This is a genomic window from Kineosporia babensis, assembly GCF_021129305.1.
Lineage (GTDB): Bacteria > Actinomycetota > Actinomycetes > Actinomycetales > Kineosporiaceae > Kineosporia > Kineosporia babensis.
In genome coordinates this window covers 1-57,671 of record NZ_JAJOMB010000018.1, presented here as the reverse complement: position 1 = coordinate 57,671, position 57,671 = coordinate 1, and the positions used below count along the sequence as shown (strand labels likewise).

The 57,671-nt window shown below is 70.0% G+C and carries 44 protein-coding genes and 2 pseudogenes (1 of these 46 running past the window's edge); 17 read left to right on the top strand and 29 right to left on the bottom strand.

Annotation, left to right across the window (positions count from 1 at the left end):
- A protein-coding gene (locus LR394_RS27985; protein ID WP_231447552.1) for an SDR family NAD(P)-dependent oxidoreductase crosses the window boundary here: on the top strand, positions 1–685 show its 3' portion. The gene continues 797 nt to the left of window position 1, outside the view; the window shows 685 of its 1,482 coding nt (coding positions 798–1,482); its start codon lies off the left edge, out of view; its stop codon occupies positions 683–685.
- Here LR394_RS27985 and LR394_RS42130 read toward each other — a convergent pair.
- Positions 672–5,984 (bottom strand): diguanylate cyclase, encoded by a 5,313-nt coding sequence (locus LR394_RS42130; RefSeq protein WP_269329913.1) that lies wholly within the window; start codon positions 5,982–5,984, stop codon positions 672–674. The two genes, LR394_RS27985 and LR394_RS42130, sit on opposite strands and share 14 nt — an antisense overlap.
- Positions 5,985–6,197: 213 nt before the next feature.
- On the opposite strand from LR394_RS42130, the gene mgrA reads away from it, so the two are divergent.
- A complete protein-coding gene (gene mgrA / locus LR394_RS27970) occupies positions 6,198–7,238 on the top strand; it encodes an L-glyceraldehyde 3-phosphate reductase (protein ID WP_231447551.1) in 1,041 nt (346 codons plus the stop codon).
- Between the two features lie 94 nt (positions 7,239–7,332).
- On the opposite strand, the gene LR394_RS27965 is transcribed toward mgrA, so the two are convergent.
- Entirely contained in the window at positions 7,333–8,022 is a 690-nt protein-coding gene (locus tag LR394_RS27965) for a hypothetical protein (protein ID WP_231447550.1), read from the bottom strand.
- A 418-nt stretch (positions 8,023–8,440) separates the two neighbouring features.
- Between LR394_RS27965 and LR394_RS27960 the strand changes: the two genes are divergently transcribed.
- On the top strand, positions 8,441–10,024 hold the full coding sequence (locus LR394_RS27960; RefSeq protein ID WP_231447549.1) for a serine/threonine-protein kinase: 1,584 nt from the start codon (positions 8,441–8,443) through the stop codon (positions 10,022–10,024).
- Between the two features lie 186 nt (positions 10,025–10,210).
- On the opposite strand, the gene trmB is transcribed toward LR394_RS27960, so the two are convergent.
- Together trmB and LR394_RS27950 are read right to left on the bottom strand one after the other, a co-directional pair.
- Positions 10,211–10,888, bottom strand: coding sequence for a tRNA (guanosine(46)-N7)-methyltransferase TrmB (gene trmB / locus LR394_RS27955; RefSeq protein ID WP_231447548.1), 678 nt, complete (start codon positions 10,886–10,888; stop codon positions 10,211–10,213).
- Positions 10,889–10,895: 7 nt separating this feature from the next.
- Positions 10,896–11,396 carry a MerR family transcriptional regulator gene (locus LR394_RS27950; protein ID WP_231447547.1) on the bottom strand — a complete coding sequence of 167 codons (501 nt, stop codon included), beginning with the start codon at positions 11,394–11,396 and terminating at the stop codon, positions 10,896–10,898.
- An 83-nt stretch (positions 11,397–11,479) separates the two neighbouring features.
- Between LR394_RS27950 and LR394_RS27945 the strand changes: the two genes are divergently transcribed.
- Entirely contained in the window at positions 11,480–12,304 is an 825-nt protein-coding gene (locus tag LR394_RS27945) for an SDR family oxidoreductase (RefSeq protein ID WP_407937145.1), read from the top strand.
- 163 nt (positions 12,305–12,467) lie between these two features.
- Here LR394_RS27945 and LR394_RS27940 read toward each other — a convergent pair whose 3' ends face one another.
- Positions 12,468–12,878, bottom strand: coding sequence for a VOC family protein (locus LR394_RS27940; protein ID WP_231447545.1), 411 nt, complete (start codon positions 12,876–12,878; stop codon positions 12,468–12,470).
- 78 nt (positions 12,879–12,956) lie between these two features.
- Here LR394_RS27940 and LR394_RS27935 point away from each other — a divergent pair, with 78 nt between their 5' ends.
- A complete protein-coding gene (locus LR394_RS27935; protein ID WP_407937140.1) occupies positions 12,957–13,373 on the top strand; it encodes a helix-turn-helix transcriptional regulator in 417 nt (138 codons plus the stop codon).
- Between the two features lie 9 nt (positions 13,374–13,382).
- Positions 13,383–13,784 (top strand): MmcQ/YjbR family DNA-binding protein, encoded by a 402-nt coding sequence (locus LR394_RS27930; RefSeq protein ID WP_231447543.1) that lies wholly within the window; start codon positions 13,383–13,385, stop codon positions 13,782–13,784.
- 1 nt (position 13,785) lies between these two features.
- Here the strand turns inward: LR394_RS27930 and LR394_RS27925 are convergent, their stop codons facing one another.
- Positions 13,786–14,172, bottom strand: a complete 387-nt coding sequence (locus tag LR394_RS27925) for a hypothetical protein (RefSeq protein WP_231447542.1) — start codon at positions 14,170–14,172, stop codon at positions 13,786–13,788.
- Between the two features lie 185 nt (positions 14,173–14,357).
- On the bottom strand, positions 14,358–14,948 hold the full coding sequence (locus tag LR394_RS27920) for a COG4315 family predicted lipoprotein (RefSeq protein ID WP_231447541.1): 591 nt from the start codon (positions 14,946–14,948) through the stop codon (positions 14,358–14,360).
- A 100-nt stretch (positions 14,949–15,048) separates the two neighbouring features.
- Between LR394_RS27920 and LR394_RS27915 the strand changes: the two genes are divergently transcribed.
- Positions 15,049–15,339 (top strand): hypothetical protein, encoded by a 291-nt coding sequence (locus LR394_RS27915; RefSeq protein WP_231447539.1) that lies wholly within the window; start codon positions 15,049–15,051, stop codon positions 15,337–15,339.
- Positions 15,340–15,342: 3 nt separating this feature from the next.
- A complete protein-coding gene (locus LR394_RS27910) occupies positions 15,343–15,966 on the top strand; it encodes a hypothetical protein (protein ID WP_231447537.1) in 624 nt (207 codons plus the stop codon).
- Positions 15,967–16,025: 59 nt separating this feature from the next.
- On the opposite strand, the gene LR394_RS27905 is transcribed toward LR394_RS27910, so the two are convergent.
- The 3 genes from LR394_RS27905 to LR394_RS27895 form a co-directional block, all read right to left on the bottom strand.
- Positions 16,026–20,339 (bottom strand): FtsK/SpoIIIE domain-containing protein, encoded by a 4,314-nt coding sequence (locus tag LR394_RS27905; RefSeq protein ID WP_231447535.1) that lies wholly within the window; start codon positions 20,337–20,339, stop codon positions 16,026–16,028.
- 111 nt (positions 20,340–20,450) lie between these two features.
- Positions 20,451–20,744: a WXG100 family type VII secretion target gene (locus LR394_RS27900; RefSeq protein WP_231447533.1), complete on the bottom strand. Its 294-nt coding sequence runs from the start codon at positions 20,742–20,744 to the stop codon at positions 20,451–20,453.
- A 68-nt stretch (positions 20,745–20,812) separates the two neighbouring features.
- Positions 20,813–23,581, bottom strand: coding sequence for a putative T7SS-secreted protein (locus tag LR394_RS27895; RefSeq protein WP_231447531.1), 2,769 nt, complete (start codon positions 23,579–23,581; stop codon positions 20,813–20,815).
- Between the two features lie 111 nt (positions 23,582–23,692).
- Here LR394_RS27895 and LR394_RS27890 point away from each other — a divergent pair, with 111 nt between their 5' ends.
- On the top strand, positions 23,693–24,991 hold the full coding sequence (locus LR394_RS27890; RefSeq protein WP_231447529.1) for a pepsin/retropepsin-like aspartic protease family protein: 1,299 nt from the start codon (positions 23,693–23,695) through the stop codon (positions 24,989–24,991).
- Here the strand turns inward: LR394_RS27890 and LR394_RS27885 are convergent.
- Together LR394_RS27885 and LR394_RS27880 are read right to left on the bottom strand one after the other, a co-directional pair.
- Positions 24,948–25,520, bottom strand: a complete 573-nt coding sequence (locus LR394_RS27885) for a sigma-70 family RNA polymerase sigma factor (protein WP_231447527.1) — start codon at positions 25,518–25,520, stop codon at positions 24,948–24,950. The genes LR394_RS27890 and LR394_RS27885 overlap by 44 nt on opposite strands.
- A gap of 69 nt (positions 25,521–25,589) precedes the next feature.
- Entirely contained in the window at positions 25,590–28,529 is a 2,940-nt protein-coding gene (locus LR394_RS27880; protein WP_231447525.1) for an AfsR/SARP family transcriptional regulator, read from the bottom strand.
- Positions 28,530–28,622: 93 nt separating this feature from the next.
- On the opposite strand from LR394_RS27880, the gene LR394_RS43255 reads away from it, so the two are divergent.
- The gene (locus LR394_RS43255; RefSeq protein ID WP_231447523.1) at positions 28,623–30,896 is read left to right on the top strand and encodes a putative bifunctional diguanylate cyclase/phosphodiesterase; all 2,274 of its coding nucleotides are present in this window, start codon (positions 28,623–28,625) and stop codon (positions 30,894–30,896) included.
- Between the two features lie 138 nt (positions 30,897–31,034).
- The gene (locus tag LR394_RS27870) at positions 31,035–31,880 is read left to right on the top strand and encodes a patatin-like phospholipase family protein (protein WP_269329912.1); all 846 of its coding nucleotides are present in this window, start codon (positions 31,035–31,037) and stop codon (positions 31,878–31,880) included.
- A 16-nt stretch (positions 31,881–31,896) separates the two neighbouring features.
- Here the strand turns inward: LR394_RS27870 and LR394_RS27865 are convergent, their stop codons facing one another.
- Positions 31,897–32,799: an alpha/beta hydrolase gene (locus LR394_RS27865; RefSeq protein WP_231447521.1), complete on the bottom strand. Its 903-nt coding sequence runs from the start codon at positions 32,797–32,799 to the stop codon at positions 31,897–31,899.
- A 46-nt stretch (positions 32,800–32,845) separates the two neighbouring features.
- Here LR394_RS27865 and LR394_RS27860 point away from each other — a divergent pair, with 46 nt between their 5' ends.
- Positions 32,846–33,673 carry a helix-turn-helix domain-containing protein gene (locus LR394_RS27860; protein WP_407937144.1) on the top strand — a complete coding sequence of 276 codons (828 nt, stop codon included), beginning with the start codon at positions 32,846–32,848 and terminating at the stop codon, positions 33,671–33,673.
- Between the two features lie 6 nt (positions 33,674–33,679).
- Here LR394_RS27860 and LR394_RS27855 read toward each other — a convergent pair whose 3' ends face one another.
- The 3 genes from LR394_RS27855 to LR394_RS27845 are packed head-to-tail and all read right to left on the bottom strand — an operon-like array spanning position 33,680 to position 37,490.
- The gene (locus LR394_RS27855) at positions 33,680–34,831 is read right to left on the bottom strand and encodes a M20 metallopeptidase family protein (RefSeq protein ID WP_231447517.1); all 1,152 of its coding nucleotides are present in this window, start codon (positions 34,829–34,831) and stop codon (positions 33,680–33,682) included.
- Positions 34,828–36,396 carry a hydantoinase/oxoprolinase family protein gene (locus LR394_RS27850; protein WP_231447515.1) on the bottom strand — a complete coding sequence of 523 codons (1,569 nt, stop codon included), beginning with the start codon at positions 36,394–36,396 and terminating at the stop codon, positions 34,828–34,830. Before LR394_RS27850 ends, LR394_RS27855 begins: the two co-directional genes overlap by 4 nt.
- Complete coding sequence (locus tag LR394_RS27845; protein WP_231447513.1) at positions 36,393–37,490, bottom strand: DUF917 domain-containing protein; 1,098 nt, start codon at positions 37,488–37,490, stop codon at positions 36,393–36,395. Before LR394_RS27845 ends, LR394_RS27850 begins: the two co-directional genes overlap by 4 nt.
- A 74-nt stretch (positions 37,491–37,564) precedes the next feature.
- Here LR394_RS27845 and LR394_RS27840 point away from each other — a divergent pair, with 74 nt between their 5' ends.
- Positions 37,565–39,043: a PucR family transcriptional regulator gene (locus tag LR394_RS27840; protein ID WP_231447511.1), complete on the top strand. Its 1,479-nt coding sequence runs from the start codon at positions 37,565–37,567 to the stop codon at positions 39,041–39,043.
- Here LR394_RS27840 and LR394_RS27835 read toward each other — a convergent pair.
- The 6 genes from LR394_RS27835 to LR394_RS27810 form a co-directional block, all read right to left on the bottom strand.
- Positions 39,020–39,889, bottom strand: coding sequence for an alpha/beta fold hydrolase (locus LR394_RS27835; protein ID WP_231447509.1), 870 nt, complete (start codon positions 39,887–39,889; stop codon positions 39,020–39,022). The two genes, LR394_RS27840 and LR394_RS27835, sit on opposite strands and share 24 nt — an antisense overlap.
- Positions 39,889–40,647: an ABC transporter ATP-binding protein gene (locus tag LR394_RS27830; protein WP_231447507.1), complete on the bottom strand. Its 759-nt coding sequence runs from the start codon at positions 40,645–40,647 to the stop codon at positions 39,889–39,891. The genes LR394_RS27835 and LR394_RS27830 overlap by 1 nt, the downstream gene beginning before the upstream one ends.
- Entirely contained in the window at positions 40,644–42,338 is a 1,695-nt protein-coding gene (locus tag LR394_RS27825) for a dipeptide/oligopeptide/nickel ABC transporter permease/ATP-binding protein (protein WP_231447504.1), read from the bottom strand. The genes LR394_RS27830 and LR394_RS27825 overlap by 4 nt, the downstream gene beginning before the upstream one ends.
- Before the next feature lies 1 nt (position 42,339).
- Positions 42,340–43,320, bottom strand: coding sequence for an ABC transporter permease (locus LR394_RS27820; protein WP_231447502.1), 981 nt, complete (start codon positions 43,318–43,320; stop codon positions 42,340–42,342).
- A gap of 5 nt (positions 43,321–43,325) precedes the next feature.
- Positions 43,326–44,921 (bottom strand): ABC transporter substrate-binding protein, encoded by a 1,596-nt coding sequence (locus LR394_RS27815; RefSeq protein WP_231447500.1) that lies wholly within the window; start codon positions 44,919–44,921, stop codon positions 43,326–43,328.
- A gap of 160 nt (positions 44,922–45,081) precedes the next feature.
- On the bottom strand, positions 45,082–45,501 hold the full coding sequence (locus LR394_RS27810) for an Lrp/AsnC family transcriptional regulator (RefSeq protein ID WP_231447498.1): 420 nt from the start codon (positions 45,499–45,501) through the stop codon (positions 45,082–45,084).
- Positions 45,502–45,629: 128 nt separating this feature from the next.
- Here LR394_RS27810 and LR394_RS27805 point away from each other — a divergent pair, with 128 nt between their 5' ends.
- Entirely contained in the window at positions 45,630–46,652 is a 1,023-nt protein-coding gene (locus tag LR394_RS27805; RefSeq protein WP_231447496.1) for an ornithine cyclodeaminase, read from the top strand.
- A 3-nt stretch (positions 46,653–46,655) separates the two neighbouring features.
- On the opposite strand, the gene LR394_RS27800 is transcribed toward LR394_RS27805, so the two are convergent.
- From LR394_RS27800 to LR394_RS27775, 6 genes are read right to left on the bottom strand one after another with little or no spacing between them, the layout of a single operon-like run.
- Entirely contained in the window at positions 46,656–47,336 is a 681-nt protein-coding gene (locus LR394_RS27800; protein ID WP_231447494.1) for an FMN-binding negative transcriptional regulator, read from the bottom strand.
- A complete protein-coding gene (locus LR394_RS27795; protein WP_231447493.1) occupies positions 47,305–48,789 on the bottom strand; it encodes an amidohydrolase in 1,485 nt (494 codons plus the stop codon). Before LR394_RS27795 ends, LR394_RS27800 begins: the two co-directional genes overlap by 32 nt.
- The gene (gene solA, locus LR394_RS27790; RefSeq protein WP_231447490.1) at positions 48,786–49,904 is read right to left on the bottom strand and encodes an N-methyl-L-tryptophan oxidase; all 1,119 of its coding nucleotides are present in this window, start codon (positions 49,902–49,904) and stop codon (positions 48,786–48,788) included. The genes LR394_RS27795 and solA overlap by 4 nt, the downstream gene beginning before the upstream one ends.
- Before the next feature lie 14 nt (positions 49,905–49,918).
- A complete protein-coding gene (locus LR394_RS27785; RefSeq protein WP_231447681.1) occupies positions 49,919–50,671 on the bottom strand; it encodes an amino acid ABC transporter ATP-binding protein in 753 nt (250 codons plus the stop codon).
- Positions 50,672–50,673: 2 nt separating this feature from the next.
- The gene (locus tag LR394_RS27780) at positions 50,674–51,585 is read right to left on the bottom strand and encodes an amino acid ABC transporter permease (protein ID WP_231447488.1); all 912 of its coding nucleotides are present in this window, start codon (positions 51,583–51,585) and stop codon (positions 50,674–50,676) included.
- On the bottom strand, positions 51,572–52,477 hold the full coding sequence (locus LR394_RS27775) for an ABC transporter substrate-binding protein (RefSeq protein WP_231447486.1): 906 nt from the start codon (positions 52,475–52,477) through the stop codon (positions 51,572–51,574). Before LR394_RS27775 ends, LR394_RS27780 begins: the two co-directional genes overlap by 14 nt.
- 250 nt (positions 52,478–52,727) lie before the next feature.
- On the opposite strand from LR394_RS27775, the gene LR394_RS27770 reads away from it, so the two are divergent.
- The 3 genes and pseudogenes from LR394_RS27770 to LR394_RS43980 form a co-directional block, all read left to right on the top strand.
- Positions 52,728–54,047, top strand: a complete 1,320-nt coding sequence (locus LR394_RS27770; RefSeq protein WP_231447484.1) for an IclR family transcriptional regulator domain-containing protein — start codon at positions 52,728–52,730, stop codon at positions 54,045–54,047.
- A gap of 1,190 nt (positions 54,048–55,237) precedes the next feature.
- The gene (locus LR394_RS27765; protein ID WP_231447482.1) at positions 55,238–55,666 is read left to right on the top strand and encodes a transposase; all 429 of its coding nucleotides are present in this window, start codon (positions 55,238–55,240) and stop codon (positions 55,664–55,666) included.
- 344 nt (positions 55,667–56,010) lie between these two features.
- Positions 56,011–56,136 (top strand): annotated as a pseudogene (locus LR394_RS43980) (IS3-like element IS1141 family transposase); the annotation flags it as partial.
- Between the two features lie 255 nt (positions 56,137–56,391).
- On the opposite strand, the pseudogene LR394_RS43975 reads toward LR394_RS43980, so the two are convergent.
- A pseudogene (locus tag LR394_RS43975) lies at positions 56,392–57,671 on the bottom strand (reverse transcriptase domain-containing protein); the annotation flags it as partial.

The following is a 57,671-nucleotide window of genomic DNA, read 5'->3' as shown; positions in this document are numbered from 1 at the left end:
GGAGATGCTCACCATCGGGCGCACCCTGGACACCCACCCCGAGGGCGTGGAGGCGCTCACCGCTGCCGGCGGCGAGGGGCACTGGGCGCCGTCCCCGCACGCGCTGACCGCGCTGGCCCTGACCGCCGGTTCCGCCTCCCCGGCCCGGATCGCCGCCAACACCGCGATCGATGCCGGTGGCCTGGTGCCCGACCTGCACCACACCAACAGCTGGGTGCAGCCGGTCCAGGAGGTCGACCCGGTGGAGCTGCTGGAGGTGCAGCTGGCCAACAGCGTGGCGCCGTTCATCCTGATCAGCCGGCTGCGCGCCTCGATGGCGGCGGCCCCGGCCCGGCGCACGTACGTGGTCAACGTCTCGGCCATGGAGGGCAAGTTCAGCCGGGGCTACAAGGGCGCCGGGCACCCGCACACCAACATGGCCAAGGCCGCGCTGAACATGCTGACCCGCACCAGCGCCCGGGAGATGTGGGAGACCGACGGCATCCTGATGACCGCGGTGGACACCGGCTGGATCACCGACGAGCGCCCGCACCCGACCAAGATCCGGCTGGCCGACGAGGGCTTCCACGCCCCGCTGGACCTGGTCGACGGCGCCGCCCGGGTGTACGACCCGGTGGTGCGCGGTGAGGCCGGCGAGGACCTGTTCGGGGTGTTCCTGAAGGACTACGAGCCTACGGACTGGTGAAACCCACCCGGTTTCGACCGTCCTGCTTGGCCTTGTAGAGGCCCTGGTCGGCGCGGGCCAGCAGGGCGGCCACGTCCGCGTCGGCCGGGCCCAGGTGGGCCACGCCGACGCTGATCGTGATCTCCAGCGGGCCGGTCCGGGTCGGGATCGGGCTCTCGGCGACGCAGGCCCGCAACCGCTCGGCCAGCTCCAGCTCCGGGTCGTCGCCCTGCTGCAGCACGGCGAACTCCTCCCCGCCGTAGCGGCCGATCACGTCGGTGGTGCGCACCTGGGCGGCCAGCCGCCGCGCCACCTCGCGGATCACGTCGTCACCGGTGGGATGACCGTAGGTGTCGTTGACCCGCTTGAAGTGGTCGATGTCCATCATCATGCCGATCAGCGGGCGGCCCTGACGCTGGGCCGCCTCCAGGTCGCGGGTGGCGATCTCGAAGAACCGGCGCCGGTTGTTCAGCTGGGTCAGCTCGTCCACCACGGCCAGGGCCCGGATCTGCTCGAACGCCGAGGCCCGGTCGTAGGCGGTCATCCCCTGCACCACCAGCGTGGAACCGACCGCCAGGGAGTCGGCCAGCGAGATCTGCGGATCGGCCGAGGCCAGCACCAGCAACCCCAGGTCGCCGTCGGTGGCCCGCAACGGGAAAGCAGCCCATGAGCTGACGTCGGTGAGCTGCTCGCGCACCTCGGCCGGGGCGTCGCCGGCCACGCCCGCGAACGGGCTCTCCGGATCCAGAACCGGCACACTCGCGTTCGGCAGCAGCAGGGCCAGGTCGGCCGGCAGCACCCCGCCGTCCCGGCCCGCCGAGAGCACCAGCTGCTCCAGCACCGCGGCCTTCTCCACTGGCGCGGCGATCCGCTCACCCGCCCGCTGCAGCGAGTTGGCCAGCTCGGCCGAGGCCTGGGCAGCCTGTTCGGCGGCCTGCGCCTTGATCGCCCGCTCGGCCGCCCGCGCGGTCTCCAGCGCCGATCCGACCACCCCGGTGAGAGCGCGGAGGATGTCCAGGTCGGTGTCCGAGAAGATGCCCTTGGCCACCCGGCTGTCCAGGTAGATCACCCCAAGCATCTTCTCCTTGAGCTTCAGCGGAGCGATCAGGATCGAGCGCAGACCGTGCAGCACAACGCTCTCGGCCCCCAGCGCAGCGCCCTCCTCGGTACCGGTGACCACCTGCGCCTTCCCGGTCCGGGCCACCATGTCGACCAGGCTGGTGGTGTACCCGGTCAGCTCGCTCAGGTCGTTACCGTTCGCGTCCCGGCCCAGCTCCGGGGTCAGCGCCCCGGTCTCCTCGTCGATCAGGAACAGGAAGGCCCGTTCCGCGGCCAGGATCCGGATCACCTCCTCCAGCGCCTTGCGGCCGAGCAGACGCGGATCGAGCACCCGTGACGCCGCCGCGCTGACCTCCTGCAGGGCGGCCAGGCGCTCGCGGTCGAAACCGCCGGTGTACGTAGTGCGCCCGCTGCCTCCGGTGGTGGAACTCGGGTGCTCCTCGCGCGGCAGGGAAAACTCGGCCCGCACCGCCTCGGCCCGGCCTGACCAGCGCTCGCCCGTCGCGATCGCGTAGGCGGTCCGGGCCCGGCGCTCCGCCTCGGAGCGGTTCAGCGACGTCAGCGCCCGCGCCGCCACCCGGGCGGACTCGAACGCCACCGTGGGCATGTCGTCCTCCCCGGCCACGTCCAGATCGTTCAACGTGTCCAGGGCCTTGCGGCTCTGCCCCTGCAGCACCCACAGGTCGGCCTTGACGATCGTGTAGAACGCCTTCAGCTCGTCGGTGTTGGCGGCCTTGCCGAGCATCTCGACCGCCTTGGTGGCCTGGCCGGTGCGCCGGGCCTGCTCCCGCAGGCCCTCCGGCGAGCCCGGGCAGGCCCGGGCCTGAGCCAGCCGGGCCGCCGCGACCAGGTAGAACATCGGCCGGTGAGCGCGCCAGATCAGGCTCGGCGGCAGGCGCATCTCCTCGAAGGTCTCGATCGCCCGGTCCACCGGCTCCCCGGTCTCACCGTCCTCGAGCAGGACGAACAGCCCGGCCATGGCGCTGATGAACCGCAACTGCCGGGCGTCGATGTCCTCGGCCCACTCCTGCAGCCGGCGCATCTCCCGCTCGGCCTCCGTGCTCCGCCCCTGCAGCGCCGCGGTCATCGGGGCCGCGGTGACGAAGGTGGTGATCTCCTCGGCCCGCTCGGCCAGCTTGACCCGGCCCTCGGCCAGCCAGCGCTCGGCCTCCGTGGTCCGCCCGGCGAAGCAGGCACTCAGGTTGAACGTGCTGATCGAGTCGATCAGCGGGGCGAAGTCCAGGTGCGGGCTGAAGTCGTCGAACTGCCCTCGCCACTGCCCGCCCTCGGGCCGGTTCCCGGCCCAGGCCCCACCCAGCCGGAACGAGCGGATCATCGCCCGGGTCTGCGGGTTCAGCGCCGAGACATCACCGTCGCACCGGCGGAAACAGCGCTCGGCAGCCCGGTTCAGACTCAGCGCCGCGAACAGCACCCCCACGTTGAGCTGGGCCGCCACGAACCGGCGGCCGTGCCCGAGCTTCGCCGCCCAGTACAGCGAGCGCAGGTTGTGGGCCAGGAAGTCGGACACCCGCATGCCCAGGGTCGCCCCGAACAACGCCGCTTCGTGCAGGCCGGCCATGGTCTGGGCCCGGCGCCGGGCCTCACCGGTGACATCGCCCAGCAGACGCCGGCGCGGGATCGAGACCAAGGCCATCAGCGCCGAACTCAACAGGAACCAGAAAGTATTGCGGGGCAAGGGTTTACCGGTGGCGGCGAACCCCTTCTGGATCGCGTCCTCCAGTTCCTCGCTGCGATAGCTGGAGCGATGCACCTCGGCCAGCTGCGTGTAGATCGCCCCCTGGTTCAGCGGGTCCTCCTCCACCGCCAGGGCCTGCTCCAGACGCTGCCGCGCGGCGGCGAACTGACCGCCCTGCTTCAGCGCCTGCCCCAGCAGCACCAGCAGGGTGCTCCTGGCCGGCGAGCGGCGCGGCGCGAGATGGACGGCGTACTCCAGGTACGTGATCGCTTCCCCGGCGGACGACTCCTCCAGAGCCAGCCGCCCGGCCTCGGCGCAGGCGGCCAGCGCCTTGTCGGCGGGGGCGGCGGTCGCGGCCTGGATGTAGTGCCGGGCCACCGCGAAGGTCCGGGCGAGCGCCATCTCCTGGGAGGCGGCGGGCCGGGCGGCGAGCACTCCGGCGATCTTGTAGTGCAGGGCCTGCAGTTCGCTCTCGCCGAGCCCGGTGAGCAGGGCCTCGGCGATCCGGCCGTGCAGGAACCGGAACGTGCCGTCCTCACCGGCCTCGACCAGACGCTGCCGGGCGGCCTCGGCGAACACCCCGTGCACGCTGGCGGTACTGCGCTGCTGCACGGCCGCGACCACGTCGACCCGCACCTCGGCACCCATCGCGGCCCCGGTGACCAGCAGCTCCAGGGCGTGCGGGGCCAGGCTCTGGACCCGGTTCAGGACCAGGCCCATCGCGTCCTGGGGCAGATCCAGGGCGTCGAGGTGGTCCAGGTCGATCTGCCAGGTGCCCCAGGCCGGCCACAGCAGGCCGGCGTCCAGCACCGCCCACAGGTACTCCTCGGCGACGAACGGGTTGCCGTTGCTGCGGGTGACCAGGGCGGCCAGAGCATCCTCGGGCAGGTGCTGGCCGGGCAGCAGCGAACGGATCTGGGCCCCGATCGCGCTCTCGTCCAGCGGGCCCATCCGCAGATCCACGTCCAGCACCCGGGCCGCCGAGGCGATGTAGGCGGTCAGCTCGGTGTCGCTGAGCACCTGCTCCAGCTCGCCGTCGCGGCCGGTGGCCAGGTAGAGCATCGGCACATTGCGGATCTGCTGGGACAGGTGACCGACCACGTGCCGCACCGAGGCGTCGGCGGCCGTGACGTCGTCCAGAATCAGCAGCAGCCCGCCGGAGGTGCGGGCCAGTTCCAGCAGGGCATCGGCGATGGCGGTGCCGAACTGGTCGTCCCCACGCTGCTCGGCGATCTCGGTGACCGACATCGCCACCGCGCCGGTGGGCAGGGCCACCGGGTTCGGCTCGACCGCCGGATCCGGGCGGCCGGGCTCGTCCCGGTCCTGCCGCAGCACCACGTCCAGGCCGGGGGCGATGCGGTTGATCTGCCCCGGCGACCAGCCGTCGAACACCGCGCGCAGCCGGGAGGCACGCTCCCAGCGCTCGGTGGCCGGCATCCGGGCCAGCTGGCGCAGGTGCGAGACGAAGGCGTCCCGGAACGGCGCGTAGGGCATGGTGTCACCCGGCAGGACCCGGGCCCGCAGAACGGTTCCGCCGGTCTCCTCGACCAGGTCCCCGAACTCCTCCACCAGCCGGGACTTGCCCAGCCCGTGCTCCGAGCGCACGAAGGCGAACCCACCCACCCCGGTGCGCGCCCGCGTCCATCGGTGGCGCAGTTCGTCCAGCTCGGCCTGGCGCCCGAACATCGGCGGCGCCTCCTGGCGCTGCGCCGGGCGCTGCTTGCCGATGAAGTCGCGCAGGTCGGCGGCCAGCGCCTGACCGTCCTGGTAGCGGTCGTCCGGATCCTTGGCCAGCAGGGTGTGGACGATCTGGACGAGCTCGGGCGGGGTCTCAGGGACCAGGATGGACAGGTCCGGCGGTGGCTGGGAGGCGTGCGCGCGCAGCAGCTCGCCCACGTCCAGCATGGAGAACGGCAGACTGCCGGACAACGCCTCGAACATGATCACGCCGAGGGAGTACAGGTCGGAGCGGTTGTCGACCGGACGCTTGAGCATGCCCGACTGCTCGGGGGCGGAGTAGGCCAGGGTGCCGACGGCCAGCGGCGTCTCCTCCTGGCCCTCGTCCTCCCCGCCCCGAACGGTCAGGCCGAAGTCGATCAGCCGGGCCTGGCCGTCGGCCAGCACCATCACGTTCTGCGGCTTGAGGTCGCGGTGCACCAGGCCCCGGGCGTGCACCGCGGCCAGCGGCTCGATCAGGTCCAGGGTCAGCTCGGCCACCTGCTCGGCCGGCATCGGGCCCTGGGCCTGGTCGAGGCGGTCGGACAGCGAGGTCCCCCGCATCAGCTCCATCACCAGGTAGGGCCGCCGCTGAGCCTGCCCCACGTCGTACACCCGGGGTAGGCCGGGGTGATCGACCGCGGTGAGCATGGCCGCCTCCCGGCGCAGTTCCACCATGCTCGGCGGGATCTCGTGCTCCCCGGTGGTGGCCTCGAACGGCTTGTCCAGCCACTTCAGCGCGTACTCGTGACCATCCTCCACCCCGGCGCGCCGCACCCGGAACACCGTGCTGCCCGCACCGCTGCCCAGCTCCCCCAGGTTGACGAACCCCGGGACGTCGAAGGGCATGCCGACGGCGGCCGTGCCCTGCCCGACGCCCGTGGCGGTCCCCGGGGTCCCCCTCCGCTCCGGTCTCACACCATTTCGGTCGGCGGGCGAGGCAGACGACTTGATCCGATGTAGCCCGCCCGGGTGAGGGGGTGCCGTGCATCGGATTTGCGCCCGTGGTCACAATGGCTGCGGCCTTCGTTAGGCCACGGAAACGATCGATGGAGCGCCCTGATGACGTATCGCCCCGACCCCACCCGCTACGACGGCAGCATGCGCTACCGCCGTTCGGGTCGCTCCGGGCTCGACCTGCCCCTGCTCTCGCTGGGGTTCTGGCACAACTTCGGCGACGACAAGCCGTGGAGCGTGCAGCGGGACATCGCGCTGCGGGCGTTCGACCTCGGTATCACCCACTTCGACCTGGCGAACAACTACGGCCCGCCCTACGGCTCGGCCGAGATCAACGCCGGGCGGCTGTTCGCCAGTGACCTCAAGCCCTACCGCGACGAGCTGATCATCTCGTCCAAGGCCGGGTACGACATGTGGCCCGGCCCGTACGGCCAGGGCGGTGGCGGGCGCAAGTACATGCTGTCCTCGCTGGACCAGTCGCTGAGCCGGCTGGGCCTGGAGTACGTGGACATCTTCTACTCCCACCGCTTCGACCCGACCACGCCGCTGGAGGAGACCGCCTCGGCGCTGGACGCGGCCGTGCGCTCGGGCAAGGCGCTGTACGTCGGGATCTCCAGCTACACCGCCGAGGAGTCCCGCAAGATGGCCGGGCTGCTGCGTGAGCTGGGCACCCCGCTGCTGATCCACCAGCCCTCGTACTCGATGCTGAACCGCTGGATCGAGGACGACGGCCTGCTCGAGGCGGCCGAGGACGAGGGCTTCGGCCTGATCGGCTTCAGCACCCTGCAGCAGGGCCTGCTGACCAACCGCTACCTCAACGGCATCCCCGAGGGCTCACGGGCCACCCAGGGCAAGTCGCTGGACGCCGGGCAGATCACCGACGAGCTGATCGGCCGGCTGCGCGAACTGGCCGAGCTGGCCGAGGGCCGCGAGCAGACCCTGGCCCAGCTGGCCCTGGCCTGGGCGCTGCGCGATGCCCGGGTCACCTCGCTGATCATCGGCGCCTCGTCGGTGCAGCAGCTGGAGCAGAACGTGGCCGCGCTGAACAACCTCGAACTCGCGGCCGACGAACTGGCCAAGATCGACGAGGTCCTGGCAGGCGCGGTCAAGACGATTCGGCCGTGGACCGGGGCCGAGCGCTCCTAGGTCGCAATGCCGGTTACCCGGCGGGTGAGCTGTTGCTGCCCGCCGGGTTTTCGTTGTCCCGGCTTACACGTCGAACTCGGCGGGCGCTGCGTGCTTACGGCTGGCTGGCGGGCTGGGCCGGGATCAGCTCGAGATGCTCGCCCGGGCCGGCCGCCGACTCCCGCAGGTCCACGGTGAGCTCGTTCAGGGCCGGCCCCTGCAGGTCGGCGCCGGTCAGCAGCAGGGTGGCCTGCTCGCTGCAGCGCAGCACCTCGGCGTACTCCTTCTCGATGCCCAGACCGAAGCGGGCGGCGGCGATCTCGGCCAGGTGCCGGCGGCCGATCACTCCGATGAGCCACACCACCACCCCGAGCGCCACCAGCAGAACTGGGGTGAGCAGGTCGCCGTCGTCCAGGGTGAGCGCCGCACCGGCCACCAGACCCGCCCCGACGATGCCGGACAGGACCGTGGAGGACTGCACCAGCGAGGTGCGCACCCGCTCGCGGGCAGCGATCACGGCCAGGGCGCGGTCGCTGTCGCGCTGCAGGCCGGCCACCAGCTCGCGGCCGGGCAGCGCGAGGTCCCGGCGGAAGCGCAGGGTGACCAGGGCCGGGTTGCGGCAGCCCTCCGGGTCGAAGGCGTCCAGCACCCAGCCCAGGTGGCGGTAGGCGTCGCGGTAGACCCACTCCAGCCGGCGCGGGGCCTGCACGGTGGCGTACTCGTACTCGGTCGCGCTCTGGTCGGCCTGGCCCGCCTGGTCGTGACCGGCGTGGCCGACGGCGACGTCGACAGTGGTCTCGGACATCAGGAAGTTTCCCCCAAGGTCGGGCCCCGGCCGGTCTCGTGCCGTCCGTCGGCCTTACTAAGCCTGCTCTCTGCACCTTCGCAGCACATCCGCCTGGAGGAGCATTCCCGGGTACGACGTGAGGTGTATCTACGCCGCCTCGGGGCCCACCAGAGGATGACCCCCTAATCCGACACCGGACGGCCACTCAGTGATACTCGGGACAACCCGGACGCGCACCCTGATTTCCACCCGTCCTACCCCGGAACGGGCCGCCGGTACCCGGCGTGGGATGATCGCGACTCTCAGGCCAGTGATAACTCAACGTCAGGCTTGTGTCCCGAAGGCTGAATTTGCCTGCGGTCAGTCACACCTGCCCGATAGTCTGCACCTGTCACCATAGGCACGGCATCAGCCGAACTCAGGAGAATGACTCGACGTGTACGACCTCCGGCCCGGGGATCCGGAGCAGATCGGCGAATTCCGGGTGGTCGGCCGCCTCGGCGGCGGCGGCATGGGCACCGTTTTCCTGGGTGAGTCCCCTGAGGGCGAGATGGTGGCGATCAAGGTCGTCCACGAGTATCTCGCCACCGACCCCGAGTTCCGGCGCCGGTTCGGGCACGAGGTCGAGGCGGCCAGCAAGATCTCCGGCACGTACACCGCCGAGGTGATCACCGCCGACCCGGACGCCCGGCTGCCCTGGATGGCCACCGAGTACGTCGAGGGCCGCAACCTGCTGCAGACCGTCGAGGCGGACGGCCCGCTGCCTCCGGAGCACGTGCTCGACCTGGCCGCGGGCGTGGCCGACGCGCTGACCGAGATCCACCGCGCGGGTGTGATCCACCGCGACCTGAAGCCCTCCAACATCCTGCTCTCGCCGCAGGGCCCCCGGGTGATCGACTTCGGTATCGCCCGGGCCGCCGAGGCCAGCACGGTCACCAGCACCGGCAAGATCACCGGCTCGGCCGCCTACATGTCGCCGGAGCAGGCGGTGGGCAAGCGGGTCGGCCCGGCCACCGACATCTTCTCGCTGGGCGCGCTGCTGTACTACGCGGCCACCGGTGAGCCCGCCTTCGGCACCGGCCCGGCCACCGCCATGCTCTACCGCACGGTGCACGCCGAGGTGGACATGACGCCGATCGCCTCGGACGAGCTGCGCGGCCTGATCGACGCGCTGCTGGAGAAGGACCCGCAGGACCGGCCCAACGCCAAGCACGTGGCCATCGCCGCGCGCACCGGCCAGCCGGTCACCCGCCTGCCCCGCAGCACCCCGCCCACCGGCGTGCAGCAGACCCAGGCGATGGGCGCGACCACGCAGATGGGCGCCGCCAGCGCCTACGACGCCCTGATGGACCAGGTGGCCTCGGCCACCGCCGGCCAGGGCAACCCGGTGCTGGGCGGCTACAACCAGCAGGGCTACCCGAACCAGCAGGGCTACCAGACCGGCCCGGTACCCCAGCCCCGGAAGGCGCAGCAGCCCTGGTGGCGGGCCCCGTCGGTGGCGCAGGCCGCGGGCGGTGCGGCGCTGCTGGTGGTGCTGATCATCGGCAGCGTGGTCGTCTTCATGCAGCCCGACAAGCCCGACAAGGACACCTCGGCCAACACCTCCGGCTCGCAGGACCCCACGCCCACCGCCACCTCGTCCGGTGACGACGACAGCGAGGACGTGATCCCGAAGGACGACGAGACGCCCACCAACCTGCCCACCGGCGGCACGGTGATCACCAACCGGGACGGCACGGTGGTGCGGCCGGACCCCACCGCCACCAAGTCGGCGGAGGAGTCCGAGACCTCGGTGCCGAAGCCGACCAAGGACAAGCCGACCGAGGACGACGAGCCCACCGAGGACCCGACCAGCGAGCCCCCCGTGGAGTCGAGCAGCCAGGCGCCGACTTCGACACCGCCCACCGCTCCGAGCGATAGCCCGGACACCGAGGACCCGGGTGACGGCGGCGGTGGTGGCGATGACGGCGGCGGTGGCGATGACGGCGGCGGCGAAGGCGGCGTCCTGGTCAACCCGTAGGACCTAGGGCCTGTCCTGTGGATCAGGGCCGTAGCGAGGAGGTGCCCGGGGCGCTGGCTGGGCGTGGCCGGTGGGGCCCCTCGCAATGGTTTTGCGTGGGGCCACGCCGGACGCGGTCAGACGGCGTCCCGGGTGCCCCGCAGTAGGCACAGATCCACAGGACAGGCCCCAGGCCACCGGTACATCTCACCCCAGGCGGCGGGCCAGGAAGTCCGCCACCCGATGCCCACGGTTCAGTCCGCGCGCCTCGTACTTGGTCACCGGACGCCAGGTCGGACGTTCCACCGCTCCCCCGCCCTCCAGCACCAGACCGGGCTCGGCCAGCAGCACCTCGGCCATCTGCTCGGCGTAGGGCTCCCAGTCGGTGGCGCAGTGCAGCAGCCCGCCCGGCTCCAGCCGGTCAGCCACCAGAGCAGCGAAGCGCGGCGTGACCAGGCGGCGCTTGTGATGGCGGGCCTTCGGCCAGGGGTCGGGAAAGAACACCCGTACCCCGGCCAGGCTCCCCGAGGGAACGCGGTCACGCAGCAGTTCCTCGCCGTCCCCGTTCAGCACCCGCACGTTCTCCAGGCCGTTCTCGGCCAGTTGGTGCACCAGATTGCCTACCCCGGGCGTGTGCACGTCCGCCGCCAGCACACCGGTCTCCGGATCGGCGGCGGCCATGCTCAAAGTGCTGCTGCCCGAGCCGAACCCGATCTCCAGGACCACCGGAACACCCGCGCCGAACAGCGTCTGCAGTTCGAGTGGCCCCTCCGGCACCTCGAACCGGGACGCGTGCGTCTCCAGCGCGTCCCGCCGGATCGATCCCATCCGCCCCCGTCGAAGCTTGTACGAGGGAACGGCCGGAGGTGCGAAGGTGTCGGTCACCCCGCCATTATCCGTGCTGCTGACGCGCCCCCGTGTACCGCGGCGGCTGCTGCCGGCCGGAGCGCTCGGGCGGGGGTACGACCATGCAGTCGCCCTGATCGTCCTGCCAGGGCTGCTCGGGTTTTCCCTCCGCCAGGGCGCTCTCGTACAGCGTGATCTTCTGCGCCACCGCCTCCATGCTGGCGGTCAACCGGGCCATCTCGGCCTGCATCTTCTCCCGGTGCTCGCGCAGCAGGTCCAGCCGCTGCCGCTCGTTGCCCGCCCCGGCGCGCACCAGATCGGCGTACCGCGCGATGTCGGCAAGCGGCATCCCGGAGTCCCGCAGGCGGGTGAGCAAGTGCAACCAGAGGACGTCGGCGCGGCGGTAGACGCGTCGGCCGACGGAGTCGCGGGAGACCTCGTTCAGGAACAGGTTCTCCTGCTCGTAGAACCGCAGCGTGTGCGCGCTCAGGCCGGTCTCGGCGCTCAGCTCGCCGATGCTCAGCAGATCGTCCGTGGTGGTGGTCACCGGGCCAGGGTAAGCAGGCTTGCCTTCGAGTCCACTCGAGCTCCTAGCGTCGTCGACGTCTTGCCACGAGAGGACTGATGAAGATGAACACCCGCACCTGGATGATCACCGGCGCCTCCGGTGGTTTCGGCCGGCTGATGAGCGAGCGGCTGCTGCAGCGGGGCGACACCGTGATCGGCGCGGTCCGCCGGCCGCAGGCGCTGGACGACCTGCGCGAGAAGTACCCGAACACCCTGATCACCGTGCAGCTCGACCTCACCGACGCCGATTCCGTGCGGACCGCCACCGACCAGGCCTTCGCCGCCGTGGAGCGGATCGACGTCCTGGTCAGCAACGCCGGCCACGGAACGTTCGGCGCGGCCGAGGAGCTCACCGACGCCCAGATCCGCCGGGTGATCGACGTGAACCTGCTCGGCTCGATCACCCTGATCCAGGCCGCACTGCCGCACCTACGGGCGCAAGGCGGTGGACGCGTCCTGCAGGTCACCTCCGAGGGTGGGCAGATCGCCTACCCCAACTTCAGCGCCTACCACGCCAGCAAATGGGGCACAGAGGGCTTTATCGAGTCCGTCGCGCAGGAGGTCGCCCCCTTCGGCATCGAGTTCACCCTCCTGGAGCCCGGCCCCTCCCAGACCGGCTTCGGTGCGGCCCTGGACTTCGCACCAGCCCTTCCGGTCTACGACCAGACCCCCTCCGGCGCTACCCGCCGGATGCTGGAAGACGGCGCGTTCGCTTGGGTGGACCCCGGGAAGGTCGCCGATGCCTTCATTGCCGTCGCGGATGTCTCCCCTGCGCCGAAACGACTGGCCTTGGGCAGCGGGCCCTACCACCAGATCAAGGACGCCCTGGAGTCCCGTCTCGCGGAACTGCAGGCACAGCACGATATCTCAACAGCAGTGGACGCCTGACGCAGGTGGGCCTCCCTGCTAACGGGAGGCCCACGGAGGTTCGGTGAAAGACCCGCCAGCCGAACCCGTCCGGTGCTCTTAAAACCTCCCCCGGCACCGTCCTGTGCGTTCTGCGCCGCCGGTGAGCCCTCCGTCCCCCATTTGCAGTTGTTTTGCCGTGGGATCAGCCAGCCTGCTGGAGCCGGATCAGGTTGCCGGCCGGGTCGCGCAGTGCGGCATCACGTACGCCGTACGGCTGGTCGGTGGGCTCCTGGACAACGTCCACGTCGCCGGCCTGGAGCTTTTCGAACGTGCCGTCCAGGTCCTTGGTGGCCAAGTTGATGCTGGCGAACGTGCCCTTGGCCATCATCTCGGCGATGACCCGCTTCTCCTCGTCGGTGATGTTCGGGGTGGCGGTCGGCGGGTAGAGGACCACCGCGGTGTCCGGCTGCCCGACCGGGCCGACCGTGAGCCAGCGCATGCCCTCGTAGCCGACGTCCAGACGGACCTCGAAACCGAGCAGGTCTCGGTAGAAGGCCAGCGAGGCCTCGGGGTCGGTGTGCGGCAGGAAGGTCTGGTGAATGGTGATGTCCATGCACGGAACGCTATCCGGGCGGTTGCGTACCGGGCTTCTCGATTCCTGATCCGCACCGCGCTTTCAGCCGATCGTGCGATGCTGAATCGCGTGACATCGCTGGAGGACCTGGTGCGGCTGCGTAAGGCCCGCGACATGATCGACCGGGAGTACGCCAAACCGCTCGACGTGCCGGTCCTGGCCCGCCATGCGCTGATGTCACCCGGGCACTTCTCCCGTAGCTTCAAGGCCGCGTTCGGGGAATCGCCGTACAGCTACCTGATGACCCGGCGGATCGAGCGGGCCAAGGCGCTGCTGCGGATCGGCGAGCTGAGCGTGACCGAGGTCTGCTTCGCGGTGGGCTGCTCGTCGCTGGGCACGTTCAGCACGCGCTTCACCGAGCTGGTGGGTGAGAGCCCGAGCAGCTACCGGGCCCGCACCGAGCACGTGGACGGTGCCGGGATGGCGCCGTGTGTGGCCAAGATCTACACCCGTCCGGTCCGGCAGCGTTCGTAGGCTGGGGGCATGGACGGAACTGCGTTGCGAGCCCTGGCCGTGAAGATCGCTGGGAGCCTGCCTTCGGCTGAACTGTGCTTCCCGTTCGGGCCCGAGACCGAGGTGGCCAAGGTCGCCGGCAAGGTGTTCTTCCTGACCGCCGAGTTGCGGGGCGAGCAGCTGGTGACGGTGAAATGCGAGCCGGAGGACGGCCTGGCGCTGCAGGAACAGTTCCGGGACACGGTGATTCCCGGTTATCACATGAACAAGAAGCACTGGATCTCGGTGCGTGGTGGCGACGAGGTGGACCGGGCGCTGGTGGACGAGCTGGTCCGCACTTCCTACACGCTGGTGGTGGACACGCTGCCGCGGGCCAAACGGCCCGGCCTGTCGGCCACGGCGATGAAAGGGATTCTGACTGAGGACGATTGACCTAGTCGCGCAGGGCGAGTTCCGGCCGGTCCGGGTCCAGCCGGTGGGCCTGGGTGCTGGGGTGCGCGGTCCGGTTCAGCCACCAGTCCTCCAGGTCGATTCTCAGCAGCAGGATGAAGGCGTGGGCCGGGGCGCCGGGCTCCAGCGAGTGCCCACGCACCAGGAATCTGACGGCCCAGCGCTGGGTGACGGAACTGCTTGCCCCGCCTTCGGATCCGGCCGCGGAGACCTCGACCGTCAGTTCCACCAGCGGTACCCGCTCGGGGCGGGGGACCAGGCTCACCGAGGTCACCCGCAGCGACCAGGGGGTGAGCGGGATGCGCTGCCGATGGTTCAGCCGATCGACGATCTGCGCCGCCGGGAGCGGAAGTTCGTATCCGGCGTTCATGCATCCACCATAGGCCGGTGGGTTCGCAAATCGGGCGGGACTTTGGCCTGGTCTTGCGGACCTTCCGGCCCCCGGACGTCCGCTCGCCCTGCTGAGGGTCTGTCCTGCGGATCTTTGCCTGCTGCGGGGCACCCGGGACAGACCCTAGGCGCGGGCGAGCGTTTCTCTGCTTTCGGTTCTGGCCGTCACTCGACTTTCTGGCCCTCGGGCGAGACCGCGAACCAGACGCCGTCGCGGCCCTGGCCGTTCAGCTCGCCGGGCTGGCTGTCTCCGCTGAAGCGGTACAGCGGCCATCCCCCGGCCGTGATCTGCACGGTGCCGTCGTCCCGCCGGATCGCGCCGATCCGCTGGGCGTTCACGCCCTCCAGGTACACCCGGCCACCTTCCTGCACGGTGACCGGCGGCCAGGTCAGGGCGCACATGTCGTTGCAGGTCGACTTCGAGGGGTTGGCGCTGTCGTTGTCGAAGCGGTACAGCGACGACTGGTGGATGTCCACGAGCCGGATGCCGGACACGTCCCCACCCCGAGCGGCCGTCAGCTGGACCCAATCGGCCGGCTGTTCTTGACGCTCGGCGCCGATCATCGTGCCGCCGTCGCCGTTCATCCCGTTCTCCTCGGCGCTGTTGTCCAGCACCTCCAGACCGGCGTTGCCCTGGCTGGTGGTCTGCGACGGCGCGGGGGTCGCGTCGTCCTCGTCAGTGATCTCGATGCTCTTGCCACAGGCACCGAGCAGGAGCAGCACGGCCAGGCTCAGGCCCAGAAGACGGCGGTTCATGCCATGGATACGAGAACCAGGCCGTCAAGGGTTCGAGTGAACCTCCGGCGGGGGTGACTGCGTATGGATGGCGTTCCGACCGGCATTTTGGAGGGCTGCGATGGCGAGCGACATCAACATCCCCGGCGACGAGCTGCGCGAGGCACAGAACAATCTGACCTTCGTGCACGACTTCATCGACATCGGCAACAACACGTTCGACTTCGTGGCCGCGTTCGGCCCGGAGCTGGGCCGGGGCGCCGCACAGAACTTCGAGAACCGCTGGGACGACGGCCAGACCCAGCTGAAGAAGCAGATCGTCGGGGTGCGCGACGCGATCGGCAGCATCCTGGACAGCTTCGAGCAGACCGATCGGGACGCCGCCGCCAACCTCGACGCCGGGCAGGGATGACAGATGCCGAACTACACACCGCTGCCGGAGACCGGTCCGGCCCCGGCCGCCGAGCGCTGGCTGATCGATCTGCCCGACGCCTGGAACCTGGTCGACCTGACCGGTGAGGAGCTGGCCCGGACCCGGGCGGCGGCACTGGCCCGGGGCAGCGAGCCGCGGGAGAAGGCCCGGATCAACGACATGTTCCGGCAGGGTCGCGAGATCACCCGCAGCGCCCGTAAGCAGGGAGCGTTGCTGGCGGCGGGGACGGTGACGCAGTACGACGACGGGCTGTTCATGGCCTGGGGCATGGTTTTTGCGGTGTCCACGCCGGAGGGGCAGGAGCTGACCCTGCCGGTGCTCTCGCGCCAGCTGGGCCTGACCCGCGAGGGGGTGGCGCCGGCCGATCGGCAGATCCTGGCCGCGCAGATTCCGGCGGTGGGCACGGTGGCGCGGGTGACGGGGACCGAGACCGCGCGGCTGACCGCGGATGTCGACACCAAGTTGCTGGCGATGCACACGATGATCCCGGTGCCGGGGCGGAGCAACGACTACCTGGTGGTCACCATGGCCAGCCCGAATCTGCCGCTGAAGGACGCCGTGTACGACCTGTTCGACGCGGTGACCAGTACCTTCCGCTTCGTGTAGGGCTTGTTCGCTGGTGCCCGGCGCACGCCGTGAGCCGGGCACCAGCGTCTGTTCTGCGCTCAGGACACCAGCGGCACCTGCACACTCAGCAGTGCGCCATCGCCCAGATGCAGCAGGCCACGTCCAGGCTGCGGCGCCTGCCCCACCAAGCCACGGCTCAGCTTCACCCCGATCACCTCACCGTCGCTCAGCCCCTGCGGGGACAACAGCATGCCGGTGCGGTTGCGCTTGACCTGCCCCATCCACCCGGCCAGGCTCAGCGACAGCGACTCAGCGTTACCGGCCGCCAGGACACCCCAGCTGCTGCCCTGCGCACCGCGAGCGAAAGCCGCCAGATCCTGGTCGATCTCCGACTGCATCAGCAGCTCGGCATCATCGATCACGATCACGGCATTCGGTTCGGGGATGTTGCTGAGCACCTTGCGGAAGGCGCCCACCGCAACATCCGGATCGCTGATCACCGCGGCCACGTGCGGACGTCCTTCCAGCGCTCGCAGCGGAGATCGGCGCGGCGCCAGCACCACCAGGCCCGTACCGGCGGCCAGCAGGGATTCTGCTCCGGTGAGCAGGGCACTGCTGCGGCCGGTGCGCGGCGGTCCGGCGATGACGAACGAGGGCACCTCGGCGAGGTCCGGTCCCAGGCCGGTGAGCGTGTCACCCCCGACGGCCAGCAGCGGACGCATCGGTCCGGAACGGTGGTGCAGCCGGATGGCCTCGCTGTAGCTGATCCGGTCGGGCAGGACATCCAGGCGCAGCGCCCGCTGCGTGACGCCGGCCTCGCGTTCGCGCAAGGTGGCGCCGAGGCTGCGCAGGACCTCGGCCTGCGCGGTGCCGGCCAGATCGGGGCCGAGCACGGCGATCTGGACCTCGCTGGCGTCGGCGGTCCGGATCGCCCGGCCCGGTTCCGGGTCCTCGGGGGCCGAGCGGGTGGGGATGCCGACCGAGGAATAGTCCTGGCGGTCGTTCAGCCGGAGCACGAGCTTGTCCTCGGTGGTGCCCGAGTACCGGCTTCCGCCCAGCACTTTGTCTCCGGCCAGGACCAGGTGGATGCCCACGCCGGCGCCGTCCCGCAGCAGCCGGAGCATGCGCTCGAGGTAGCTGCCGTTGTCGTAGGACAGGAACTCGCGATCGAAGACCTCGAACCGGTCGACCATCAGCACGATGTGCGGCAGCCGTTGCCCGGGCTCCTGACCGGCCCGTAGTTCGGTCAGGTCGGCGCTGCCCCGAGCCCCGAGAATGCCCTGGCGGGAGGTCAGCTCGGCGTTGAGCCGGTCCAGCAGGCGCCCGAGTCGCTCGACCTGCTTGCGGTCGACCACGGCACCGGTGTGCGGAAGCTCGGTCAGGGCGTTGAGGGCGCCGTTGCCGCAGTCGATGCCGTACAGGTGCACGTCATCGGCCCGGTGCGCGCTGGCCAGGGCCGCGGCCAGAGTCCGCAGGGTCTGCGAGCGCCCACTGCGCGGTGAACCGATCACATGCAGGTGCCCGGCCCGGTCCAAGTCGAACGTCAGGTCGGCGCGGCTCTGTTCGGCCGGCAGGTCGACCACGCCGAAAGTCACCGGTGCCAGGGCCACCGTGTCTGTGGGTGTCTGCTGGGTCCATTGCAGCAGCGTGGGCAGCGGCGGCAGCCAGGGGCTGGGCTGCCGCTCGATTCCCGCCTCTTCGGCCGCGCTGACCACGGCCTTCACCAGCACGGCCAGATCGGTGACGGCCTCGACCGCCGCCGGCCCTGAGCGCTCGGCCCGCGCTGGTAGCGGTCCGCCCTGGTCCTGCCAGGTGACCACGCGGGCACTGATCGGCGGGGCGTCGTCCCGTACTGCCCCCAGCCCGCTCGGCCGCCGTCCGCCTACGCGGGCAGACTGGAACGGCAACAGCACCGAGGGACCGAGCCGGGCAAACGCGCGTCCCGGATTGGCGGGTGAGATCTCCCCGGAGGCCGGGCTGTCGATGATGTCGCGGCTCTCGGTGCCGTCGGTGGTCCGCAGAGCGATGCGCAGGTTGGTGTTGGCCCGGATGTCCGGGGTCACCGCGCCGCCCGGACGCTGGGTGGCCAGCACCAGGTGAATGCCCAGGGAACGGCCGCGCTGGGCGATGTTCACCAGGCCGGAGATGAAGTCGGGCAGTTCGCGGACCATGGAGGCGAACTCGTCGATCACCAGCATCAGACGCGGCAACGCAGGCAGGCGGTCTCCGCTGCGGGCCCGCTTGTCCAGGTAGTCGAGGATGTCCTTGGCCCCGGCCTGAGCCAGTAGCGTCTCGCGGCGGCGCAGCTCCGCGCCCAGCGACACCAGTGCGCGTTCGACCAGATGGGTGTCCAGGTCGGTGACCAGGCCCACGGTGTGCGGCAGGTCGGCGGCCTCGGCGAAGGCGCTGCCGCCCTTGTAGTCGACCAGCACGAAGGTCATCTCGTCGGGACGGTTCACCACGGCCAGGGTGGCGACCAGGCTCTGCAGCAGCTCCGACTTACCCGAGCCGGTCGTCCCCGCGATCAGCGCGTGCGGGCCGTCCCGCACCAGGTCGACCGAGAACGGCCCGTCGTATCCGGCGCCAAGAATCGCCGTGGTACTGCGGCCGCCCAGACTCCAGCCGGCCACCAGAGCGCCCGGGGTAGGTGGTTCCAGCGACAGCAGGTCCAGCAACCGCACCGCGTTCGGCAAGGTGCTCTCGTCGTTGTCCCCGGTCCCCCGCAACGGGGCCAGCGCCCGTCCCAGCTCTTCGTACCAGCGGCGTTCCGGAGCGTCCGTACGCACTTGCTCCAGAGCAGCGCCCGGCCCCGTGCGCACGCTGCAGGTGTTGCCCGCCGCGGTGACCACCACGGCGCCGCTCTCCTCCGGCAGCAGCCGCTCTTCGCGATCGACGCAGATCACGTACACACCGACCGCAGGTCCCTCGCGCAGCAGCGAAATCACCCCCGGCAGCGACCGAGCCCGCCGGGCCTGCTCCAGCACCACCAGGATGTCGGGAAAACCGTTCACCCCGCCCCGGTTCAGCTCCCGGCCCAGAGCTGCGCGGGCGGTGATGATCTGACCGAGCTCACCGATGCGCCGGGCCAGCGAATCGGTGGTGCTGCCGACCAGGGAGTACGCGTCTTCCGCCTGGGCCTGCGCGTGCGGCACCCATCTCGTCCACGACCAGGTGCGCTCGCCGTCCGGACCGGACAGCACCACCAGCCGTAGATCGGTCGGGCCCTGCAGCGAGACCGCCTGGGCGGCGAGCCAGGCAGCCAGCGAGTTCGCCTCCGGTCCGGCGATGCCGACGACCCCGGCCTGGCGCACGTTGACCTGCACCGGTACCTGATCCAGCCAGGGCACGGTGGTGCGGCGATGCTCGTCGAGCGTCGGGTCCTCCACACTGGTGGCCGACGGCAGATCCGCCGTCCCCACCCGCAAGGTCAGGAAGTCCCGGTCGTCCCAGCGCCTTTCCCACAGACGTTCGGACGGCTGCGCGGCCATCCGCAGCAACGACGCCGGATCCGGCAGAGCCAGTCGCAGAGAACGCTGCTCGTCCAGCACCGCGGCCTCGACGTCCTCGCTCAGCCGCGCGGACTTGGCCTCGTACTCGGCCAGCTGCTCCTGGTACTTGACCATGGCCTGCTTGCGGCCGCTGAAGGTGGAGGCGATCGCGGCCAGCGGCGACAGCAGCGCGATGAAGATGAAGATCCACCGGCCGGTGACCAGGATCGTCACCACTGCGCTACCTGCGGGAAGGAGCAGGATCGGCAGCAGCGGGATCGGTCGCTTGTCCGGCTTCACCGGAGGCTGCGGCAGACGGAACTTCTTACCTGCCTCGGGCGGCAGGAACCGCGGAGGCCGGTTGAACTCCAGCCCCAGCCCGTCCTGCGCCGGGGTCAGCGGAGCCGGCACGGGGTAGGCCGACGACACCTCCAGCAGGCTGTCACCCACGGCGAGCAGACTGCCTTCACGCCACCGGGTCACCCCTTCGACGGCCTTGCTGTCGAGCCAGGCCTCGGGAGCAGCCAGCAGCTCGACGCTGCCGTCCAGATGCACCCGGATCTGCGCGGCCAAGGGCACCCCGGAAAGCCGGACCCGGCAGCTTGGATCACTCCCGAGCTCGTAGTCGCCGGGTGGAAGCCGGAAAACGGTGCCCGCCGAAGGACCGGACACCACCCGCACTTCCGTACGTCCCTCTGGCTCGGCCGCGGCCGGCGCCGGGACACCGAGCCCGAGCTCGGCCCCGTCCCGTACCCCGACCTGCCGCAAAGTCTCCTCGGGCGGCAACATCTGCGCCCCCGCGAACAACGGGGGTGCCCCGCCGCCGCCGTCCCAACCGGTGACCCCCACCGCGCTCGCCAACTCCCCCGCCAGTGCCCCGACACGGGCTGAGGGCTCCGTGTCGATCACGACGGTGACGGACACCGCCGCATCCAGTGGATCGCGGACACTGACATTCAGTCGCACTGCGCTTCGGCTTTCTGCATCGGAGGTCCCGTTCTCGTCTTCGTTCTGGACAGCGGCGGCGTGAGGAGATCAGCCCAGGTTGGAGCCCAGCTGGTCGTCGGTCTGGGTGAACGCCTCACCGACCGAGCGGACGTACTGGCCGATCCCCGACAGGCCCTGGTTGACCTGGTCGAAGCCCCGGGCGAACTCCTCGAAGAAGGGCTGGAACTTCTGCTGCGCCTGCGGCGTGGTGTAGCCGTTGGCCAGCAGGTTCTCGATCTTGCCACGGACCTCGGTGAGCTTGTCCTGCAGCTGCGCGAAGTCGTTCAGCAGGGCCTGCGAGGTGGCGGCGGTCTCGTCGGAGTTGACCTTGAAGTCAGGCATGGCGGCGATCTCCTCATCGTGACGGGTGGTGCGTCCCGGCCGGCGGCCGGGAGTTCTGGGGTGGGGGCTCAGGGCTTGAGGACGACGGGTATGAAGTCCAGCCCGGCCTCCCGGACGGCGGCGATACGGTGATTACCGCCGACGATGGTGAACCGGCCGTCGGCGTCGGCCCGAAGACCGATCGGCTCGACCGCTTCACCGTTGGCAATCTCCCGGCTGACGTGCTCGACCCTCGGCGGATCCACCGAATCCCGCCCGCGCAGCACGTCGTCGGTGAGCTGATCCATCCGGACCAGCACCGGACGCTGGTTGTCACCGACCCCTCGAAGGGCATCAAGGTCGGTGATCCGGGTCAGATCACCGGTCTCCTCGAAGCCCCGGACGACGAAGTGGTCGGCCGGCTTGGGAAAGGTTCGCGGAGAGGTGTTCTCGAAGCTGGCCGGGGCGGCCTCGCTGGTGTCCTGAAGGAACCGGCCCTGACCCGGGCCGTCACCGGCATCGAAGAACACCCGCTCGTTGGTACCGACCACGTTGAACGTCTCCAGCAGACCATCGGCCTGATGGACCTCCAGACGCTGCTGGGTCACGGTGTCCCGGAAGAACCGGGTGTCACCTTCGCGCTCCAGCCGGTCCGGGATCAGGCGCAGGTCGAGTTGCTCCAGCGGAGTGCGGTTGTCATCGGTGAGCCGCCCCGGGCTCAGGCCCTCGCTGTCCAGGCCGTTCTGGGACAGGCCGTTCTGCGGCAGGTCAGCGGCCGGCGGGTTCGCTGCCGACGGATCGCTTGAAGTCGCCGGGCCCTCCGGGGCGACCTCGCCGCCGCCTCCGGACAACTCACCAGGAGATGTGGCTGGGTTCTCCGGCTCAGGTGCAGAACCGCCGCCAGCAGGCTCACTCGGGGACGCGGCCGGGCTCTCCGGTGGCGACGCAGCCCCGCCCTGGTCAGACCCGAATGAGGCCCCGCCCCCGGCAGGTTCGGCTGGAGACGGCGCGGGGCTCTGCGGCGAGGACTCGCCCCCACCACGATCAGAGTCCGACGGTGCCTCCGGAGCGACGGGGGAAGGTGCTGGAGCTGAGCCGCCCCGATCACTCTCCTGCGGGCGGCCACCCGAGCCGCTTCGATCTGATTCTTCGGTGCCGGAACCAGAGCCACCCTGGACGGACTCCCCCGGGCCGGCACTCGAACCACCCTGCTCAGGCTCAGCCGGCTTGGGGCCGAACCCACTGCCACCCGCTTCAGCAGGCGCAGAACCCAGCCCATCCCGCGCCGACTCCTCCGGCCGTGAACCAAACTCACCGCGGCCCGAATCGCCGGGAGCCGAACCGAAACCCTCCCGCGCCGGCTCATCCGGCCGAGCGCCCAGGCCACTGCGCCCTGCCTCAGCCGGAGCAGAACCAATGCCCTCCCGGCCCGGCTCCTCCGGCCGAGAACCCAATTCACCGCGACCAGATTCACCCGGAGCCGAACCGAAACCCTCCCGCGCCGGCTCATCCGGCCGAGCACCTAGACCGCTGCGCCCTGCCTCAGCCGGAGCAGAACCAATGCCCTCCCGGGCCGGCTCTTCCGGCCGGGACCCGAAGCCGCTGCGATCCGCCTCAGAGGGAACTGAACCAAACCCTTCCTGCGCCGGCTCATCCGCAGGCGAACCAGCACCACTCCGATCGGTCTCACCAGGTCGAGGTGAGCCAGGCAGCGAAGGCGGGGCATCGTCCCCACTTCGACCCCGCCGCCCAGCACCACCGGCGATCCCACCGGCCAGCGCTCCCCCGACAACGGCCCCCACGCTCAGTTCCTCGCCGCTGACCGCCTGCGCGGCCAGCCCCTCGCCAATGGCCTGGATCGCCTCTTCGCCGGCACCGCGAACGACCTGGCCGGCCGGCCCGACCGGGCGGGCATCGTCCAGGGAGTCACGCAGGTCGTTGATCGAGCCGTTGCCTCGCGTCGCTCCCGGCGGCAGATCGTCGGCACCGCGAAGGCCACCGAACAACCGGCCCGCTCCGTTACGCAACCGGGCCACGTCGTCGACAATTCTGGCTCCGCGCGCCAGCGCTCCACCCAGCGGAAGGATCGAGACCAGAGCCAGCAGCAGATCCGCCAGCTCGAAATCTCCGGCGAGTATCGCCGGTAAGGTGGTCACCGCGAAAAGTGCTGCTCCGAGCAGAAATCCCACCACCGGGAAGAAAACGGCCACGATGGCGATGAGGATGCCGAGCAGGATCTCCACGAACGGGAACTCTTTGAAGAAGTCGGCGATCTTCTGGAAGATGTTCCGTTCCGGGATCGCCTCCCCCGCCGCCCGGTCCAGCACCTCGGAGGCCTGCCGGGCTGCGGTCTCGCGCATCGATCGGGCCTGTTCGGCCAGGCTCCGGGCCGCACTCAGCTGCGCCCGCCCGGCCTCGATCGCATCTTCGGTGCTGCGGGCGGAGGCCTGGGCCTCGGGGGTGGCGTCGGGCGGAAGCGGGGCGGGCAGGGCCTGGTTGGCCTTGGGCGCCGCCTCCTGCGCCCGGTCGACGGCCTGGTCGAGGGTGGACTGGGCGTCCTCCAGGCGCGGGATGTACTCGCGGTAGGCGCGGGCCGCCTCCTGGTACGAGGTGGCGGTCTTGCGGAGCTTGTCGGGCAGGTCGTCGCCGATCATCTCGGCCAGCTTGTCCATCGCCGAGCCACGCCCGCTCTCGACCGCGCCGCCCTTACGCAGCACGTTCAGCGCCTTCTCGGCCGCATCGCCGATGTCCGAGTACCGCTGCTGCACAGCACGGATCAGCTCAGGATCCCCCGGAGTGGGATCCGAGCTCATCCCGACCAGCTCGAAGTCCGCGGGACTCGCGTGCCGTCGCACCATGGCTGCCCCTGCCCGTTCACGTCGATGGGTTGGCGTGTCGAGGGATGTACGACGCCGGACCCGCGAAGGGTTCAGTTGAACCCTTGATGCCCTCGATCTCGTTCTCCAGGCATGAAGCGACTCGTCGTGCTCCTGCTCGGCGCCCTCCTGGCGAGCCTGGCCCTGGCCACCCCGGCTCAGGCGCAGGGCCAGAACGAGAACCTGGTCAAGGTCATCGTCGTGCCCGGCCTGAACCAGACCGGCGGCCAGCCCGTCACGCTGCCTGCGGTGGCGGCGGCCACCCTGGGCGATCAGAACCGGGCCGGCGAGATCTTCGAGCTCAACCAAGGGCAGCAGCAGCCGGACGGAGACGCGCTGGAAGACCCGAATCAGCAGCTCACCCCCGGCTGGATCCTGCGTCTGCCCGACGACGCGTCCGGCCAGCTGGTCCAGCTCGCCCGCGAGGCCGACAACGACGCCGTGGAGATGGACAACGGCCAGGTGCAGGGCGGTAACGAGGTCAGCCTTCCGCTCGCCGCCGTCCTCGCCGTGGTCGGATCGGTGCTGCTGGCCCTCGTCACCGCCGCGATCGTGGCCCGGCGGCGGGTGAGCCGCTGGTTCGCCCGGTTCACGGAACTCCTCAAGAGCCTCACCGCCCCGGCCGAGCGGCGCCGTAAGCTCCGGCAGAGAAAGTGGCTGACAACGCATTTCGCCGCGGACACCGACACGGTCCGCCGCGCCTACGGCACGATCGGCACGCTGGCCACGGCCCCGACGCCGCCCCAGGTGCACGCGCTGCGGGTGGACAACCGCGGGGTGACGGTGTGGGTCACCTCGGACAACGTCGCGGTCACGCCACCGGCCGGCTGGGACACCGTGGACGAGACCCGGTGGCGGGCCTCCGGCACCCCGTTCGGTCGCAATTACGGTGACGGCACGGCCTGTTTGGTCCGGGTGGGAGCGATCGAGACGGCCGGCGAGAGCGAAGCCGTGTTCGTGGATCTCAGCCGGCTGGACGGAGTTCTCGCGGTGGGCGGGGATCCGACGGTGGCTCGTGACGTCGTCCAGCACCTGCTGAACGAGATAGCTCAGGTCCAGCCGGGGACGCCGGTGCTCGTGCTGGGCAGTGCCGGCAACGTCGAGATCCCGGCCGGGTTGAACCGGGTGAGCACCGCGCGTTCCCTGAACCCCGAACAGCCGCTTCTGGAAGGGGAAACCGTGCGGGCCACGGCGCGCCGGCAGCCGGTGCGCGCGGTCGTGGTGGGCACCCCGCAGCAGCAGGCTGATCTGGTGCAGCTGTGCGGTTCGGCGGGTGCGGGCTGGACCGGGCTGGTGGTCGGCGAGATGAGTGCGCACTGGCGCTGGCACGCCGAGATCGGTGGCGAGGTCAGGATTCCGGTACTAGACCTCGAGGTGACCGTACCGGCGTGAGATCAGCGGTAACCTGCCGGCGCAGCACGGTGAGCGCATAGTGACGCCGCGACTTCACCGTGCCCACCGGAATGCCCAGCATCAGCGCGGTCTCTTTGGCGGTGAACCCGTACAGACAGGTGAACCGAATGACGTCGCGGTGTTCCGGCGACAGCTCACTCAGCAGGTCTTCGGTGGCCTGGGAGTCGACCACCAGATCGGCGTGGTCCGGATGCACCCCCGCCGGCAAAGCCTCGGAGGCCACCCGCTCATGCCGCGAAGTGGCGCTGCGGCTGCGGTCGATCGTCAGGTTGCGGGCCACCGTCAGCAGCCAGCCGCGCACCGACCCCTTGGCCGGGTTCAGCCCACCGGCGTGCCGCCAGGCCCGGATCAGGGTCTCCTGCACGATGTCCTCGGCCAGGTAGTGATCATTGACGAGCGACTCGGTGTAGGCCAGCAAGGCCCGCGAGTGCTCGACGACGAGCGCGTCCAGCAGCACGCTCGACTCCTGCGGCGCGAACTGAGCGGGAACGCTGATCGTGGCTGTCATACCAGGAACGTACGAAAAGCCCGTTCCGGATCTCTGACGCTTTTCTGACGCCCACTGACGTCCTCAAGGTCAGTACTGCCAGCGCACCGACGAACGTCCGACCGAGAGCGCGGACACCTTGTCCCGCACCGCCCCGGCGTCCGGATGCCCCATGTCCTGCAGGATCTCGAGCGCGTCTTCCCAGTTCAGCACCGCTTCGGCCGAACGTCCGGCCTTCAGGTGCGAGTCGCCGATGTGCACCAGGGTGTCGGCCTCGAGGTACCGGTCGGCGATCTGCCGGTAGATGCCCAGCGCCCCGTAGTAGGAGTCCAGGGCCTCGTCGGGGCGGTCCAGATGATGCAGCGCGAACCCCAGACTGTCCAGCGCCGCGGCCTCACCGTTGCGGTTGCCGACGTCGCGGTGCAGGTCGATCGAGGCCAGGCATTCGGTCAGGGCCTGGTCGTATTCGCCGAGCAGGATGTGGGTCCAGCCGACTTCGTTGTGCACCCAGCCCTGCCCACTGACGTCCCCGCTCTCGCGGTAGAGCGTGGCCGCCACCCGGTAGTGCGCCAGTGCGGTGCGATGGTCGCCGCGGCCGTTGGCCTGGAACGCGAGCTGGCGTCGGGTGTAGGCGCGGCCCCCGGAGTCCTCAAGCCGGTCGAACAAGGCCAGCGCCTGCGTGAGGCTGCGCGTGGCCTCCTGGTCCAGACCCAGCCGGAACTGGGCGAACCCGAGGGCGCGGCTGGCGTGCGCGGTGCCCAGCAGATCGGCGCTGCGCTGGGCTGCTTCCCGGGCCAGGGTCTGCAGACCCACCTGCACCTGCCAGGATCCGGCACGGTCCAGGTAGTTCTCGATCACGGCGGCCAGCTGCCAGGTGTGCCGGGCGCTGCCGTAGCGCTGGTCCTGCCGGATCACGGCGACCAGGGCGGGCCGTTCGGCTTCCAGCCAGGCGGCGGCTTCTCGGGTGGAGCCGAATGATTGGGGACGGGTGCCGGTCACCGGAGTGGGCAGGGCCAGGCGGTCGCGGCTGGGCGTGAGCGTGGCGGCCGCGGCATCGGCCGAATGCAGGTAGTGGTCGAGCAGACGGGCGCGCGCGTCGGCGGACTCCTGCTGGTGTTCAGGCACGGCAGCCAGTTCCCCGGCGTAGGCCCGGAGCAGTTCGTGGCAGCCGAACCGGCCCGGGCGGGCTTCGTAGATCAGGCTGGCGCGCAGCAGTTCGCCCAGCGCGGGCCAGATTTCGGGCCGGGCGCGATCGGCCAGGCTGAGCACCGCGGCCAGTGAGCAGTCCGGGCCCGGATGCTGCCCGAACAGCCGGAACAGGCGAGCGGCCGGTTCGGAGAGCGCGTGGTACGACCACGAGAACACCGAACGGACGTCGGTGGGCGCGGTTTCGCCGCTGAAGGAGTCACTGAAGGAGTCCAGTCCACCGATCTCACGGATCGAGGCGGCCACGTTCTCCAGGGATCGGGCCGGGTTGACCGCGACGTGGGCGCACACCAGGGCCAGGGTCAGGGGCAGCCGGCCGGACAGCTCGATCACCTCGTCGGCCGCGGCACTTTCCAGCGCGGTGCGGTCCGCGCCCAGCCTGGTCTCCAGAAAACGCCAGGCGTCGCTGCGCGGGAGCGGGTCGAGGCCGACCGGGCGCGCACCCTCCGTGGCCACAAGGTCGATCAACTGGTTGCGGCTGGTGACGATGACCAGGCTGCCGGTGGTGCCGGGCAGCAGGTGGCGCACGTGTTCGCTGTCGCGGGCGTTGTCCAGCAGGATCAGCATCCGGCGTTCGGCCATCAGGCTGCGGTACAGCGCGGCCTGGGCTTCCAATTGGGCAGGGATACGTTCGCGGGGTACACCGAGTGCGTCCAGGAAGGAGCGCAGCGTCTCGGCCGGGCCCATCACCGCTCCGCTGGGGTGAAATCCGCGGAGGTTCACGTAGAGCTGACCGTCGGGGAAGTAGTCCGCCACCTGGTGCGCCCAGTGCACAGCCAGCGTGGTCTTGCCTACCCCGCCCATGCCGCTGATCACCACGAGGCGTGGGGCTGCCGCCGCGTCCGGCTCGGACAGCAGGGAGGTGACCGCGTCGAGTTCGTGCCGCCGTCCCGTAAACCAAGCCAGGTCCGCCGGTAACTGGGCGGGACGCACCCAGGCGAGCGTCCCGTCCGTTGCTTGGATCTTGGGCTGTTCAGCTGAAGGGCTGGGAAGAGGAGGAGCAACGGACGGTGTGGTCACGTCGGGTGCGGGGGCTGCGGTAGGCGTCGGGGTACCGACCGGGAGCTCGCCCGTAGCGGCCATGGTCTCTGCGAGGGTGCGTTGCGCGGCACGCAGTTCCGGCCCGGGGGTCAGGCCCAACTCCGTACCCAGCCGCGAGCGCAGTACCTCGAAAAGGTCCATCGCCTCGGCCGTGCGCCCCAATACCCCGAGCAGCAACATCAGGCGGGCCTGAACCGCCTCGTCCAGCGGATGCCGGGCGGCGGCCTGGCGCAGGATGGGCAGCAGATCGCCGGCCACCGCCGTTCCGGCTCCCTGAGCGAGATCGGCGGCGCGGCGGATCGCGGCCAGGTACTCGGCTTCGACGGCTACGAACGCCGGGTGCTCGCGGGCCTCGGGGGTCAGGTCCGCCACCACCGGGCCGTGCCACATCGACAGCGCCTGCACCAGCAGCCGGGCGGCCTGCGGAGCGGGCGCGTCCTCGGTCTGCTGCACCAGTGCCCGGAAATCGGTCAGATCCAGGGTGTCGGGGGGCAGATCGAGGCGGTAACCAGCAGCCACTCTGGTCACCCAGCGCGACTGAGTACGAGCAGGGAGCCCGGGCTCCAGCGTCCGCCGCACCGCCGCGACGTGCCGGTGGATCACGTTCACCACGGTGTCGGGCGGGTCCTCGCCCCAGATCAGGTCGACGATTTCCGGCAAAGAAACCGGCTGCCCGGCCCTGACCAGCATCAATGCGAGCAGCGTGCGCTGTTTCGGGGGTCCGAGGTGCAGCTCGGCCTCGTCGAGGAAGCCGCGCAATGGACCCAACACCTGGAAACGCACAAACTGGATCTTAGGCCGTTCTTCACCGTGCGTCACTGACCTCGGGATGCCGCACGCCCGGCGGAGTGAGGGCGTGAGCGCAGACTTCACCCAGTGACCGGCGGCTCCGAAGCCTTCGCCATGGGGAGCGGTCTGGAACGGCGGTGGGCGGTCGGCCTCGCGGTACTCATAACGGCTTACTGGCTGGTTCCGGAGGGCGTGGGGCGCAACATCACCGACGGGCTGATCGGCTTCAGCGCGCTCGTCGCCCTGTCTCTAGGTGCGCGGCGGGATCCTCAGCGGCGCAGTTTCTGGCGAGTGTTCGCTTTCGGCACCGCCCTGGTCTTCGCCGCCGATCTCCTGCAAGGGTCCTACTCCTTCACCGACACACCGCGGCCGTTCCCCGCCGCATCCGATGTGGTCTACCTCGTCGGATATCTCGTCCTTGCTGCCGGTTTCCTGCTGCTGCAGCGCGAACGCCCCCGGAAGATCAGCGGCTTCCTGGACACCGCCGTCGTCACCGTCGCCGGCGGGCTGGTGCTCTGGCTGGCCCTGGGTGACGGCATCAAGGGCGCCGACGGTCTGACTTCGTTCGTCACCATCTCCTACGCGGTGATGAACATGGTCCTGCTGGGGCTGGCGGTCTGGATCGTCACCAGCCCAGTCCCGGTCATCGACTCCTGGACCGGTGGCTGGCTGATGCTCAGCGTCTGCGGTCTGCTGCTCGGCGACACCTTGTTCGGGCTGATCAACGGGTCACCCGGGGTGCAGGACCGCGCCTTCTGGTCGTCCTACCTGGTCATGTACATCGGCTGGACCGGGGCCGGACTGCGCACCGCCCGCGCTCCCGGTCCCACCGTGCGCCCCGAAGAGATGGGCTCGCTGTCGCCGTCCCGGCTGCTGGGCCTGTACGCGGCCCTGCTGGTGATCCCCGCGGTGCTGCTCTTCGACTACATCAACCACCGGGAGTTCGACCATCTCCCCCTGGTCATCGCCTCCAGCCTGCTCTCGGTCCTCGTCCCGGCCCGGATGTGGCTGGCGGTCCGCGAGCTGGTGGCCTCCACCCGGCAACGCGACGCCTACCGCGAGGACCTCGCCCACCAGGCCGCGCACGATCCCCTCACCGACCTGCCCAACCGCGCCTATCTGATGGAGATGATCGAGGCCCAGATGCACCGGGCCAACCGCGCCGGTCACGAGGTCGCTCTGCTGTTCGTCGACCTGGACTTCTTCAAACGGGTCAACGACCAGCTCGGGCACGCCGCCGGGGACGAGGTGCTGCGGACCACGGCCGAGCGGATGAAGAGCGTGCTGCGGGCCGGCGACATCCTGGGCCGGCAAGGCGGCGACGAGTTCGTGGTGCTGATCGACCCGGTGCCCTCACCGGCCGAGCTGATGGACATCGCCGAACGCCTGGTGACCTCGGTCAGCGACCCGATCATGACCGCCGCCGGCAAGACCTCCGTTGGAGCCAGCGTCGGGATCGCCCTGGCCCGCGACGGCCAGACCAACGCCGAAAAGCTCCTGCAGGACGCCGATCTGGCCGCCTACCGGGCCAAGAGCAACGGCCGCGGTCGCGCCGAGATCTTCGACCAGGCTCTGCGCCTGGAGCTGGAGGCGCGGGCCAAGCTCGAGCACGACATCCGCACCGGCCTGGCCAGCGACGAGTTCGAGTTGCACTACCAGCCGGTGATGAGCGTGGCCACCGGCAAACTGCGCTCCTACGAGGCCCTGATCCGCTGGCGCCACCCCGAACGCGGCATGGTCCCACCCAACGAATTCATCCCCACCGCCGAAGAAAGCCTGCTGATCTGCGAGATCGGCCGCTGGGTGATGGGCCGCGCCACCCACCAGCTGGCCGAATGGACCAGGCAGGACCCGGAGGGGCACAGCGACGTCACCATGGCCGTGAACATCTCGGCCCGGCACCTGGCCTCGAAGTCGCTGGTCGACGAGGTGCGCCACGCCCTGCACGAAAGCGGCCTCGAGGCAGGACGTCTTGTTCTCGAGATCACCGAGACCGTGCTGCTGGACGAGCCCACCGCCGACGCCCACCTGCGAGATCTGAGGACGTTGGGGGTTACCGTCAGCCTGGACGATTTCGGTACCGGGTACACCAGTATCGGTCAGCTGCAGAAGCTTCAGGTCGACACTCTGAAGATCGACCAGAGCTTCCTGCGCTCCGAGGACCCCGCCACCCAGGCCCTGGTCCAGCTGATGATCACTGCCGCGCACGCGTTCAACCTGGACGTGGTCGCCGAGGGTGTCGAAACCCAGGAACAGCTCGACCGGCTCGCCCGGATCGGCTGCGAACTGGCCCAGGGCTACTACCTCGGACGGCCCAAACCGGCCCGCGACACCGAGATCACGGGCGCCCACCCGACCTAGAGCCTTTTGACCGATTGAAGACCGTTTGTGCCGGAACTGCGGACCTGGTGACCGGGCCGCGGCCGCCGCCGCAGAAGCCGGCGGCCAGGCCCTAGCGTGAGCGCTCCGAGTTTCCCCTTCTTGCGGAAAAGGGCGATCATGACGTACTCGAACCTGGTCTTCTCGGGCGGCGGGGTCAAGGGAGTCGCCTACGTCGGCGCTCTCCAGGTCCTCGCCGAACAGAACATCCTCTCCGGTATCGACGCCGTCGCCGGCACCTCGGCCGGCGCGATCACCGCCTCTCTCGTGGCGGCCGGGTACACCCCCGACGAGATGCAGACCCTGTTCATGGACCTCGACTTCACCACCTTCGAGGACCCGACCTCCAAACCCGTTGGTATCGAGCATCTTCTGGAACACTACGGCTGGTACACGGGCGATCGTTTCGAGAAGTGGATGCAGACCCACCTGTCCGGTGACCCGACGTTCGCCGAGCTGTACCGGAGCACCGGCAAGGACCTGCGCATCGTCACGTGCGACCTGGTGAGCCGGGAACGGGTGACGCTTTCCCATGAGACGTACCCGAACCTGAAAGTGTCCCGGGGCGTGCGGATGTCGATGTCGATCGCCCTGGCCTTCATTCCGGTCACCGACAGCCAGTTGCCCGGCAAGCTCCTCGTCGACGGCGGCACGGTCTGGAACTACCCCCTCGAAATGTTCGACGCCACCGATCCGAGCGCCACCCTGGGCTTCCACCTCGGCCTGCCCGACCCGGCGCCGGGCCCGGCGATCACCAGCCGCACCGGTTTCGTGGAGGCGCTCTACGAGACCGAAAAACGAGCCCAGTTCGACTATCTGATGGCCACCCCGGCCGACGTCAAGCGCACCGTGTTCATCGACGTCCTGGGCATCAGCACCCTCGACTTCACGATCACCCCGGAGCAGAAGAAGGAGCTGATCGCGAGCGGGGCGAAGGCCACCACCGCCTACCTGACCCCGGCCTGAGCTGCCATGGCCACGGTCAGAGGTTCTTGCTGAAGAACTCGACCATCCGCGCCACCGCTGGGGTGACGTGCTCGTCCTGGTCGTAGAGGCTGTAGTGGGTCGCTCCGTCGATCACGAACAACTCCTTGGGCTCACCCGCCATCTCGATCGCGCGCCGGCTCAGGTAGCCGGTGTGGGCCTCCGAGCCGATGATCATCAGCAGCGGCCGCGGGGCGATCAGCCGGATCAGGGCCCAGGAGTCGTACTGCACCATCTGGTCCAGGTTGCGCACCGGCCAGGGCTGGATCGCGCGCGGGTGAAAGCCCCGCGGCGTGCGGTAGAAGTCAAAGACCTCCTGTAGGTCCTGCGGTGCGCCTTCGGGCAGCTCGTGCGGCACCCATTCCTGACGCACCACCTTGCCGTCGCGGGCTTCGGCCGTGCGCGCGGCGTTCGCCTGTCGCAGCAGGGCCTGCCGCTGCTGCGGGGTCTGGGTGTCGCCGATCCCGTCGCGCATCACCACGCCCATGTCCGTGCCGCTGACCGTGGCCACCGCTTTCACCCGTAGGTCGGTCTGCACGGCGTAGGAGACGTATCCGCCGGAGGCACAGATGCCGAGGGCGCCGATCCGCTCGGGGTCGATGTCCTCACGGGTGCTCAGGTAGCTCACGGCGTTCTTGACGTCTTCGGCCCGCTGGAACGGGTTCTCCAGGGAACGGGGTTCTCCCTCGCTCTCGCCCTGGTAGGCGGCGTCGAACACGAACGCGGCGAAGCCCGCACGGGCCAGGCGTTCGGCGTAGATGCTGGGCGACTGCTCCTTGACGCCTCCGCCCGGGTGGCCGATGACGATCGCCGGCATCGGGGTGGCGATGGGCTGCTCCGGGGTGAACAGGATGCCTGCCATCCGCAGGCCGCTCCCGGTGAACGTGACGCTGGTCTTCATGCCCGACAGGCTCGCGCACCGGCTCGACGCGCAAAAGGGGCCAGAGTTGTCCCAGGATGGAGCGGTGAACGAACTGGGCGACTTTCTGCGGGCCCGGCGCCAGGGCCTGGATCCGGTCGCGGCCGGACTGCCCCTGCCGGGCGGACGGCGCCGGGTCAACGGGCTGCGCCGCGAAGAGGTCGCACAACTGGCCTCGATCAGCCCCGACTTCTACGCCCGTCTGGAGCAGGGGCGACGGCGGGCCTCGGAGCCGGTGCTTGCCGCGCTGGCGCAGGTGCTGCACCTGAACGACGACGAGCGCCGGTATCTGTTCGAGCTGGCGGGCAAGGAGACCGGCCGGGCGTCGGCGCAGGAACAGAAGGTCCAGCCGGAACTGCAGCGTCTGCTGGACGACTTCACCTACGTTCCCGCCATCGTCCTCGGGTCCTACACCACCATCCTGGGCTGGAATCCGCTGGCCGCCGCGCTGTATCTGGACTTCGGCCGGTATCCGCCCTCGGAGCGCAACTTTCTGTGGCTCCTGCTGCGTGAGCCGTACTTCCGGAAGCTCTACGTGGACTGGGAAGACATGACCCGCGGCTGCGTGGAGCAGGTGCGGATGGAGGCGGCCCGACGACCGGACGACCCGCGGCTGGCCGACCTGATCGCCCGGCTCTCCCCCGTGGATGCGAACTTCCGGCGCTGGTGGGCCGATCACGGGGTGGCCGCGCACAGCGTGGGCACCAAGCTGTTCCGGCACCCGGTCGTCGGTGATCTGTCCTTGCAGTGGTCGAACCTGGTCAGCGCCTTCGAGCCGGACCAGCAACTGGTGACCCTGACCGCCGAGCCGGGTACCCCGTCCCATATCGGTCTGCGCAGGCTGGCTGCCGGGTGAGGGCGATCAGCCCCTCGCCTGCAGGCGCCGCCAGGCCAGCTCCACCAGCAGCGCCGCGTGCTCATCGAGCCGTGAGTCGTCGAAGAGCGCCCGCTCGGAGTGCATCGGCCCGCTCTCCGCATCCGGGGAACCGGCCCCGAGGAAGACCAGTGTTCCCGGTACTTCCTCCAGCACGTAGGCGAAATCTTCCGAGGCCATTCCCGGGAACGGCAGCCGCACCACGTTCTTGCCGTACAGCTCGTCGAGAAGATCGAGGACGCGGGTGGTCTCGTCCGGGTCGTTCACGGTCACCGGGTAGGAGTCGATGAATTCGGACTCGACCGTGCATCCGTGGGCCTCCCCCACCGCGGTGAGCAGCGCTGGTAGTTGATTACGGACGAGGGCGAGGGTTTCGCGGGAAAGCGTGCGGATGTTCGCCTCCAGTTCGACTGAGGAGGCCAGCACGTTGCCCGCGGCCGAGTCGGTGGTCATCCGGGTCACCGAGATCACTGCTGGGTCGGTGACCGGAACGCGGCGGGCGGCGAAAGTCTGCACTGCCAGGATTATCTGAGCGGCGGCCGGAACCGGATCGGTGGCGTGGTGGGGGTAGGCGGCGTGACCGCCGGTGCCGCGTACGCGCAGCCGTAAGGTGCCGACGCTGGCCATGATCGGTCCCAGCCGGGTGACGGCCTGACCGGCCGGGGTCAGGCAGTCGACGTGCACGGCGTAGGCGGCGACGGGTCGCTGTCCGGCGGCGTCGAGGACACCTTCCTCGATCATCAGGCGGCCACCGGCGTAGCCCTCCTCCCCCGGCTGGAACATGAAGACGACGGTGCCGGGCAGTTCTTCGCGGCGGGCGGCCAGAAGCCGCGCCGCTCCGACCAGCCCGGCCATGTGCAGGTCGTGGCCGCAGGCATGCATTGCCCCATTGGTGGAGGCGTAGTCCAGGCCGCTGGCCTCGGTGACCGGCAGGCCGTCCATGTCCGAGCGCAGAAGCACCACCGGCCCGGGCCGGCCGCCCCGCAGTACGGCCGTGATCGAGGTCAGGCCGCTGCCGGTGGTGATCTCCAGACCAAGCCCGTCCAGGGCCTGCAGCAAAGTGGCCTGGGTCCTGGGCAGGTGCAGGCCGACCTCTGGTTCCTGGTGCAGGGCCCGGCGTAGGGCGACCAACTCGTTCATGCGTTCATCCGCTCGCCGAGCCGGGCCAAGGGGCCGGCCGCCTTGACCGAGACCTTGACCGTGGGCCGGTCGGTGTAGGTCACCGGGGTCTCGAGGATGTCGACGACCGTGACCTGCAGCGGGTCGGCGCCGGCATGAATGGCCTTGGCCACGGCCGCTTCCGAGGCGGCCTGGATCGCGGCTTCTCGTTCGTCGAGGCTGCTGATCTGGTCGGCCCGGCCCCCGGCCAGGGAGATTGCCGCACCCACGGCGTTGGCCACGTCACCGTTTCCGGGACGCAGCACGGGCCCGGCGCCGGGCACCTGGTCGGGGACCAGGAAGCCACCTCCGCCCACCACGACCAGGGGCAGGTCGGCACGTCCGAGGGAGAGCCGTTCCACCGCGTCTTCGAGCCGGCGCCGGGCTTCCTCGAGCGCGGCGCTCAGCATCCGGCCGGTGCTGCCCGGCAGATCCGGCAGCGAGCGTCCTTCGACCGGTGTGCTCTTGAGGGCCGCGGCGTCGGTGAGGGTGGCCGTGGGTCCGCCGAAGAGCAGGGCTTCGGTGGTGATTCGGTGGCCGACCGAGCCGGGGCCGACCGCGCCGGTGACCAGGTCGACGATGGTGCCGCCGCCGATGCCGAGGCTGAGGATGTCCGGCATCCGGAAGTTGGTTCGCACACCGCCGATCTCGCGCGGCAGGGTGGACTCGCGCGGGAAACCGTTGACCACCACGCCGAGATCGGAAGTAGTACCGCCGACGTCGACCACGATGGCGTGCTCGGCCCCGGAAAGGTGGGCGGCGCCCCGGATCGAGTTGGCCGGGCCGGAGCCGATGGTGAGCACCGGGTAGAGGGCGGCGTGGTCCAGGGACATCAGGGTGCCGTCGTTCTGGGCGAAGAAGGTGGCGGCCTCGAGCCCTTCCTCGGTGACGACGGTGACCAGGGCCTCGGTGACCGAGCGGGCCACGCTGTACAGGGCCGCGTTCAGGACGGTGGCGTTCTCGCGTTCCAGCAGGCCGGTGGGGCCGATGTCCTGGCTGAGGAAGACCCGGGCGTCGGCGCCGAGGTGGGCCCGGATCAGGTCGGCCACCTCCAGTTCCTGCTCCGGTCCGGACGGGCTGAAGATCCCGGTGACCGACACAGCGTCGAAATCCTCTGTCTGGTCGAGGAATCGGCGGATGCCGTCGCGGTCGAGCGGGGTGATCGGAGTGCCGTCGACCATGTGGCCACCGCCCAGCATGGCCGAGCCGGCCAGGACCTTCTGCGCCAGGGCGGGCGGCCAGCCCAGCAGTGGCGGGTACTCGGTGGCAGCCGGAGCGCCCAGCCGGATCGCCGCGACCCGGTCCAGATCCCGCCGGGCCACGATCGCATTCGTGGCATGAGTGGTACCCAGCATGACCCGCGAAACCTGAGGACGGGCGTCCCCCAGTTGGGTGAGGACCGCGGAGATGGCGGCGCGGATGCCAGTGGTGACGTCCTCGCTGGTGGGTTGTTTCGTCGAGGCCAGGACCTGGCCGTCGGCGTCGATGACGACGGCGTCGGTGTTGGTGCCGCCGACGTCGACGCCCAGGGACAGATCGCGGCTCATCGGTTGATCTCCTTGAAGGGCACGTAGTCGAGGTCGTAGCCGAAGGCGGCCGGGCCGGCCAGTTCCAAACCGCGCGGGGTGCGCCAGATCGGGTCGCAGGCCCAGGCGAGCACCGCGACCCGCTGCCCGTAGCGCAGCATCTCGGTGCTGATCGCCTGGCCGGTCTCGGCGTCGATGATGGTCACGTTGTCCGGCACGCTGACCAGAACCTCACCGTCCTCCAGCACGACCAGGTTCTCGTTCTGAAGTTCCAGGCGCTGCAGGCGTCCCCGGTCGGCGCCGGTCCCGGCGATCGTCACCGAGCCCCGCGCGAAGCCGTCCTCGGTGCGCCGGTCCAGGTCGGTGATCTTGCCGGTGAGCAGGATCGCCCCGTTCAGCTCGGCCGCCACCGCCTGGACCGGGTCGGCCGCGGACAGCAGGGCGTGCCCGACCCGGATCGCCGCGCTGACGGTGCCCTCGACCACTGCGCCGCGGGCGGTCTCGGCGGTCATCGGGTAGTGCGCGCCCAGGCAGATCGAGCCGCTGGCCACGGTCAGGGCCCGGGCGTGGCGCTCCAGCCAGTGCAGGTCGATGGTCTTGATCACCGAGACGTTGCCGACCACGTCGCTGAGGATGGCGAAGTCGCAGGGCAACTCGGCCACGTTCATCGAGACCATGGCCGCGCTCGGGAACGCGCGGCCCATCCCGTCGGCGTCCAGCAGTTTCAGGCCGAGGCGGGCCGCCCAGCCGACCGGGCCGACCCCGTTGCTGCCCCCGATCTCGGCGGCCATCAGGGTGGTGATCGGGCGGCCGGCGGCGATCTGCGCCTCGCGCACCAGCAGGTCGATCTGGTGCCGGGAAGAGAGCATCTCGATCCCCACGGTGGGGGCGCCGATGCCGGACATCAGCATCACCAGGTCGTCCGGGCCCAAATCGTCGACCGTCACCAGCGGGACCGGGCCGTGCTCCTGCAGCGCCTGCTCGGCCACGACCTGGGAGGTGTGCACCGCACCGCCGCCACCGGTACCGAAGACGGCCGCGCCGGCGGCCAGGGCCGCGACGTCCGAGGCGGCGACGAACGCGCCCGGCGCAGCGGCGGGGGATGTATGAGCCATGGGCATCACCATAGAAACCCCGCCCGGGCTCCCCTATGGTCCGGGGGCTCAGAGAATCTGGTCATACTGTGGCGATGGCACAAGTGACCATTGCCGACCTTCAGGGACAGGCCGAACGACTGGGACTGCAGCTGCGCGGCGGGCCGGCGCAGGACCGCGCCGTTGCGCGGGTCGAGGTGGCGTCGCTGGAGCAGCTGAGCACTGTCGCCGCCGGGACTTTGGTGATCGTTCCCGGAGACACTCCCCCGGCGCCGTACCGGCTGGACGTGGCCGTGCGCCAGGCCGGGGCCCGTGAGCTGGCGGGGATCGTCTTCACCACCGATCTGGGCCTGCCCGCGACCGCCCGGGTGCTGGCCGAACGCAGTGGGGTAACGGTTTTCGCTGCGCCCGGCGCGAAGTCGGCCCAGCTGGCGCTTTCCGTGGACCGGATGCTCTCGGCGGGTGCGTCCGAGGCCATCACCCGTGCTGCACACGGCATCGAGAAAGCCTCGGAGGCGGCCCGCAGTGGTGGGCCAGAAGACATTCTGGCGGCCGCCAACCGGGCCCTGGGCGCCGAGATGGCCCTGGTCGCCGACACCGACGTGCTGTGGTCGGCCACCGATGCGGTCTGTGTGGGCGAGGTGCCGATCGGCCGGCTGGCGGGATCGGCCGACGACCCGGCCGTCGCGGTGGCCCGGCCGGTGGTGGCCTCGCTGATGTCCCGGGCCGCCCAGCGCCAGATCAGCGACCGGTTCGCGCCCACCCAGTCCCGGGCCGACCTGATCGTCGAGCTGATCCTGGCCGAGTCATCGCGGGTAGAGGGCTTTGTCGGACCGGCGGCCCGGCTCGGCCTGCCGCTGCAGCTCTCGCACGCCGCCGCCTGGCTGACCCCGACCGGGCTCTCGGTACCGCAGGCCCGGGCCCCGCGCAGCGTGCAGCCGGCCCTGGAACTGTTCACCCTGCAGCTGGTCGAGGGCCGGGAGGAGATGTGGCACGTGGCCTTCGTCCAGGACGACCTGATCCTGGTGAGCACCGAGGAACACGGCGCAGGCGACCACCAGCGCCGCCTGCGGGAAGTGGCCGAACGGGTGCAGGCCTACGCGCAGGGCCTGGCCGGGCCGCAGTGGGCCTACACCCTGGGGCTGGGCACACCCCAGCTCGGCGCCGGCGGTCTGCGCTCCTCCGCGGCCGAGGCCCGGATCGCCGCCGAAACCGCCATCGCCGCCGGACGTCTGGGCAGCGTCGAGCTGACCGACGTGACCGGGCTGCGGCGGGTGCTGCTCGACGTGTACGCCTCACCCACCAGCCGCAGCCTGCTGGCCGACATCCTGCACCCGCTGGACGCGCAGGGCCCCGAGCGGGCGCACACCGCCGTTGTGACGCTGCTGTCGTACCTCTCGCACCGCAACTCGCTCGCGCACGCCGGAAAGGAGCTGAACCTGCATCCCAACGCCGTGGGCTACCGGCTCAAGCGAGTGCGCGAAACGCTGCAGCTCGACCTCGACGACCCGGACACCCGCTTCGCCCTCGAACTGGCCTGCCGGGTGCGGCTACTGGGCGCCGCCCGGCGCTGAGGCCAGCCCGGCGGTGCGCGCCAGCACGGTGACGAACTCGGGCCACAGTTCCCGGGGCACGTCGTGGCCCATCTGCGCGTACAGGTGGATCTCGGCCTGGGGCAACAGCTCGGCGAACTCCGTGGCTGCGCGGTGGTTCAGCAGCTGGTCGCGCCGGCCGTGGATGACGACGGCCGGCACCTCCAGCCCGCGCAGCTGCTCCCGGCGGTCCAACGGGCCACGCAGCATGGCGTTCCACTGCCGCACCAGCCCGTCCGGGCGGTAGATGCGCTCGTAGTAGCGCTTCGCCAGCGCGGCCGACTCCTGTTCGTCGAAGGGGAAACCGGGCGACTGCAGGCCCTGCTGCCCACGGACGAACATCTGCACGTACGCGTCGTGCTCGAGCAGTTCCGGGGCCTGGGTGACCGGTTGCCCGTCACCGGGCTCGCCGACCAGGAACTCCGCGTCGCTGCAGGGGGTCGTGGACATCAGGCCGAGACTGGCCACCCGCTCGGGCTTTGCGATCGCGATCAGCTGGGCGATGAACCCGCCCATCGACATCCCGGTCAGATGGGCCCGCTCGATGCCCAGGTGGTCCAGCAGCGCCAGCACGTCGTCGGCCATGTCGTTCAGGTCGTAGTCGGCCAGCAGGTCGTCCGGCCCACCGGTCTGCTGGGACAGGCCCACGTCCCGGTTGTCCGGGCGCACCACGAAGAACCCGGCCTGCACCAGCAGCGCCACGAATTCCTCGGACCAGCCGATCAGCTGGGCGCCGCCGCCGTGCAGGAGCACCAACGGCTCGGCCGACGGATCGCCGGCGGTCTCGTAGTAGACCTCCACCCCGGCGGGGGTCGTGATCAGGGGCATCAGGCGTCCTTCAGGTCGAGGGGACGGCCCATGACGGGTATCGAGCGCAGCAGCTCGCGGGTGTACGCGTCGGCGGGATCGTCCAGAACGGTGTCGGTGGGGCCGTGCTCGACGATGCGCCCGTTGCGCATCACCGCCACGTCGTCGCTGACGTAGCGCACCACCGCCAGGTTGTGCGAGATGAACAGCATGGTCAGCGAGAGCTCGCGCTGCAGTTCACGCAGCAGGTTCAGCACCACGCCCTGCACGCTGACGTCCAGGGCCGAGGTGATCTCGTCGGCGATCAGCACGGCCGGCTGGGCCGCCAGGGCCCGGGCGATGGTGATCCGCTGACGCTGCCCGCCGGAGAAGCGGGCCGGGCGCTCACCCGCCCGGGACGGGTCGATGTGCACCAGCTCCAGCAGTTCCTGCACCCGGGCCCGGCGTTCGGCACCGGACCAGCGCCGTCCGGTGGCCAGCAGGCCCTCGGCGACCGAGGTGCCCACCGGCATCCGCGGGTCCAGGGCCGCGAGCGGGTCCTGGAAGACCATCTGGACGCTGCGCCGGTTGCGCCGCTCGAGCACAGCACCGTCCAGGCGCACGCTGCCCCCGGCCGCCTTCTCCAGTCCCACGGCCACCCGGGCCACCGTGGACTTGCCCGAGCCGGACTCCCCCACCAGACCCAGAGTGGTGCCCGAGCGCACCACCAGACTCGCCTCGTCCACTGCGGTGTGGGCGCCGAAACGCACACTCACCCGGTCGAAGACCAGCTCACTCATACCGGCACCTCCTCGTCGGCCGCGACCCCGATCACCGGCAGCGGGCGCGAACGGTCGGTGTTCATGCCGGGGACACAGGCGATCAGCCCGCGCGTGTAGGGGTGCTCGGCCTGGTCCAGGTCCGAGGCCGCCAGTTGCTCCACCACCACCCCGTCGCGCATCACCACGATCCGGTCGCAGAACCCGCTGACCAGCGCGATGTCGTGGGAGATGAGCAGGATAGCGGCGCCGGTGCGCTCGCGGGCGTCGTGCAGGGCCCGCAGCACCTGCCGCTGCACGGTGACGTCCAGCGCGGTGGTCGGCTCGTCGGCGATCAGCAGCCGCGGTGTGCCCATCAGGCCCATCGCGATCATCGCGCGCTGGCGCATGCCGCCGGAGAACTCGTGCGGCAACTGCCGGATCCGTCGGGCCGGGTCCGGGATGCGCACCAGATCCAGGGCCGCCACCGCCTTCTCCAGCGCCGCGCCCCGGCTCAGCCCGGCGTGCACCTGGCTGACCTCGGTGAGCTGGCGCCCCACGGTCAGGGCCGGGTTCAGCGAGGACAGCGGGTCCTGGAAGATCATCGCCTGCTCCAGGCCCAGCTGGCGGCGCTGCGCGGCCGACAGCCGCCCACGCAGGTCGATCCCGCGAAAGGCCAGGCGCCGGCACTCGACCTGGGCCTCGGGGCCGAGCAGGCCGGCGATCGCCATCGCGGTGACCGACTTGCCCGAGCCGGACTCACCCACGACCCCGACCACCTCACCGGGAGCGATCCTCAGGTCGATCCCGTGGACCCGTTCGACCAGCGAGCCGTCGTCGGTGCGGAAGGAGACCCGCAGGTTCTGGACGTCCACCACGGCCTCGCCGCTGTCCGTCTCGGCCGGTTCTTCGGTCTCCCGGACCGCCCGGACCACCGGCCGCCGGTCCTCGCTGAGCAGTTCGCCCAGCAAGGAGAAGAGGACGCCGGTGAGGACGATCGCGATCCCGGGACCGATGGCGGCCATCGGCTCGCGGTAGATGTCCTTGGCCCCGGCGTTGAGCAGACGGCCCCAGTCGTACTCCGGGGCCTGCACTCCCAGGCCCAGGAAGCTCAGCGCCGCGAACGACAGCAGGGTGACCGAGGCGTGCGCGGCGACGTTCACCACCAGCGGCGGCATGATGTTCGGCAGCACGTGGCGTACCGACGTGCGCAGCGGTGAACTGCCCAGAAGTCCTGCCGTGCGCACGTAGTCGGTGTTGGCGACGGATGCGGCCAGGGTGTAGATCAGGCGGGCGAACACCGGGATCCCGGCGAACCCGATGGCCAGCATGGCCCCGGTGGAGGTGGCGCCCCAGATCACCGAGAAGAACAGGGCCAGCAGCAGCCAGGGGAAGGACAGCAGGATGTCGATCAGGCCGGTCAGGAGCCGGCGCGGGATCCGGGGCAGCACGGCGGCGGTCACGCCCAGCACCACGCCTCCGGCCACCGAGATACCGACCGCACCCAGGGTGAGTAGGAGCGAGAGCCGGGTGGCGACCACGACCCGGGCGAACAGGTCCCGCCCGAGGTCGTCGGTGCCGAACGGGTGCGCGGCACTGGCCTCGGCCTGCCGGTTGGTCAGGTCGCGGGCCTCGGCGGCATCACCGAACAGCGTCGGGCCCAGCACCGCGGCGCCGGCCACCACCACGAGCCCGGCCACGACGGCGACCGCCTGGGGGGAAACACGTCTCATCTCAGGCCTCCGCAATGGCCGAACGGGGGTCGAGGATCGCCAGCGCCAGGTCGATGACCAGGTTGGCCCCCAGCACCAGCAGCGCGTACACCAGCACCACCCCCTGGATCAGCGGGTAGTCCTTGGCGGTGATCGAGGAGACGATCATCGAGCCGATCCCGGGCACCGTGAAGACCGTCTCGACCAGGACGGTTCCGGCGACCAGGCCGACCAGCACGACCCCGCCGGCGGTCAGCGCGGCCGCCACGATGTTCGGCAGGGCGTGCCTGAGGTACAGCAGCCGGCCCGGTAGCCGCTTGCTGCGGGCGGTGGTCAGGTAGGGCGTCTCCAGCACCCGCAGCATCTCGACATGCACGATCCGGGCCAGGTACGCCATCGGCCCGGCAGCCAGGGCCAGGACCGGCAGCACCGCCTCGGACGGAGTGCCCCAGCCGGCCGGTGGAAAGGCCCCCAGCCCGATGCTCAGCGTGGCGATCAGCAGGACGGCGAGCAGGAAGTTCGGCACCGCCACCAGCACCCCCAGCACCCCGGAGACGCCCAGGTCCAGGAGACGATGGCGGCCCGAGCGAGCCGAGACGGCCGTGGCCACCCCGAGCGGGAAGGCGCCGACCACGGCCACCAGGAACGCGACGACCGCCAGGGTCAGGGTGGTCGGCAACCGCTCCGAGAGCATCCCGGTGACCGGGCGCTGCGCGGTGACCGAGGTGCCCAGGTCCCCGTGCAGCAACCCGCTCAGGTAGTTGCTGAACTGGGTGCCCAGCGGCAGGTCCACGCCCAGCTGCTCGCGCAGGGCGTTCACCGTGGCGAGGGGGGCGGTGGGCCCCAGGGCCGCCCGGACCGGGTCGCCGGGCACGAACTGGACCATGAAGAACACCGAGACCAGCACCACCGCCAGGGAGATCACGGCCCGGCCCAGGCGCTGCAGAACGAAGACCAGCCGGGGTGAGCCGACGGCCGCGGCCAGTGCGGGGGCTGTCGTCACCGGCCTCAGCCCAGCATCCGGATGCTGGTGGGCTGGATCGATCCGGCGACCTCGGCGGTGGCCCCGCTGAAGAAGATCGGCGTGGTGGTCTGGGCCAGCGGGTACACGTCGGCCCGCTCGACGAGCTCGGTCTCGGCCTGCTGCCAGATCGCGCAGGCGCTCTCGGCGTCCTCGGCGGTGAACGCCTTCTCGGCCAGGGCGTTGTACTCCGGGTTCTCGACCGCCATGAAGTTGTAGCCGCCGTCCTCGGAGGTGGCGCCGAGGAAGAACAGGCTCAGGACCACCGGCGTGCCCGGGGCGATCTGGATGAAGCCGGTGTCCCAGTCGTAGGTCTGGTAAAGGTCGGTGGACCAGCCGGTCGGGTCCTCGGCGACCAGTTCGGTCTGCACGCCGATCTCCTTCCACTCCGCCTGGACCTCCTCGGCCGCGGCGGCGTGGCTGGGGGTGCCCGCGTCATACAGGAACCGGATGCTCAGCGGCTTGCCGTCCTTGGCGCGCACCCCGTCGGCCCCGGCCGGGTACCCGGCCTCGTCGAGCAGCGCGCCGGCCTTGGCCGTATCCCGCGGCGGCAGCTGCCACTGCGGGCCACCGGCCACGCACAGCAGCGGCGTCTGGTTGACCAGGGACTTCATTTCCTCGTAGTGCCCGTTGGTGACGATGTCGCCGACCGCCTCGCGGTTCAGGGCCAGGGTCAGGGCCTGGCGCACCCGCACGTCGGCGGTGGGACGGTCGGAGCGCTCGTTGAAGAGCATCTCGCCGATCGGGTTGGGGGTGCCCTTGTACGCGGTGCCGGCCGCCTCGAGCCGGTCGCGGTCGGACCCGGCCACCCCTGCGGCGTTCAGGCCGCCGGACAGCAGCAGGTTGGCGGCGGTGGACTCGTCGGTGACCACCTTGCCGACCACCGTGTCGGGCAGGCCCTCAGTGTCGCTGGTGACCCCGGACGGGCCCCAGGTGTAGTCGTCGCGCTTGGTGTAGGTGTACTCGCTGCCGGCCTTGGCCGAGGTGAGGGCGAACAGCGCGGTGCCGTCGGTGGCGTCCTTGAGCGAGTCCGGGTCGTCCAGGCCCTTCTGGCAGACCATCTCCACCGCGCCGGTCGAGGCCAGCAGGAACGGGTTACGGCTCTTGCTGGTGACGGTTAGCTGGTTGCCCTCGGCCTTCGCGGACATCTCGGCGGTGATGTTCGAGCCGTGCCAGAAGGTGCCGTTCTTCTCGTCCGCCTGGTAGGTGATGTTCGCGGCGGCCGTCTCGGCGCTGAATGCGCTTCCGTCCGAACAGGTCACGCCCTCCTTGAGGGTGTACGTGATCGAGGTGGGGGTCTCTTCCCAGCTCTCGGCCAGCCAGGGCAGGAACTCCCCCTCGGCCGTGGTGTAGACCAGCGACTCGTACGCGTAGGGCACCAGGGCGCGCTGGACCAGCGAGACGCCGCTCAGCGGGGAGAGGCTGCCCGGGTCGTCGTTGAGAGCCACGTTGAACGCGCCGCCGGAGACCGGCTTGCCGGTGCCCGATTCCGAGGGCTCGGCGCCACCGCAGGCCGCGAGGGTGACCGCAACGAGCGCGGAAGTGGCAGCCACCGCGCCCGCCTGGGAGTGTTTCCTGCTCATTGCCGTCGTCCTCCGACTCGTAACATCCGATAGGGACCCGATCTGCGACCCGAACCGCCGCGGGAGCATGTTCCGAGGCTAGGAAGCAGGCCATTGCCGGACAATGTGCCGGGAAGGCAAAGAATCCGGCGCGGTTGTGTTGCCGGCACGAAAAGCGCCCTCACATCTGCAGCGAGGACAGCAGCAGGCTGGTCTCGGAGTTCAGCACGCCCTCCACGGCGCGGATCCGCCCGAGCACCGCGTCGAACTCCGCCAGGGACGCGGCCCTGATGTCGGCGACCAGGTCCCAGGCCCCGTTGGTGGTGTGCAGCGAGGTGATCTGGGGCAGCCCGCGCAGCCGGTCGATCACCGAGGCGGCGGAGCGGCCCTCGATCGCGATGAAGGACACCGCCCGCACGTCCCCCTCGGACTCCGCCCGCACCCGCGCGGTGAAACCCAGGATCACGCCGCTGTTCTGAAGCCGCCCGATCCGCTGGGTCACGGTCCCCCGGGTCACTCCCAGGCGCCGGGCCAGTGAGGCGGCGGGTTCTCGGGCATCGGCGCGCAGCGCGGCCAGCAGGCTGCGGTCCAGAGCGTCCACTTCGGGTACCTCCGTTGCTTGGGGGCAGCGATCCGCCCGATGACACCGGGCGATCTGCGCGATCCGGCCGGGCAGAACGCCCGCTTCGTCGATTGTCCGCCTGCGCTGGCGAAACCTACATTCGAAGCATGCATTTCGTGAGCGTGAGCAACATGGCCCAGTGGGTGGCCGAGGCCGGCCCGCAGAACGTGATCGCCGGGATGACCGACGCCCTGGAGCGCGACTTCCGGCGCTGGCCCCAGTTCGAGAAGTCACCCCGGCTGGCCTCGCACTCGGCCGCCGGGGTGATCGAGCTGATGCCGACCAGCGACGGTGAGCAGTTCGCCTTCAAGTACGTCAACGGCCACCCCAACAACCCGCGGCACGGCCTGCAGACCGTCACCGCGTTCGGGGTGCTGGCCGACGTCTTCACCGGCTACCCGACCTTCATCAGCGAGATGACGCTGCTGACGGCGCTGCGCACCGCGGCCACGTCGGCCCTGGCCGCGCGCTGGCTGGCGCCGCCCGACGCCGAGGTGATGGCGATGATCGGAGCCGGCTCACAGGCCGAGTTCCAGGCCCTGGGCGTGCGTTCGGCCCTGGGCGTGAACCGGCTGCGGGTGTTCGACGTCGACCCGGAGGCCTGCACCAAGCTGGTGCGCAACCTCACCCCGCAGGGCTTCGAGATCGAGATCGTCTCCTCCCCCGCCGAGGCCGTGCGCGGGGCGCAGGTCGTCACCACCTGCACCGCCGACAAGGCCAACGCCACCGTCCTGCACGAGGCCGACATCCGCCCGGGCGTGCACATCAACGCCGTCGGTGGTGACTGCCCGGGCAAGACCGAGCTCGACCCGGCCATCGTCCGCGGCGCTGACGTGTTCGTCGAGTTTCCGGAGCAGACCCGGATCGAGGGCGAGATCCAGCTCCAGGAGCCGGACTTCCCGGTCACCGAGCTGTGGCAGGTGATCGCGGGAGACCGCCCGGGCCGGGTCGACCCGCAGCGCACCACGGTGTTCGACTCGGTCGGCTTCGCGATCGAGGACTTCACCGCCCTGGCCTACGTACGCGCGGCGGTCACCGGCACCCGGTTCGCCGAGCGGATCGACCTGGTGGCCGGCCCGGACGACCCCAAGGACCTGTTCGGCCTGCTCGGCAGCCCGGTACCGGCCTGAACCTCAGCCCGGGCGCTCGCCCACCGACCCGGACAGCACCGGCCGCTGCGCGGACAGGATCCGCTCGGCCAGCTCCGGATTGCTGTAGGGACCCGGCTGCCGCAGCGCGTGCACGATCCGCTCGCGCACGGCAGCCGGCTTGTCCTGGCTCATCTTGTTCTTGGCCTCGAACCGGGTGATCGTCATCCGGAACCCCACGGTCCCCCGCACGATCCGCTCGGCGTAGGCCTCGTTGGCCAAGGTGGCGCGCATCCGGAACGGGTTGGGCAGCGGATCCTCGAAATGGTCCACCAGCCGTTCCAGTTCCCGCAGGTTCTCGGCGTCCTCGAGGATCTGCGGCACGCCGTAGGCGTGCACCACCTCGAAGTTCCAGGTCGGCACCCCGACCGGCAGGTCGTACCAGCTCGGCGACACGTAGCCGCTGGCCCCGTAGAACACCAGGACGGCCTCGTGCCGGCCGAGCTCGTGCAGTTTCTCGTCGGGCCGCCCGACGTGACCGACGACCGTGAGCCCCGGGCCCGCGTCCTCAAGCAGGATCGGGTAGTGCGAGACCACCAGCCCGGTGGAGGTGTGACTGACCAGCGTGGCCCAGGGGTGGGCAGCGATCATCCGCCGCACCGCCGCCACGTCCTGGACCGCGTACTCCGGCGTCCTACGCATCGGCGCCCGCGCCCAGCCGGTCATGGGTGAAGCGGCCACCGACCAGCGTTGCCGCTACCGGCATGCGCCGCAGCTCGTCCGGGCCCACCGTGAACGGGTCGGCGTCCAGCACCACCAGATCCGCCACATCACCCACTTCCGGCCGCAGACGCCCGCGCATGCTCGAGGCCAGCGCAACGTCCAGCGGCAGACACTGCTCCGGATGCCAGGCGTCCCGGCCGTCCCGGCTGCGGGACGTGGCTGCCGCGATCGCGAACCACGGGTCCAGCGGAGCCACCGGAGCGTCCGAGCCCAGCCGTAGCGTGGCGCCCGCCCGGTGCAGCGAGCCGTAGGCGAAGGCCCGGCCGGTACGCCCGGCCCAGTGCCGGTCGGCCACGTCCCGGTCGTCCATCGCGTGCTCAGGCTGGATGCTGGCCACCAGGTCCAGCTCGGCGAACCGGGCGAAGTCCGCCTCGTCGACCAGCTGGGCGTGCTCGATCGTGCCGGGCATCCCCAGCTCCCCGAACACCCCGATCACCTCGGAGTTGGCCCGGTCCCCGATGGCGTGCACCGCGGCCTGGACACCGTGGTCGCGGGCCTGCACCAGCAGCTCCCGCAGGTGCGCCGGGGTGACCGTGGCCACCCCACAGCCGTGCACCAGATCGTGCTCCAGGCCCGGGTACGGCTCCCAGCACAGCGCGGTCCGGGTGTTCAGCGACCCGTCCACCACCACCTTCAGCCGGCCCATGGTGATCAGGCCCTGCTCGTCCAGGACGTCACCGGTGCGGTAGCCGTCCGCGATCGCCTTCGGCATCCGCTGCGGCCAGACCGCGACCTCCACCCGCAGGCTGTCCACGCCCTGCGCGGCCCGGGCCGGCCAGTCGGTGATGTTGTCCTCGTTCTCGAACTCCACCACCCCGACCACGCCCCGCGCGGCGGCCGCCTGGGCCGCGGCCCGGTACTGCGCGAGAGTCGGGGGCGCGGCCTGCACCAGCGCCCGCCCGGCCTCGAACCAGGCCGACTCGCGGACCAGGCCGAACTCGTCCGGCTCGGCCCCCAGGCGCCCGGCCGCCGCCGTGTTCATCCACGCGCAGTGCAGGTCGCCGCTGATCAGGACCACCGGCACCGCCCCGGTGACGGCGTCCAGCCCGGCCAGGGTGGGCGGCTCCGGCCAGGTGCCGTCACGGAAGCCGTACCCGGACAGGAACTCCCCCTGGAAGGCGCCCAAGCCCTGCCGCACCTTGTCCAGGACATCGGCGGCGCTGGTGGTGGCAGTCAGATCCAGCCGGGACTGCTGGATCGTCCACTGGGTGAAGTGCAGGTGCTCGTCCCACAACCCCGGGGCCACGATCCGGCCGCCGAGGTCGATGCGACGCCTCGCTTCGACGATCGTGGTGCCGGCCGGAACGATCGCGCTCACCCGAGCATCGGTGACCACAACGTCCACAAGCTCTTCGCTCTGGAGCAACCGGGCGTTGCTCAGCACCAGGACACTCATGCCGCACCCACCGCGAAGGTCGAGATGTCGTCGGTGGTCTTGCCGTCGACCGCCAGCTCGGCCAGGACCCGCCCGATCGCCGGGGCGAACTTGAAGGCGTGACCGGCCCCCAGCGCCACCAGCACGTCGGGATACTGCTCCAGCGGGCTGATCACGAAATTACGGTCCGGGGTGATCGCGTACTGGCAGGTGACGGTGCGCAACACGTCTCCACTGCCAGGGATCTTCGCGCTCATGAAACCTCCCAGTTCCTCCAGCAGACCCGCCGAGGGAACGAAAGTACGTTCCTGCGGGCTCATCACATTCTCCGACAGATCACGCGCAGCCTTGATCGTCGGCTCCCCGTAGGTCGGGAACCCATAGAAGCACTCCTCGTCCTCCCAGATCCACACCGGAAACCGCTCGCGGCCGAACGCGTCCGGGTCGACCGGGCTGAAGTACGTGACCTGCTCCTGCATGGTGACCAACGGGATCTGCGCCCCCAGCGGCTCCAGCAGCTCGTTCGTCCAGGCATCCGCCGCCAGGATCACCTTTCCGGCGCGGACGTCGCCGCTGTCGGTGTGCACGATCACTCCCCCGTCCACCGGAGTGATCTTCTTCACCGGGGTCCGGTCCCGCAGCGTCGCTCCGTGCACCCGAGCATGCATCTGGAAGGCGGCCACCGACCGGGCGGCGTGCACGATACCGGAGTCGGCGGTGTACACCGTCTCCACGTCCTCGCTCAGCCGGAACTGCGGCCAGCGCTGCGAGACCTGCTCCGGCGTGAGCATTTCGAACGGAACACCCGCCGCGGTGAGGCTGGTCGCGAAGTCGGCCGCCGAGTACGGGCCGTGCTTCGGGATGAAGACCACGCCCCCGGTGACCGTGACCAGACGCTCACCGGTCGCCTCCTCGAAGGCGGCCCAGTCACGGTAGGCCGACTGGGCCAGCCGCACGTACGGTTCCGAGCCGTAGGAGGTGCGGATGATCCGCGAGGTGTCGTGCGAGGCACCCCGCACGTGCCCGAGCTCGAACTGCTCGAAACCCACCACCTTCACGTCCTTGCGGGCCAGGTAGTAGGCGGCGGCACTGCCGAGGGCTCCGAGCCCGACCACGGCCACATCGAAAGTTTCCACAGCGATCACTCCTTCTAGAGGACTTTGGCGAGGAACGCCTGAGTTCGGGGATGCTGGGGGTTACCGAGAACCTCCGCCGGCGGGCCGCTCTCGACCACCACGCCGTCGTCCATGAACGTCACCGTGTCGGCGACCTCCCGGGCGAAGGCGATCTCGTGCGTGACCACGATCATCGTCATCCCGTCGGCAGCCAGATCCCGCATCACGTCGAGCACCTCACCCACCAGCTCCGGGTCCAGGGCCGAGGTGGGCTCGTCGAACAGCATCAGGCCGGGACGCATGTTCAGGGCCCGGGCGATCGCCACCCGCTGCTGCTGACCGCCCGACAGCGAACGCGGATAGGCGCCGGCCTTGTCCGACAGCCCCACCCGGGCCAGCAGTTCGTGCGCCCGCTCCCGGGCCGCTGCCGGCTTCTCCCGCCGGACCAGGACCGGCGCCTCGGTGAGGTTCTGCAGCACGGTCATGTGCGGGAAGAGGTTGAACTGCTGGAAGACCATGCCGATCCCGGCCCGGCGCTCGGCGATCTCGGCGTCCTTGAGCTCGTGCAGCCGGCCGCGGTGCTCGCGGTAGCCGACGAGTTCGCCCGCCACCCGGATGGTTCCGGCGTCGATCTTCTCCAGGTGGTTGATGCAGCGCAGGAACGTGCTCTTGCCCGATCCGGAAGGCCCGAGCAAACACATCACCTCACCCTTGCGGACGGTCAGGTCGATGCCCTTGACCACCAGATTGCCGCCGTAACTCTTGTGCACCCCTACTGCCTCGACCATGGTCATGGCTGCTCCTGTTCGGTGCGACGGGCCAGGAAGACGGCGAGGAAGCTACGCTGGGGAGTCCTCAGATCTCCCCGGCGGAAGTGCCTTTCGAGGTACATCTGCCCGATGGTGAGCACCGTGGTCAGGATCAGGTACCAGAGACTGACCGTGATCAGCAGCGGGATCACCTCGTAGGTACGCGAGTAGATCGCCTGCACCTGGAACAGGATCTCGGGGATCGCGATCACACTGACCAGCGAGGTGGTCTTCAGCATGGCGATGGTCTCGTTGCCGGTCGGCGGGATGATCACCCGCATCGCCTGGGGCAGCACGATCCGCCGGAACACCTGGCCCTTGCGCATTCCCAGGGCCTGGGCCGCCTGGGTCTGCCCCGGGTCCACCGACTGCAGCCCGGCCCGGACGATCTCGGACATGTAGGCGCCCTCGTTCAGGCCCAGTCCCAGGATCGCCGCCACCATCGGGGTGATCAGGACGTTGGCGCTGCCCGAGGCGAAGGTCGGGCCGAACGGGATGCCGATCGACAGCACCGGGTACAGCGCGGCCAGATTGAACCAGAAGATCAGCTGCACCAGAAGCGGTGTGCCCCGGAAGAAACCGATATAGAGAGCAGCCGCGCCGGAGACCACCGGGTTGTCCGAGCGGCGCCCGATCGCCATCAGCACGCCCATCACGATGCCGACCGCCATCGCCACCAGAGTCAGCCAGATCGTGGTGAGAAGACCGTCCAGCACCTCGGCGTTGAGGAAGTAGCCGAACGCCACGTCCCACTGGAACCGGGGATTGGTCAGGATCGAGCGCACCGCCAGGGCACCCAGGCCCAGGAGCACCGCCGTGGTCAGCCACTGGCCGTAGCGGCGGACCGGAACGACTTTCAGAACTGGGGACGCCTGGGTGTCAGTCGGTTTCATCGGTGTGGATCTCCGAGGTGGTGATGGCACCGGCCTGGACCTCCCAGCGAGCCAGGATCTCGGCGTAGGTGCCGTCCTCGATCATCCGGTTCATCGCCGCGGCCACCGCCTCCTCCAGACCCGAGCCCTGTGGGAAGGCGAAACCCCAGGTGCTGGGGTCGTAGTTCGCCTCGAGCACCTCGAACTGCCCGTTGGAGCGCTCGGCCTGGTAGGCCAGCGGCCCGTAGTCGGACATCGTGGCGTCGGCGCGACCGGAGGTCAGGGCCAGGGCGGCGTCGGCCGCGGTCGGGTAGACCGACACGTCGATCGCGTCCTGCCCAGCGGCGGTGCACTTCTCGGTGAAGACCGGCATGTAGTTGTCGGCGTACACCGTGCCCTTCTGTACCGCGATCTTGCGCCCGCACATGGTGTCCAGGCTGAGCTCCAGCGGATTGCCCACCGGCACGATCAGCGAGGTGCCACCGGAGAAGTTGCTGACGAAGTCCACCGCCTTGAGCCGCTCGGGGGTGATGCTGAACCCACCCGCGGCCATGTTGACCCGGTTGGTCTGCAGCGCCGGGATCATCGCGTCGAACTTGATGTCCTGAAAGCTGATCTCGAGGCCGAGCACGTCACCGATCGCCCGGACCTGCTCGATGTCCGCTCCGGCCAGGGTCTTCTGGTCGTCCGCGAGCAGATAGAACGGCGGATAACCAGGACCGGCCGCAACGGTGATCTTGCCGGACTCGGCGATCTCGGCAGGCACCAGCGCGGCGATGGACTCGTCGTAGGTGCCGGCCACGCTCTCGCTCGGTGGTGCGGCCGACGGCGACGAACTGGACGCACAGGCGCTCAGGAGAGTCAGGACTCCGACCAGGGCGCCGGCCAGGGTGGTGCGAACGGGCAGATTCACGGGAACTCCTTGCGGGCCGGGGGAAGCGGGCGTGGAGGTGGTGCGGTACGGGACCTTCGGCAACTGGCGGCCGAATGTCTGCGGACGCTATAGGAGCGTTGCGGCCGGGCAAGGCCGTGATAGGCATGGACCGCAATCCGGATACCGGAAGATTGCTGATTCTGCGGGAGGGGATCCGATGACCGTTCGCGTGTCAGCGGCGTTAACAATCGTTCAAATCATCGGTGGCCGTTGCGATCCCACCCAGCCTGTGCTCGTCGGCACCCTGGCCCGCGAGCTGGGCGCCTCCCTGAGCCGGACGTCCCGGCTGTGCTCGGAACTGCTCGAACTGGGTCTGCTCGCCCACGGCGACGCCTACGGCTCCTATGGCCTCGGGCCCCTGGCGGTTCGGCTCTCCGGCCGGGCCGCGGCCCCCTTCGCCCACACGCTGCGCTACGCGCTGACTCTGGCCGCTCACCAGACCGGCGAGACCGTCTGCCTGGCCGCCCGATCCGGAGGAACGCTGCGCATCACCGCAACGGTGGACTCGCTGTGGACCCTGCACGCCCAAGCCGATCCCGGTGATCTGATCGAGGACGCCACCAGCGGGATCGCCCAGGCCGACCAGAGGCCGGGATCCTTCGAGGACGACGAAGTCTTCGAGTCGGCCATCGGCAGCTGCAGCGAGATCGCTGCCCCGATCCTGAGCCCAGAGGGTGAGCACCTGGCCGTACTCGCGGTCCGGATGCCGGTGAATCGCTTGCCCCAGCACGGTCCTCAGGCGCGCAGTGCCGTGCGCAGTGCCCGTCGCCGCATCCAGGACGCGGTGCTCGCTCTGCCCGATCTCGGATCGGCCCCGACCGTTGCCTCGGACAGCAGCCTGGGCGCAGCTGTGCAGATTCTGTGGCACCTGGCCGCCCAGCCGGATTCCATCGCCGGCACCGCCCGGGCCGTGGGCCTGCGGGCCGACCGCACCCAGCGCTTACTGGCCTCCTGTGAGCGGGCCGGTCTGGTGTCGTCCAACCCGGGCCGCAGCCAGTTCCGGATCGGCTGGGCCGTGCACGCCTGGCACCGCTCGGTCGTCACGCCGACCCTGGCCCAGCTCGGCTCACCCTTGGTGGCCCGCACAGCCGAGCTCACCGAGACCTGCGGCTTCGTCACCGTTCTGCGCGGCATGCGCAGTCTCACCCTGGTCGAACACCTGTCGCGGCCCGGGACGGGGCTGCGAATGGCGCCGTGGCTGGGGCGGGCGCACCCCATCATCGGCTCGGACGGTGGACCAGTCCTGGTGATGGACCTGGAACTGCCGCAGATCGCCGAGCTGTTCCCACCGCGCTACACCCGGCTCGAGCTGGACCGGTTCCTGCGGCGGGTGCGGCAGGTGGTCCGGGACGGGGCGATCTCGATGGAGCCCTTCGACGACACCGGGATGCAGTCGGTCGCGGCCCCAGTGCGCGACGCCAGCGGGGCGGTGGCGGCGGCGGCCTGTCTGGTGGCCACGACCGAGCACTTCGCCGTCCACGGTGAACGCCTGGAGACGGCCGTACGGCAACTGGCCGACAGGCTTTCCGGCCTGCTGGGGCACGGGTAGGAGGGCGCCGCCTCACGAACTCGGTTTCCGCGTCGAGAATCTGGCGAAATCGCGGACGCTGCCGTCGAGGTCCTGTCAAACCCCTGTCCGGCCCGGCTCTCAAGCGATGTGCTGATCGGGCCGGACCGGCAGACGCCGGTCCGCACGTTCTGGACCATGAGGGATAGCGGTGCTTGACCGGGTGTTTCTTACTGCTGGCACTGGCGCTTTTCTGTGATCGTTCCTGCCCGCACCGCCCACAGCAGAACCAGTTCGGGTGACCCGGCTCCAGCGCCACCAGATCCAAGGCAGCCGGCAACGGGGTCGGGTGCTGGCCAATCGGATCGATACCCAGTTCCCGTCGCACATGACGAACTGCGCTTTCCGGGAGACGGAAGCACACGTTCGTCCGCGCACGCGTCTGCCCTCTCTGTCAGCCTTACGTGAGACAGACGACGTACTCTCATCTGTAGCGAGTAGGGCGAGATGTGGATCATGAACGGTGACTCTGACAATGGCAGATATGGCATCCCAGCAACCGGACGGGACGCCCCCGAACTCCCGGCCAAGGCCTGGATCAACCAGCCACCCACGGCCATCCAGACCGACCAAGAACTACATAAGACAGCAGCCTGACTGTCTCAAACAGGTTGACAGGTTCCGCTGCAGCAGCGCCTTCAGGAACCCGACCAAGAGCTCACTGTCGATGTCTTCGGATGTCGCGCACGCAACTGTGGCCAGTGCTCGACGCAGCCGCCCGACTACGCCCGGCCAATCCCGGCAGCGCCAGCCACGCCAAAGCCGGCCGCCAGAACTCCTACTCCTGCCGAACAAGGCAGGCCAGCACCACCCAGACCGCGTCCTTGGTCGGCCCTCCGTTCCCTGATCCAGCAGGAACGCTCGCAGCTGTGGCAGTGGGCATTTGCAGATCCAGTGTGTGCGCGTCGAACACCGGTGACTCAACAGCCGCCTGGGTATGCTCGACTAGCCCGAGCACACTGCTACGCCCGAACCGGCTTGCTTGAAGCTCTCTGGGATCCGGAGTGGCGGGCTTTCGGAGGTTGTTGTTTCACGGAATGTTTCGTACCCCCTGTCTGTCAGGGTGAGTTGAGGCCAGCGGCTCAGAGCAACCCCTCCCTTTGACAGGGCGAGAACTGGATCGACGAATCGTGAGTATGACCTTGGCTGGGCCGGTGGCTCAGGATGGTTCCATGAGTCGCAGGAAGCCCCGTGAGGGTGGTCAGGGCCCCAGGCCCCGCCGGTCGTTCACGCCGGCGCAGAAGCTGGAGTTGCTGGCCGGATACGAACAAGCCGCCGCCCTCGGTGAGGGCGGGGCGTTCCTGCGGCGCGAGGGCCTGTACTCATCGCTGATCACCGAGTGGCGCAAGGCCCGCGACGGCGGTCTGCTGCAGGGCAAGGACGCCGGCGAATCCGTCGGACGGCCCACCCCGGAGCAGGCCGAGATCGCCCGCTTGAAGCGCGAACTGGCGGTGAAGGACCGCAAGCTCGCCACGACCGAGGCAGCGCTGGAGATCATGGGAAAAGCGCACAAGCTCTTGGAAGCCATCTCCGAGAGCGAGGCCGAACAGCAGCAAATTCCGGACGCGTTCCGGCGCCCGAACAGGCGCGGCGGATCCTGATGAACGCCTACCGGCAGCTGACCGCGACAGGAACCAGCACCCGAGCCGCGTCCGCGCTGACCGGGCTGCCCCGGGCCGCTGAGGCTCGCGATCGAGCCCGATCTACTCCTGCGCCGGCGCGGCCAGCTCCGGCCAACGCCCTGAGCCAGGACGAACGTCAGGCCATCCGTGAGGCCCTGACCAGCGATGATCTGGTCGACCTGGCTCCGGCCGCAGCGTTCGCGGTGCTCCTGGAACAGGGCCGCTACCTCGGCTCGGTCTCCACGTTCTACTGGGTGCTGCGCTGCGACGACCAGGTCCGCGAACGCCGTCGGCAGGCCCGGCACGCGCCACGGGCGCGGCCTGAGCTGGTCGCGACCGGGCCCGGGCAGGTCTACACATGGGACATCACGAAGCTGAAAGGACCGGTCAAGGGCATCTACTACGACGCCTACGTGATGATCGACATCTACTCCCGCTACATCGTCGGCGGGGCTGCGCGCATCGACGCCCACCTGCCCCAGGACCGTACCGGCGCTGTGGTCGAGGGCCGCGACCAGATGCGGCGCCGCAGCGCCGGTGCTCAAGCGATTGCGGGCGCCGTCGGGTAGCCCGGCGCATTGCTGCGCCGGGGCCCCCTCAGAGTGAAGTGGGCCGCCAGCGAGGTTCCTCTGGTTGGGGTCCTTTTCTGTCGGCCTCTTCCCGAACCGTGCCTGACGCTTTCGCGTCACACAGCTCTCCAGCAGTCAGTTCCGGGTGGGTGTGGCAGTCCTGCGTCCGGCATGGATGTTCTCGTGGCATTCACGGCAGATGACGAGCGTCTTGCGCTGTCGTTTGGCCATGAGATAGACCCATGCCGGTTTGTCGGGTCGGTCCGGGCGGTTGAGGTCAGCGAGTTTCCGGACGTGGTGGACCTCGATCTGAGTCCGGGACTCGCAGATCTCGCAGCACTCAGCCAGGAGCCGATGGATCAGCTCGTTACGCCGGGCACTGGCCAGGACCGGAGCCCTTTCATTCAGGACCGCCAAGCGCTGGCGTTTGAGTGGTATCTCGCCGAAACGAGCGGTCAGTGACTTCTTTCCTTCCCTGGGCACGCCCACCTGGAAACAGGTCCGCTTCCCGTCCGGGGTGTCGATGACCCGCTTGTATCGGTGAGCCATCTTCGTGACGGTTGACCTGTGCTTCCCTGCCAGTGTTTTCAGCATGGATGTCTCCATGACCCACCGCAGTTTCTCCAGGCGGAACACGTCCTGGGCGAGGAGATAGTACTGAACCACTCCCCGGTACTCGGCCGCGTACTTCGCCACGATCGTGAAGTCCTGATCATGGAGCAGCAAACCGCGTTGCGCCGGAACCCCTTTGCGCATGTGGTTGCCACACTTGTTCCTGATGACGTCCCCGGGCACGAACAGCCCGATCCTCGCGTTCGCCGACCGACGACCCTGGGTGATCTTCGTATCGGCGTGCTGGGAACGGACCTCGTAACCGAGAAACCGCGCCGCCTGGCTGGTGGCGTGGGTGATCACCGTCTTGGACTGCGACAACTCCAGTCGCAGTTCTTCACGCAGGAACTGCGTGATCCGGGACTGATCTGCTCGGCCTCGTGCTTGGGTCCGGCGAACCCCAGCAGCCAGTCGTCGGCATACCTGACATACCGTAACCGCCGGTATCCGGGATCGTTCGGGTCCTGGCTGGGAACCCGGCGCCGCTGTTGAATCCCCAGCCGCACGCCTTCACGGTCCCCGGCCCTGCGGGCCCGGTCGATCGCGTTCTGCGCATCACGATAAGCCTGATGCCGTCGACGTCGGCGGCCGAGATTGAACTCAGGAAACAGAACCTGCTCGACGAACTGATCGAACCGGTCCAGGTAGATGTTCGACAGGATCGGTGAGGCCACCCCGCCCTGCGGTGCCCCGCTGAGCGTGGCGTTCCACCGCCAGTCCTCCAGATACCCAGCCCGTAGCATGTTCGAGATCAGCCTCAGGAACCGGCCGTCGTGGATGTCTTCCGCCAGGATCGAGAGCAT

Bases quoted from the DNA above. Each gene is read 5' to 3' on its own strand.
- LR394_RS27885 (WP_231447527.1), bottom strand. From the start codon at position 25,520: ATGACAGCCACGATCAGCGTTCCCGCTCAGTTCGCGCCGCAGGAGTCG.
- LR394_RS27830 (WP_231447507.1), bottom strand. From the start codon at position 40,647: ATGAGTGAGCTGGTCTTCGACCGGGTGAGTGTGCGTTTCGGCGCCCAC.
- LR394_RS27930 (WP_231447543.1), top strand. From the start codon at position 13,383: ATGGACGGAACTGCGTTGCGAGCCCTGGCCGTGAAGATCGCTGGGAGC.
- LR394_RS27890 (WP_231447529.1), top strand. From the start codon at position 23,693: ATGAAGCGACTCGTCGTGCTCCTGCTCGGCGCCCTCCTGGCGAGCCTG.
- LR394_RS27815 (WP_231447500.1), bottom strand. From the start codon at position 44,921: ATGAGCAGGAAACACTCCCAGGCGGGCGCGGTGGCTGCCACTTCCGCG.
- LR394_RS27845 (WP_231447513.1), bottom strand. From the start codon at position 37,490: ATGGCTCATACATCCCCCGCCGCTGCGCCGGGCGCGTTCGTCGCCGCC.
- LR394_RS27785 (WP_231447681.1), bottom strand. From the start codon at position 50,671: ATGGTCGAGGCAGTAGGGGTGCACAAGAGTTACGGCGGCAATCTGGTG.
- LR394_RS27835 (WP_231447509.1), bottom strand. From the start codon at position 39,889: ATGCCCCTGATCACGACCCCCGCCGGGGTGGAGGTCTACTACGAGACC.
- LR394_RS27850 (WP_231447515.1), bottom strand. From the start codon at position 36,396: ATGAGCCGCGATCTGTCCCTGGGCGTCGACGTCGGCGGCACCAACACC.
- LR394_RS42130 (WP_269329913.1), bottom strand. From the start codon at position 5,984: ATGCCCTTCGACGTCCCGGGGTTCGTCAACCTGGGGGAGCTGGGCAGC.
- LR394_RS27865 (WP_231447521.1), bottom strand. From the start codon at position 32,799: ATGAAGACCAGCGTCACGTTCACCGGGAGCGGCCTGCGGATGGCAGGC.
- LR394_RS27920 (WP_231447541.1), bottom strand. From the start codon at position 14,948: ATGAACCGCCGTCTTCTGGGCCTGAGCCTGGCCGTGCTGCTCCTGCTC.
- LR394_RS27825 (WP_231447504.1), bottom strand. From the start codon at position 42,338: ATGAGACGTGTTTCCCCCCAGGCGGTCGCCGTCGTGGCCGGGCTCGTG.
- LR394_RS27925 (WP_231447542.1), bottom strand. From the start codon at position 14,172: ATGAACGCCGGATACGAACTTCCGCTCCCGGCGGCGCAGATCGTCGAT.
- LR394_RS27840 (WP_231447511.1), top strand. From the start codon at position 37,565: ATGGCACAAGTGACCATTGCCGACCTTCAGGGACAGGCCGAACGACTG.
- LR394_RS27935 (WP_407937140.1), top strand. From the start codon at position 12,957: ATGCTGAATCGCGTGACATCGCTGGAGGACCTGGTGCGGCTGCGTAAG.
- LR394_RS27780 (WP_231447488.1), bottom strand. From the start codon at position 51,585: ATGAAACCGACTGACACCCAGGCGTCCCCAGTTCTGAAAGTCGTTCCG.
- LR394_RS27940 (WP_231447545.1), bottom strand. From the start codon at position 12,878: ATGGACATCACCATTCACCAGACCTTCCTGCCGCACACCGACCCCGAG.
- LR394_RS27800 (WP_231447494.1), bottom strand. From the start codon at position 47,336: ATGACCGGCTGGGCGCGGGCGCCGATGCGTAGGACGCCGGAGTACGCG.
- LR394_RS27855 (WP_231447517.1), bottom strand. From the start codon at position 34,831: ATGAACGAGTTGGTCGCCCTACGCCGGGCCCTGCACCAGGAACCAGAG.
- LR394_RS27795 (WP_231447493.1), bottom strand. From the start codon at position 48,789: ATGAGTGTCCTGGTGCTGAGCAACGCCCGGTTGCTCCAGAGCGAAGAG.
- LR394_RS27915 (WP_231447539.1), top strand. From the start codon at position 15,049: ATGGCGAGCGACATCAACATCCCCGGCGACGAGCTGCGCGAGGCACAG.
- LR394_RS27965 (WP_231447550.1), bottom strand. From the start codon at position 8,022: ATGTCCGAGACCACTGTCGACGTCGCCGTCGGCCACGCCGGTCACGAC.
- LR394_RS27870 (WP_269329912.1), top strand. From the start codon at position 31,035: ATGACGTACTCGAACCTGGTCTTCTCGGGCGGCGGGGTCAAGGGAGTC.
- LR394_RS27900 (WP_231447533.1), bottom strand. From the start codon at position 20,744: ATGCCTGACTTCAAGGTCAACTCCGACGAGACCGCCGCCACCTCGCAG.
- LR394_RS27910 (WP_231447537.1), top strand. From the start codon at position 15,343: ATGCCGAACTACACACCGCTGCCGGAGACCGGTCCGGCCCCGGCCGCC.
- LR394_RS27895 (WP_231447531.1), bottom strand. From the start codon at position 23,581: ATGGTGCGACGGCACGCGAGTCCCGCGGACTTCGAGCTGGTCGGGATG.
- LR394_RS27945 (WP_407937145.1), top strand. From the start codon at position 11,480: ATGAACACCCGCACCTGGATGATCACCGGCGCCTCCGGTGGTTTCGGC.
- LR394_RS27805 (WP_231447496.1), top strand. From the start codon at position 45,630: ATGCATTTCGTGAGCGTGAGCAACATGGCCCAGTGGGTGGCCGAGGCC.
- mgrA (WP_231447551.1), top strand. From the start codon at position 6,198: ATGACGTATCGCCCCGACCCCACCCGCTACGACGGCAGCATGCGCTAC.
- LR394_RS27765 (WP_231447482.1), top strand. From the start codon at position 55,238: ATGAGTCGCAGGAAGCCCCGTGAGGGTGGTCAGGGCCCCAGGCCCCGC.